Source organism: Amycolatopsis sp. cmx-11-51 (genome assembly GCF_047608665.1).
GTDB lineage: Bacteria > Actinomycetota > Actinomycetes > Mycobacteriales > Pseudonocardiaceae > Amycolatopsis.
In genome coordinates this window covers 1-56,197 of record NZ_JADNQO010000009.1, presented here as the reverse complement: position 1 = coordinate 56,197, position 56,197 = coordinate 1, and the positions used below count along the sequence as shown (strand labels likewise).

The following is a 56,197-nucleotide window of genomic DNA, read 5'->3' as shown; positions in this document are numbered from 1 at the left end:
GCTGTTCTTCACCCAGTTGCTGCCGTCGTCCTCCTATCCGATCCGCGTCGAACTGCGCAACCTGGTGTATCAGGCGCTCGTCGGCTAGCCCGCCGTCTCGTGGCAGGCCCGGTTCGACGGTCTCTTCCCACGTGACGACGCGCGTTCCCCGTATCGTGAGCCGCAGCGGACCGGTCTACCCGGTCTGGCCTTCGGCTTTCGCCTTCAGGGAACTGTTCTACGCCGCCTGGCTCACCGACGAGCGGATCTCGAGGGACTACCTGGCGTCGAAAGGCGCGTGATCCGGGGAGCAGACGGTGCCGCGTGCCGGAAGGCGTCCGTGGGTCAGGTAGGCGTCGAGGGCCGCGTCGACACAGGCACTGCGGTTCGCGGCGCCGTGCCCCCAGGCGTCCAACGTCAGGAGCCGGGCGTTGCCGAGGACGCGCTCGGTCCGTGTCGCCCCGGCGTACGGCGTCTCGGGGTCGCCCTTTCCGTTGGCCAGCAACAGGATCGGAGCGGTCGGCCGGTTCCACGGTCCCGTGTAGCGCGCCTGGTCGGCGGCGGGCCAGAAGGCGCACGGCAGCGAAAGATAGGTGTCGTAGGAACCGAAACCGCGGCTCTCACGGTCGGCCGCGCGCGCCGCTTTCGGCCAGGCCGCCGGGTCGCGAGGGTTCGTCGTGTCGGCACAGATCGTCCCGCCGCCGCCCAACGCGGAGTCGAACGGTGGCCTTCGCCGACGCAGCTTTCGTCGCCGCCTGAAGGAATTCCGCCAACGCGGGGGAGTTCGCTTCGTCGGTCAACGCGTTGTGGGTGCGCCGGATGACGTCCTGGTAGGTGATCGCGCCTGGCGCGGCTTCGAGACGGTCGAGTATGCCGTCGTACTTGGCCCGCAGGTCCGTACCGGGTTCGCGGAACGCGCACCGGACATCGGCCGCGCACGTGTCGAGGAACGCCTGCAACGCGCGGTCCGCGTCCCGGAAGCCGCCGAGCCTGGCGCTGAACGGGATGTTCGCGTCCTCCGGGCGGTGTCCCGTGGACCAGGCGATCGGATCGTCGACGGCGTCGAGCGCCATGGTCCCGACGCGGTGCGGGAACAGGTTGGCGTACACCTCACCGAGGTAGGTGCCGTACGAAAGGCCGTAGTAACGCAGGCGGGGCTCACCGGCGGCTTCACGGAGCTTGTCGAGATCCCGGGCGACGTTGGCGGTCGACAAGTGACTCAGCAGCGGCCCGGCGTTGCGGCCGCAGGAGGCGGCGACCGCACGGACGTCGGCGAACTGCCGCGTCTCCTGCTCGGTGGTGATCGGGAACTGGCCCAAAATCCGTTTGAGCGGCTCGGTTTCCGCGTCGCTCGCGAAACAACGGACCGGGGTGCTGGCGCCGACCCCACGTGGGTCGAAACCGACGATGTCGAACTGCCGATGCAGTGTCGGGGTCTGGAATTCGGTGAAGCGGCCGGGGTTCCCGGGGCCGCCCGGGTTGGTGAAGAGGGTTCCTCGTTTGTGTTTCTGGTCCGTGGCCGGAAGACGGCCGAGCGCGATGGTGAGCCGCGGGCCGCCCTGGGCCTGGTAGGACAACGGGACTTCGACTTCGGCGCAGTCGTAACCGGATGGCGAGCCTTCGGGACAGGGTCCCCAGGCGATGCCCTTCGGCGCGGCCGAAGCCGCGGGCGCGATCGTGACGGCGGCGAGTGCGGTGAGGGTGATCAAAGCGGCGATGCGGATTCTGGTCACCCGGCCAGCGTCTCGCCTCGCGGACGCGCGATCCCTGGTGCCCGTACCCGGGAAGAAGGTGGGACCAGCCCTTCCATGGTCAACATATAGCGCACCGGGGGGCTTGCGGCAAGACCCCGGTGGTGCCGCAGAATCTTCGGCTGTAGCCAGCACAGGCCGAACAGGAGTGAAGATTTGACGGACGTCGACGTGATCATCGTGGGTGCGGGCCCGACCGGTCTGATGCTGGCCGCGGAGCTGCGGCTGGCCGGGGTGTCCCCACTGGTCCTGGAACGGCGGTCGGAACAGGGGAAGACACCGAAGGCCCACGGCCTTAGCGGACAGATCCTGGACCTGCTGAAGTACCGCGGTCTGCTGGACCGGGTGCGGGAGGCCGTCACCGATCCCGCCCCGGTCGACCGGTTCCCGTTCGGTGGGGTGCACGTGGACCTCACCCGGTTCGAGGAGCCGCCGCTGAAGGCGATCCCGCTGCGCCAGCCGATGCTGGAGCGGCTGCTGGAGGAACACGCCGCCGGGCTCGGCGCGGAGGTGCGGCGCGGGCACGAAGTCACCGGGGTGAGCCAGGACGACGAGTCGGTGACCGCCGAGGTGCGCGGTCCGGACGGGACGTACCAGGTGACCGCCCGCTACCTCGTGGGCTGTGACGGCGGACGCAGTTCCCTCCGGTCGATGGCCGGGATCCCGTTCCCCGGCACCACGTATCCGGAGGTCAACCGGATCGGGCAGGTCAGTGTCCCCGAAGGACTGACCGTGCACGACGACGGCGACATCGAGACGCCGGAGCTGGGCCGGATCAGGGCGGGCTTCACCCGCACCGACAATGGCGTGTTCGCACTCGGCTCGCTCACGCCGGGGATCCTGTTCATCCAGACCACCGAGGACGACCCCGGCGAGGTCGACGACGACGTGCCGATGACCCTGGCCGAACTCGGGGACAGCATCCGCCGCGTGCTCGGCGGGGACGTCCCGCTGGGCGACCCGGTCCGGCTCTCGCGCTACCAGTTCTCCGCCCGCCAGGCGGAGCGCTACCGCGAAGGACGGATCCTGCTGGCGGGTGACGCGGCGCATCTGCTGCCGTCCACCGGTACGGCGATCAACGTCGGCATGTCCGACTCCGTCAACCTCGCCTGGAAACTGGCCGCCGAGGTCCAGGGCCGGGCTCCGGAAGGACTGCTGGACACCTACCACGCGGAACGGCACGCCGCCGGTGCCCGTGCGCTGCTGCAGTCCCAGGCTCAGGTCGCGCTGCGGCGCGGGCACGACGAGGCCGCTGAAGCGCTCCGGACGGTTTTCCAGGAACTGCTGGCCGACGAGCAAGCCGCGCGACGGCTGGCCTCCCATGTCGCCGGGTCCGACCTGCGTTATCCGATGCCCGGCTCCGGGCACGCGCTCGCCGGCACCTTCGTTCCGGATCTCGCGCTGGAGACCGACGAAGGGACTACCAGCGTCGGGGAGCTGCTGCGCTCGGCGCGGCCGGTCCTGCTCGACCTCGCCGGACGGCCGGAACTTCACGGACTCGCCGAAGCGGCAGGCGTCGACGTCCACACCGCCAAGGCCGAGGACCGGCTCGCCGACGTCCTCCTGATCCGCCCCGACGGCTATATCGCCTGGGCGTCGGACGCCGACACCGACGGTCTGCGCGAGGCCCTCGCCGCCTGGTTCGGCGGCTGACTCCCGCAATTAGTCCTCTTCTTGCGATAGTTGCACGCGCAAGGACCGCAAGAAGAGGACTAATCGCGGAGGTCGTCAGTGGCCGACGATTTCCGAGCCGTAGCGCTTCAGGGTTTCTTCGCGCTGGTCGTGCATGAGGTACAGCGCGAACTGGTCCACACCGAGCGAAGCCAGTTCCTCCAGCCGATCCACGTGCGCCGACGACGGCCCGAGCAGGCAGAACCGGTCGACGATCGCGTCCGGCACGAAGTCGGTCGACGGATTCCCGGCCCGCCCGTGGTGCGAGTAGTCGTACCCTTCCCGCTCGCGGATGTAGTCGGTCAACTCGCGGGGCACCGGGCCGGAATCGCCGTAGCGCGCCACGAGATCCGCGACGTGGTTGCCGACCATCCCGCCGAACCAGCGCAGCTGTTCCCGTTGGTGTGCCAGATCATCGCCGACGTACGCCGGTGCCGCGAGGCAGATCGTGATCCCGCCGGGATCCCGGCCTGCCGCGCGGGCCGCCTCGCGGACGGAACCGATCGTCCACCGGGCGATCGCCGGATCCGCGCACTGGAGGATGAAGCCGTCGGCGTGCTCACCGACCGTCTTCAGCGCCTTCGGCCCGTACCCGGCCATCCACATCTCGAGCCTGCCGTTGCGGATCCAGGGGATCTGCACCGGCTTGTCCCGCAACAGGACTTCCCGGCCTTCGGCCAGCTCCTTGACCACGTGCATGCAGTCGCGCACGGTGGCCAGAGTGGACGGTGCCATGCCGACCACCCGGTGCGCCGAGTCGCCGCGGCCGATCCCGCACACCGTCCGGTTGCCGTACATGTCGTTGAGCGTGGCGAAGGTCGACGCCATCACCGACCAGTCCCTGGTGGCCGGGCTGGTCACCATCGGACCCACGATCATCGACGACGTCGCCGCGAGAATCTGCGAGTAGATGACGAACGGTTCCTGCCACAGCACGCACGAATCGAACGTCCAGCCGTAGCGGAAACCCTGGTCCTCGGCTGCCTTCATCAGCCGGACCAGGTCGCGCGCGGGCGGGTCGGTCTGGAGAACTACTCCGAAGTCCATCCGGCCACCGCCTCAGTTCAGGTACTGGTTCAAGTCGCGCGAGAGGAATTTCCCGTGCGTCGTGCTGCCCGAGAAGCCCGACGGCGACACCACCACGCGGCCACGCGAGAGCACGGTCTCGACCTTGCCGGTGATCTCCATTCCTTCGTAGGCCGAGTAGTCCACGTTCATGTGGTGCGTCTCGACCGACAGGGTCTGTTTCGCCGTGGGATCGTAGATGACGATGTCCGCGTCCGAACCCGCCGCGATGACACCCTTGCGCGGATAAAGCCCGAACATCCGCGCCGGGGTGGTCGAACAGGTCTCGACCCACCGGCCGAGGGTGAGTTCGCCCGCCACGACACCCTGGTGCAGCAGGTCCATCCGGTGCTCGACGCCGGGGATCCCGTTCGGGATCGCGCGGAAGTCGCCGCGACCGAGTTCCTTCTGGTCCTTGAAACAGAACGGGCAGTGATCCGTCGACACCACCGAGAGATCGTTCGTGCGTAGTCCTCGCCACAGGTCCGCCTGATGCGATTTTTCGCGCAGCGGGGGAGAGGCGACGTACTTCGAGCCTTCGAAATCCGGTTTCGCCAAGTCCTCGATGGAAAGATAGAGATACTGAGGACACGTCTCCGCGAAGACGTTCTGGCCGTCGTCGCGTGCTTCCGCGACCGCCGCCAGCGCCTGCGACGCCGAGAGGTGCACGATGTACAGCGGCGCCCCGGTCACCTTGGCCAGCTGGATCGCGCGCGAGGTCGCCTCGCCCTCCAGTTCCGGCGGCCGGGTGAGGCCGTGGTGCACCGGGTCGATCTTCCCGGCGGCGAACGCCTGCGCGGCCAGCTGGTCGATCGCGATGCCGTTCTCCGCGTGCATCATGATCGTGGCGCCGATCTCGCGCGCCTTCTGCATGGCCAGCAGGATCTCGCCGTCCGTGGAGTAGAACACTCCCGGATACGCCATGAACATCTTGAAACTGCCGATCCCGCCGTCGACGCAGGCCTGCATCTCCTTCAGCGACGAATCGTCGACGTCGGAGACGATCATGTGGAAACCGTAGTCGACGGCGCAGTTGCCATCGGCCTTCTCGTGCCATTTGTCCATAGTGGACAGCAGCGATGTTCCCTTGGCCTGGACGGCGAAGTCGATGATCGTGGTCGTGCCACCCCACGCCGCCGCCGTCGTCCCGGTGCCGAAGGAATCGACGGAATGCGTCCCGCCGAACGGCATCTCCATATGGGTGTGCGCGTCGATCCCGCCGGGCAGCACGTACTTCCCGGTGGCGTCGATGACGTGGTCGGCCGGGACCAAAGTTCCGGGTGCGCCGACGGCCACGATCGTCTCGCCGTCGACGAGGACGTCCGCGGCCGACGCTCCCGCGGTGCCGAGTACCTGCCCACCGCTGATGAGGGTGGTCATCACGCCTCCGCGAGGGGTCCGTAGCTGTCGGGGCGGCGGTCTCGGTAGAAGGCCCACAGATCGCGGACCTCGGCGAGTTTCACCATGTCGAGGTCGCGGATGACGATCTCCTCCTCGGTGTCGGAAGCGGCCTCGCCGATCAGCTGACCGCGTGGGTCCGCGAAGTACGACTGGCCGTAGAAATCGTTGTCGCCCAGCGGTTCCACGCCGACCCGGTTGATCGTGCCGACGAAGTACTCGTTCGCGACGGCGGCCGCGGGCTGCTCCAGCCGCCAGAGGTATTCCGACAGTCCCCGGCTGGTCGCCGACGGATTGAACACGATCTTCGCCCCGGCCAGGCCCAGCGCGCGCCAGCCCTCCGGGAAGTGCCGCTCGTAACAGATGTAGACGCCGATGCGGCCGACCGCGGTGTCGAACACCGGGTAGCCCATGTTCCCGGGCCGGAAGTAGAACTTCTCCCAGAAGCCTTTCACCTGCGGGATGTGGTTCTTGCGGTGCTTGCCGAGGTAGGTCCCGTCGGCATCGATCACCGCGGCGGTGTTGTAGTACACGCCGGGCTGCTCGACCTCGTACATCGGAACCACCAGCACGACACCGTGGCGTTCGGCGACCTCCTGCATGAGCTTCGTCGTCGGCCCGTCGGGGATGCCCTCGGTGTAGGAGTAGTAGTCGGTGTCCTGCACTTGGCAGAAATAGGGGCCGTAGAACAACTCCTGCAGGCAAATCACCTGTGCGCCCTGCGAAGCGGCCTTGCCGATGGCTTCGACCGCGCCTCTGATCATCGACTCCTTGTCACCCGTCCACCGCTGCTGGATCAATCCGGCTCGGACCAGGTCGCTCACTTGCTTCCTCCTTCGGATAGGCGGTGCGGTTGTGTTCGGGCAGGGCCAGCAGCAGGTAGACGACGAAGGCGCCCGCCAGTCCGACGACCCAGTTGTAGTCGTAGAGCGGTTTCAGGAACGGGATCAGCCCGTCGGCGGGGAACGGCCCGCCGTACGCGCCACCGACCGAAAGCACGGCGCCGACGAGTGTCGCGACGAGCGCGCGCCAGTTCCAGCCGCCCTTGAACCAGTAGACGCCGCGTTCGGTGTAGAGGTCCCGCAGTTTCAGTTCAGTACGCTTGACCACCCAATAGCCGGCGACGAGCACCCCGGCGACAGCCCCGAGCAGGCCGCCGTAGAAGCCGAGCCACGCGAAGATGTAGATGTTCGGATCGGAGTAGAGCCGCCACGGCTGGATGACGATGCCGATGATCCCGGTGATCAGCCCGCCGACGGCGAAAGTGATCTTCTTCGGGAAGGCGTTGGAGAAGTCGTAGGACGGGCTGACCACGTTGGCCGCGAGGTTCGCCGAGACGGTCGCCAGCACCAGCGCGATCAACGCGACCACGACGACCACGGGGGAATCGAAGCGGTCGGCCAGTTTCGCCGGGTCCCAGATCTGTTCGCCGTAGAGAACACTGCCGCCCGAGGTGGTCAGGATCGCCACGATCGCGATGAACGTCATCGTGGTCGGCAGGCCGAAGATCTGGCCGCGGACCTGCTTGCCCTGGCTGCCGCCGAACCGGGTGAAGTCCGGCATGTTGAGCGAAAGGGTCGACCAGAACGCGATCATCGCCATCAGCGACGGCGCGAACACCTTCCAGAAGTTCGGTCCCCAGCCGAGTTTCCCGGGTTCGGACAGGATCGGGCCGAGTCCGCCCGCCTTGACCAGCACGTAGCCCAGCAGGATCAGGAAGCCGACCGAGACCAGCGGCGCCGTCCAGTTCTCGAACCGGCGGACCGCCTCCATCCCCCGCCAGATGATGAGCATCTGGAACAGCCAGAACAAGCCGAACGAAAGCCACAGCGTCCAGTGCTGGCCGAGGACGACGGTGGAGTCCTTCCAGTCGGAGCCCGCCAGCCGCCCGACGATGATGTAGACGGCCTCACCCCCGACCCAGGTCTGGATGCCGAACCAGCCGCACGCGATGAACGCCCGCAGCAACGCCGCCAGATTCGCGCCGCGCATCCCGAAGAAGGCACGGGCGAACACCGGGAACGGGATGCCGTACTTCGTCCCGGCGTGGCTGTTGAGCAGCATCGGGGCGAGTACGACCAGGTTGCCGATGGTGATCGTCATCAGCGCCTGGACCCAATCCATGCCGAGGGCGATCAAGGAGGCGGCGAGCGCGTACGAGGGAATGTTGTGCGCCATCCCCATCCACAACGCGAAGTAGTTGTAGGTCGTCCAGGTCCGCTTCTCCACCGGGACCGGGGCGAGTTCCTCGTTGTAGAAGCGGCTGTCCCTCAAGGACTCGACCTCGCCGAGTTCTACCCGGCCATCAGGATGCACGAGCTGGGTTCCGCGTGCCGTCGGCTCCATTGCGGAATCGTGCTCGCCCGCGCCGCGCGGGTGGGACTGGCAGACTGTTCACCGTTGATGGCGTCGGAACGCAGACTGTCGATTGCGTTCCCGTCCCCCTGGTGCATGACCTGCGTCACACACACGGACGTAGCAATCAGGCAAACGGGCCGAAACATCTCCACAGGATCTCCACAGCTCACCCGAACGGTCTCCACGGTCGCTGCTTACAGTCATCCCCATGGAACTGGGAGGACGTCGGGTGCTGGTCGTCGAGGACGACGTGACCATCGCCGAAAGCATCGCCGCGCGCCTGCGGGCCGAGGGATTCTCGGTCGATCTGGCGCACGACGGCCCGTCCGGTGTCGAGGTGGACACCGTGCGGGAGCCGGACCTGGTGGTGCTCGACGTGATGCTGCCGGGGTTCGACGGGCTCGAGGTCTGCCGCCGGATCCAGGCCCGCCGTCCGGTCCCGGTGCTGATGCTGACCGCCCGGTCGGACGAGACGGACATGCTGATCGGCCTCGGTGTCGGCGCGGACGACTACCTCACCAAGCCGTTCTCCATGCGGGTGCTCTCGGCCAGGGTGCACGCGCTGCTGCGCCGCGTCGACCGGTCCGCCCGCGCCGACGTGGGCGAAGCGGACACGAAGATCGTGCTCGGCGACCTCGAAATCGACGTCGAACAGCGGCGGGTGACGCGGGCGGGCACGCCTGCCCAGCTGACACCGATCGAGTTCGATCTCCTCGTCCATTTCGCGAAGCGGCCGAGGGCGGTGCAGCCGAGGGAACGGCTGCTCAGCGAGGTCTGGGACTGGGACGTCGCGGGCACGGGGTCGGGCACACGCGCGGTCGACAGTCACATCAAGGCGCTGCGCCGCAAACTGGGCGCGGACCTCATCCGCACCGTGCACGGCGTCGGATACGCCCTGGAGGTGGGATCGTGAAGCTCCGCCCGCTGCTCGGCCGGATCGTCGACGCGCTCCCGCGACCGCTCGACCCGGTCCGTTCCATCAAGCTCAAGCTCGCGATCCTGCTGGTGTCCTCCGGCGGGATCGCGTTCGCCTTCTTCAACTGGCAGATCGGCTGGCTGCCGCCCAAGACCACGATGGCCGCGATGGTGCTCGCCGTGGTCACCTCGCAGATACTGGCGCACGGCATGACCCGGCCGCTGCGCGAGATGACCGCCGCCGCCAGGTCGATGGCCAAGGGCGACTACACGCGGCGGGTCCGGGCGACCGCCCGCGACGAGGTCGGCGAACTGGCGCACGCCTTCAATCAGATGGCCGCCGATCTCGACGCCTCGGACCAGCGCCGCCGCGAACTGATCGCGAACGTCTCGCACGAACTTCGCACGCCGATCACCGCGTTGAACGGCGTGCTGGAGAACCTGGTCGACGGGGTCGCCGAACCCGATCCGGCGACGCTGAAGACCGCGCTGCAGCAGACCGAACGGCTCGGCAGGCTCGTCTCGGAACTCCTCGATCTTTCACGGATCGACGCGGGGGCGTTCCCGTTGCAGCTGGAGGAGTTCGATCTCGAACTGCTCCTGGAGGAGGTCGCCGCCGAAGCGGGGGTCACCGCGACCGGCCGCGGCGTGCGGTTCGCGGTCGACGTCCAGCCACCCGGCGCGATGGCCGTCGCCGACCGCGGCCGGCTTTACCAGGTCGTGGTGAACCTGCTCGACAACGCCGTCCGGCACGGACCGGCCGGCGGAGAGGTCCGCGTGCGGGCGGAGGCCCGCGAGGCCGACGTCGTCATCGAGGTCGAGGACGAAGGCCCCGGAATCCCGCCGGGGGAGCGTGACAGCGTCTTCGAACGGTTCACCCGCGGCGAGCGCGCGGGCGGCGGGGGAACCGGGCTCGGCCTCGCGATCGCGCGGTGGGTCGTCGATCTCCACGACGGCAGCATCGCCGTCGTCAGCCCCGAACAGCGGCCGGGCTGCGTCATCCGCGTCGTAATCCCGGTTCCTAGCCGTGGCGGAGCTGAAGGGGACTTTCCCCGCATGTGATGCAGGGAAAGCGCCCTTCGCCGCGTGAGACGAGGGGAAAGGCCCCTTCAGCTTTTTTGGTCAGCTAAATTTGCTTTTGCAAATGGAGGTTCGATGAGCGAAGAACAAGACGACCGGCAAGCGCACGCGTCGCCGCCGCCGGCGGCGACGGCCACCCTGCCGTCCGCGCCGACGGCGCCGGTGCTGATGCGGCCCTCGGTACCGCCGAAGTCGGCGATCGTCCCGCTGCCCGGCTCGGTCGTGCCCGCGGCGGTGGCGGCCGGGTTGATCGCCGCCGTCGCGCTGCCGGACGATCCCGGAGCCGGGTGGTTCGTGGCCGGTCTGGCCTTCGCGGTGGCCGTTTACTTCGCCGACAAGCGGTCTCGTGGCGACGCCGAACCACACTTCCGCCTGGCCAACGCGGTGTGGGCGGCGGCCGCGCTGGGGCTGCTCGCGGTCGGCGCGTTCCGGGCGTCGGTGTGGCTGAACGTGCTGTGCGTGATGGCCGCCTGCGTCGCGGGATCTCTCGCGGTGGTGGGGAAGCGCACCGTGAACACGATCATCTACGACGTCTTCGCGGTCCCGATCGAAGCGCTGCTGTCGATCCCGTGGATCGGGCGCGGACTCGCGAAGCTCGGTAAGAAGCCGGAAAGCCGCACGAGGCCGAGGTTCCTGGTACCGGTGCTGGCGAGCGCCGGACTGCTGCTGGTGTTCGTCCCGCTGCTGCGCGGCGCGGACGCCGTGTTCGCGAGCGTCGTCGACACGGTGATCCCCGAGCTGAGCCCGGGAACCTTCGTGCGCTGGGGTTTCCTGTTCGTCGTTGCCGCGTTCGCCGTCGCCGGGGCCTGCTACCTGCTGGCGGCGCCGCCGTTGCCCGCCGAGGACGACGCGCCGCGCAAACGACTGGGGCACCGGCTCGAATGGACCCTGCCGCTGAGCGTGCTGGTGCTGCTGTTCGCGAGCTTCGTCGTGGTCCGGCTGGTCGTGTTGTTCGGAGGCACCGAATACGTTCTGCGGACGAGTGGCCTGACGGCGGCCGAATACGCCAGGAGCGGGTTCTGGCAGCTGTCCGCCATCACCGTGCTGACCCTGCTGCTGGTCGCCGCGGCGCTGCGGTGGGCGCCGAAATCCTCGGTGGCCGATCGGGGGTGGCAGCGTGGGCTGCTCGGTGTGCTGAGCGTGCTCAGCCTGGTGCTGGTCGCGTCGGCGTTGAGTCGCATGTGGACATATCAGCAGGCGTACGGGTTCACCGTGCTGAGGCTGCTGGTCGAGGTCTGCGAACTCTGGATCGGCGTGATCTTCATGCTGGTACTGGTATCCCTGGTCCCGTTGCGTTCGGCGTGGCTGCCGCGGGCGGCCATCGGCGCCGCCGTCGCCGCCCTGCTGGGGCTGGCGGTGCTGGACCCGGAACGCTTCATCGCCGATCGCAACATCGACCGGATCGTACCCGGCAAGACGCTTGACACCCGCTACCTGTCAGGGTTTTCCACCGACGTCGTCCCCGCGGCGGAACGGCTGCCGGAACCCTTGCGGTCCTGTGTGCTCGGACCGGTCGTGACGGGTAACTCGGAAGATGATTGGCGCGAATGGAACCTGAGCCGGTCCCTCGCGCGTCAGACCCCCGTTGCCACGGTGGGCAGGGCTGAATGCGCTTATCCGGCCCGTCGCTGAGCCGTGGCACCACGGCCTTGATCGCCCTCTTGGGGGTGAGGGCGATCAAGGCGGTGGTCGATCGCCGGGCCACCGAGGGGGTGGCCTGGCGATCAGCTGTTCCTCACCGGTCAGAAGCTGAAGACGCCGTCGGAATCGGCGTCGGCGACGCAGCGGTTCGCGTAGGAGGTGCGGAAGGTGACCGGCTCGCCGCGCCACTTGCCGACCGCGGAGACGTCCACCGGGGCGTACTCCAAAGTGCAGGCGCGCGGTTCCCCGCGTAGCTTGTCGAACTTCCCGTCCACTTTGGACAGGCTGGCGCAGGCGTCACCGCGGTCGGGGTGTGAACCGCCGGTGGGCTGGCAGGTGAGGGAAACGACGCCGATCCGGCCATTCGAGTGGTGGCTGGTCAGCTGGAACATGGATTCGGCGGGCTGCGCGGGTGCCAGGCAGGTGAGCGCGAGGAAGCAGGCGCCGATCGGTTCGAAGAAAGCCATACCATCTCTATCGGCAGACGGGGCCCAGTCACTGTGTTCCACGCTTGGGTGAGATTTGCTCACCCGGTCGTGTGGTCGTCGCTTTCTCGAATGTCGTGGGCGAGCAAGGCGACGTAGAGGGAGAGCATCGATTCCGGCTCTTCCAGGCGCACCCCGAGCACCTGCTCGATCCGGGCGAGCTGCTGGTAGTAGGCGGTGCGGGAGGTGTGCGCGGCCGCCGCGGCCGCCGATTTGTTGCCCCCGTGCTCGCAGTAATGCCTCAACGCCTGAATGAGTCTGCTGCCCTGTGCGGCGTCGCGGCTCAGCAGCGGGCCGAGTTCCCGAGCGGCGAACGCGGTGATCCGTTCGTCGCCCGCCAGCAGGTGCAGCAGCCCGCGCAAGCGGACGTCGTCGAGCCGGTGGAGCACCCGCTCGGCGTTTGCGGTGAGTGCCGCGGCGGCGACCTGGGCGGCTTCGACGAGTGTCCGGCGTGCCTCGGCGGGTCCGGTGCCCGTGGTCCCCACCGCGACCACGGCGGGTGCGCTGGAGCGAGCCTCGTGGACGTCGGTGGCCAGCCGCCGCAGGACCGCGTCGACCCCCGCCTCCGGCGAGAGCGCGATCAGCGCGCGTACCAGTGTGTCGTCGGTGGCCACCAGCGCGGACACCTTGGCACGCCGGGCGGCGAGCGCGGTCGCTTCGGCGAGTTCCCTCAGCAGCACCGGAGTCGACTGCGTGGTACTGGTGGTCGCGGTGATCCTGGGCCGTACGGCGACCCCGACCAGCAGCCGCCCGGTCAGCGGGACGCCCAGCGCGGAGGCCCGCGCGGTCAGTTCGGCGGGTGGCACCGGGTTCGCCAGGAGTTCGGTCAGGATCGCGCGGTGCGCCTGGCGTTCGAGGCTGTCGGTGTCCTTCGCGACGAGCCGGTGGACCGCGAGCGCGGACGCGGCGCGTTCGGCGACCACGACGTGCCGCCGCGACGGTGGATCCCCGCACACGACGATCAGCCGTCCCCAGTCGTGCCCCCGCGCGCCGACCACGGTGACCAGCCAGCCCGCGCCGGCGTGGAAGCCGGTCCGCTCGCCCACCTGCACCGGCCGCGACCGCGACGGCCAGCCGGGCAGCAACTCGCCGGGGTCGGCCCCCGCCGTGTCGTAGGCGAGGACCTCGTGCGACAGCGTCTCCAGCACGACAGGATGTTCGGTGAGCCTCGCGACCTCGCGCAGGATGTCGCCCGGCTCGGCGCCCGCGATCGTCAGCGCGGTGAACGTCTCGTGGACCCGCTCCGCCGCCCGTAGTTCGTCGACCTGGGCGTCGACGATCAGCCCGTTCACCGCTTCGGTGACCGACACGAAGCGCGTCTCCCGCGAGAGGGTGACCAGTGGGACACCGTGCTGGTCCGCGGCCTCGACCAGTGCGGACGGCAGCTGGTCACTCCAATGCCGGACCAGTTCGACGACGACCCCGGCCACTCCGACACCGGCCAGATCGGCGATGTACCGGGCGAGCGCGGCACCGTCGTCGGGCAGCGCGACCCCGGTGGTGAGCACAAGTTCCCCGCCCCGCAGCAAGGGTGCGATGTCCGCGACTTCGGCGACGTGCGCCCAGCGGACCGGCGCGTCCAGCCCCGCCGCCCCCGCCACCACATGAGGCCTGCCCTGACGCAGCACCGGCAGCGCGAGCACTTCGGCGACGGTCGGGTACATCGGCCTCCCACCTGGTCGGAACGACAGGAGACAGACTGTACGGCCGGGACCGGGAGTCCGTACACGTTGCCGATGGTGTCAGTGTGGCGCGCGCACCCAGACTCGACCGGGAGCAGACACCCACGCCAGGAGGGCACCCGTGACCGACCACATCAACCACTGGATAGACGGCAAACCGTTCGAAGGCGTGAGCGAACGATCCGGTGACGTGTTCGATCCGGCCACCGGTCAGGTACGGGCGAAGGTGCCGTTCGCGGCGCAGGGCGACGTCGACGCCGCCGTCGCGGCCGCGTCACGGGCGCTGCCGGGCTGGCGCGGGACCTCGCTGGCAGGCCGGACGCGCGTGCTGTTCGCCTTCCGTGAGCTGCTTTCGGCGCGGCGTCACGAGCTGGCGAAGATCGTGACGAGCGAGCACGGCAAGGTCGAATCCGACGCGGCGGGCGAAGTCGCGCGCGCCATCGAGAACGTCGAATACGCTTGCGGCGCGGCGCAAATGCTCAAGGGTGGCTTCAGCGAGAACGCCTCCACCGGCGTCGACGTCTACTCGATTTCGCAGCCGCTGGGCGTGGTCGGGGTGATTTCGCCGTTCAACTTCCCGGCCATGGTCCCGCTGTGGTTCGTGCCCAACGCGCTCGCCTGCGGCAACACCGTCGTGCTCAAACCGAGCGAGAAGGACCCGTCCGCGGCCGTGTTCATCGCGGAACTGTTCGCGGAGGCGGGCCTGCCCGACGGCGTCCTCAACGTGCTGCACGGTGACAAGGCCGCCGTCGACGGACTGCTGGAACACCGCGACGTCAAGGCGATCTCGTTCGTGGGGTCGACGCCGATCGCGAAGTACGTCTACGAAACCGGGACCAGGCACGGGAAACGCGTGCAGGCCCTCGGTGGCGCGAAGAACCACATGGTCGTCCTCCCGGACGCCGACCTCGACCTCGCCGCCGACGCGGCCGTCTCCGCGGGCTTCGGCTCGGCGGGGGAGCGGTGTATGGCGGTGTCGGTCGTGGTCGCGATCGACCCGGTCGGCGACGAACTGGTCGCGAAGGTCGCCGAGCGCATCACGCGCCTGCGCGTCGGTGACGGCATGCGTCCCACGTCGGAAATGGGGCCGCTCGTCACGGCCGCGCACCACGAACGCGTCGAGTCCTATGTGGCGGCGGGCGTCGAGGCGGGTGCCCGGCTCGTCGTCGACGGCCGTGGCATCGAGGTCGACGGCGAGGACGGCGGGTTCTGGCTCGGCCCGACACTGTTCGACCACGTCACCCCGGAGATGTCGGTCTACACCGACGAGATCTTCGGGCCGGTGCTCACGGTCGCGCGGGCAGAGGGATACGACGCGGCGCTGGACTTGATCAACGCCAACCCCTACGGCAACGGCACCGCGATCTTCACCAACGACGGACGGGCCGCGCGGCGGTTCCAGAACGAGGTCGAGGTCGGGATGGTCGGCGTGAACGTGCCGATCCCGGTGCCGGTCGGCTACTACTCGTTCGGTGGGTGGAAGGACTCGCTGTTCGGGGACAGCCACGCCTACGGGCCGGAGGGGTTCCACTTCTTCACGCGGACGAAGGTCGTCACTTCGCGGTGGCCGGATCCTTCGCAAGGCGGGGTGAACCTCGGGTTCCCGCGCAACAGCTGACGCCTTCGGCACCCTTGCCGGCCAACAGCGTTTCGGTGCCTACAGCGGGTGAGTCGAGCCGTGGTGTCGTGAAGGCCTCCGTTCTGGTGATCCGGACTTGATATCGCTAGTGCCTGCCAGGTCCGAGTGGGGAAGATCTGGGACGTTGAACGTCCGAAATCCTCCCCGCTCGGGCGTGTGCCGGGGGCACTTCCCCCAACCTCTGTTGATCAAGCTCCGCAACCGGTGCGACCTCCGCGACGATGTAGGAATCGGGACTCAACGTCCCATTTTTCATCGTCAGCCTCACAGCGACGACTCGCCGCCGTGAGCCGAGAAGGACCAGGCGCTTTTCCCGCGATCCATGCGGGAAGGCGTCCTGTGGCTCCCCGGGCACTATGCCTTCCGTAAACTCGTTGTGAGGACGAGCCGAGGGAGGTGCGGGTGGCCAACGCGGAAGAGCGCCGCTTCGAAGTGCTGCGCGCGATCGTCGCCGACTACGTGTCGAACCAGGAGCCCGTCGGGTCCAAGGCGATCGTCGACCGGCACAACCTCGGTGTGTCCAGCGCCACCGTGCGCAACGACATGGCGGCGCTGGAAGAAGAGGGCTACATCACACAACCCCACACGAGCGCGGGCCGCATCCCCACCGACAAGGGGTACCGGCTGTTCGTCGACCGCATCGCCGAGGTCAAACCGCTCAGCACGGCCGAACGCCGGGCCATCACGGCCTTCCTCGACAGCGGCACCGACGTCGACGACGTCCTGCGCCGCTCCGTCCGGCTGCTCGCCCAGCTGACCAGGCAGGTCGCGGTCATCCAGTACCCGATGATGACCAACTCCGCCGTCCGTCACCTGGAAGTGGTGCCGCTCACCCCGGCCCGGCTGATGCTGGTGCTGATCACCGACTCCGGCCGCGTCGACCAGCGCACGGTCGACCTCGGGGACGTCATCACCGAGGAGAACGTCGGCAGGCTGCGCACGGTGCTGAACGGGGCACTGGCGGGCCGTCGCCTTTCCGAGGCCGCGGCGGCGGTCGCCGAACTGCCCGAAAAGTCGCCGGGCGAGCTGCGCGACAACCTCACCCGCGTCTGCACCGTACTGGTGGAATCGCTGGTCGAGCACCCCGAAGAACGGCTGGTGCTCGGCGGCACGGCGAACCTCACCCGCAACGTTTCGGACTTCCCCGGATCACTGCGGCAGGTGCTGGAGGCACTCGAGGAGCAGGTCATCGTGCTCAAGCTGCTCGCGGCCGCCCGCAACCCCGGTGCGATCACCGTGCGCATCGGTGAGGAAAATGAGGACGAGCAGATGCGCAGCACCTCGGTGGTGTCCATCGGGTACGGCATGGACGACCTGCTGCTGGGCGGAATGGGCGTCGTCGGGCCGACCAGGATGGACTACCCGAACACCATCGCCGCGGTGCGCGCGGTGGCGAACTACGTGGGGCAGATCCTCTCCGGCCGCTGAACGCGGCGTTGAGGTCGAAGTCAGAAGGAGAAGGCGAAGACGGTGGCGAGGGACTATTACGGCATTCTCGGGGTTGCGAAGAACGCGACGGATCAGGAAATCAAACGCGCTTACCGCAAACTGGCCCGTGAACTGCACCCCGACGTCAACCCGTCGGAGGACGCCCAGCACCGCTTCGGCGAGGTGACCACCGCGTACGAGGTGCTGTCGGACCCGCAGAAGCGCAAGGTCGTCGACCTCGGCGGTGACCCGATGGACGGCGGGGCACGGGGCGGAGGAGGCGGCGACCCGTTCTCCGGCTTCGGCGGTCTAGGCGACATCATGGACGCCTTCTTCGGCGCCTCCGGGGGCGGCGGCCGTGGCCGTGGCCCGCGCAGCCGCGTGCAGCCGGGTTCCGACGCGCTCATCCGCCTCGGCCTGACCCTCGAGGACTGCGCCACCGGTGTCGACCGCGAGATCACCGTCGACACCGCCATCGTCTGCGACCTGTGCCGCGGCGCCGGTTCGACCGAAGGCACCGGCACCCAGACCTGCGACACCTGTGGCGGCGCCGGTGAGGTCCAGTCCGTGCAGCGGTCGTTCCTCGGCCAGGTCGTCACCGCCCGCCCCTGCCCGGTCTGCCGCGGCTTCGGCGAAGTCATCACCGACCCCTGCCGCCAGTGCGGCGGCGACGGCCGCGTCCGCGCCCGCCGCAACGTCACCGCCAAGATCCCGCCGGGCGTCGGCGACGGCATGCGCATCCGGCTCTCCGGCCAGGGCGAGGTCGGCCCCGGCGGCGGCCCGGCAGGCGACCTGTACGTCGAGATCGACGAGACACCGCACGAGGTGTTCGTCCGGCAGGGCAACGACCTGCACTGCAACTTCCGCATCCCGATGACCACCGCCGCCCTCGGCGCCACGGTGCCCATCGAGACACTCATCGACGGCGACTACGAACTCGACATCGAGCCGGGCACCCAGCCCGCCACCGAACTCGTGCTCACCGCCAAGGGCATGCCGCGACTGCGGTCCTCCGGCCGCGTCGACGGCCGAGGTGACCTGCACGTCCACATCGACGTCGTCGTGCCCACCAAACTCGACGACGCCCAGCGCGACCTCCTCGTCGAACTGGCCCAGCAGCGCGGCGAAGACGTGCCTTCGCTCTCCTCGAACGGCTCCAAACCCGGCGGGCTGTTCTCCAAGCTGCGCACCAAGAACCACCGGTAACCCGTGCCCGAGACGACACTGCCGGTCTTCCTCACCGCCGCGCTGCCCGGCTCCGGGCGCACCACGCTCGACGGCGAGGAAGCCCGGCACGCCGCCACCGTCCGGCGGCTGCGCGTCGGCGAACGTCTCGTGCTTTCCGACGGCGAAGGCGCCATGGCGCGCTGTGTCGTCGAAGCCGTCCAAGCCGGCCGAGACGCGGCACTCACCCTCGTCATCGAAGAACACTGGACCGAGGAACCACCCGCACTGCGCGTCATCGTCGCCCAAGCACTCGCCAAAGGCGACCGCGGCGAACTCGCCGTCGAACTCGCCACCGAAGCAGGCGCCGACGCGATCGTCCCCTGGCGCGCCGCCCGCAGCGTCGCCCGCTGGGAAGAAGGAACCCGCGGCGACAAAGCCCTCACCCGCTGGCGCACCACCGCCCGCGCCGCCGCCAAACAAGCCCGCCGCGCCCACGTCCCCGAAGTCGCCGAGCCCGCCACCACCCGCGAACTCGCCGAACTCGCCCAGACCGTTTCCCGCGCACTGGTCCTCGAATCCGGCATGACCGCGAAGCTCACCGAGATCGAACTCCCGCCACAAGGCGACATCCTCCTCATCGTCGGCCCCGAAGGCGGCATCACCGACAAAGAACTCACCACCCTCACCGACGCCGGCGCGACCGCCATCCGGTTGGGCCCCACCGTGTTACGCACCTCCACCGCCGCCGCCGTCGCCCTCGGCGCACTAGGAGTTCTCACCGCCCGCTGGAAGTGAAAAAACACCCCACTAATTTGCGGCGAGTTATGGCGCGATCACGCAAACAGCCGTTACTCTCGTTAACTGACGCGCAACACACGGTTTCGGCGCGCCACTGGGGATGAAACCCAGTCGCGCGCGTGAATCCCCGCCGGGCACCTCCCCCCTCGGTCCGGCGGAGCCGCGGCGACGGTGGAGCGACCCCCAGGCTCCACCGCGCCGCGGCGTCTTCATTTGGGGGCTTCGCAAGCTACGCCCCAAATTTCGCGCCGCAGCGCGGTTCCGCGTGCCTGCCCGGGGGGCCGAGCCCCCCGGACCCCCCACGGTGCGTGAAGCGGCGGTTGGCAGCCCCGAAGCGGAGCGTAGGGCGGCGGTGGTCTTCGGTATCGGCGTAGGGCCTGGCGGCCCTCGCCTGGTGGGTGTGTGGCGAGCGGCGTAGGGCCTGGCGGCCCTCGCCTGGTGGGTGTGGGGGCGCCCTACGTCGGCGCTGGCGCGCCGGCGTGGGCTGGTGAGGGGCGAGGCTTTCGCAAGTAGTCCTCTGGTTGCGGTCGTGGGGGCTGGGTGTCGTTACTCAGGGCCCGACGGACCCGAAACGCTGCTTACGGCCAGCGGGGCGGAGGGTGGGGTGGGGGATAGGGTGAGGCAATGAGTGACGCGGAGACGTTGTTCGAGCGGATCATCGCGGGGGAGATCCCGTCCGACAAGGTGTACGAGGACGCGACGACGTACGCGTTCCGGGACATAGCGCCGCAGGCGCGGGTCCACGTGCTCGTGGTGCCGAAGAAGCGGTACCGGAACGTGGCCGAACTGGCCGCCGCCGACCCGCAGGTGCTCGCCGACATCGCCTTGGCCGCCAAGAAGGTGGCGGAACTCGAGGGGATCGCCGAATCCGGCTATCGGGTGGTGTTCAACACCGACGGTGACGCCGGGCAGACCGTCTTCCACGTGCACGCGCACGTGCTCGGTGGCGAGCAGCTGGGGCATTTCGGACGCTGAAGCGCGCGGCCGGCGGAAACCGGACTGCGTGCCGACGCCCGCAACCAGTAGCATCGACCTTGTCACTGTCGTTGAAAATCGCAGCGTAAGCGCAGGAAGTAGGCCCGAGGCCACGTGGCCGGAACCGTACCGGGTGAAGCCGCCCGACCCGACGTTCCCACGGACGTCACCGCGACGAAGGCCGACGAGGCCGCCGTCACCGAAGCGGCCCAGTCCCGTTTCCCCATCCCCGACGCCGCCGCGCTCAGCCTGCTCGGCTCGAGGGACGAAAACCTCCGCGTCGCCGAAGAGCTCCTCGCCGCCGACGTCCACGTCCGCGGTAACGAGGTCACCCTGACCGGCGCCCCCGCCGACGTCGCCTTCGCCGAGCGTGTCTTCGCCGAACTCGTGACGCTCGCCGGCCGCGGCCAGCAGGTCGACCCGGCCACCGTCCGCCGTACCGTCGGCATGCTCTCCACCGGTGACCACGAGTCACCGGCCGAAGTGCTGAGCATGAACATCATCTCCCGGCGTGGCAAGACGATCCGGCCCAAGACGCTCAACCAGAAGCGCTACGTCGACGCCATCGACAAGCACACCATCGTGTTCGGCATCGGCCCCGCCGGTACCGGGAAGACGTACCTCGCCATGGCCAAGGCCGTCCAGGCACTGCAGGCGAAGCAGGTCAGCCGCATCGTGCTGACCCGGCCCGCGGTCGAAGCGGGCGAGCGGCTCGGCTACCTGCCGGGCACGCTCAACGAGAAGATCGACCCGTACCTGCGCCCGCTCTACGACGCGCTGCACGACATGGTCGAACCCGAGTCGATCCCCCGGCTGATGCAGGCGGGCACCATCGAGATCGCGCCGCTCGCGTACATGCGCGGCCGCACCCTCAACGACGCCTTCATCATCCTCGACGAGGCGCAGAACACCACGCCGGAACAGATGAAGATGTTCCTCACCCGGCTCGGGTTCGGCGCCAAGATCGTCGTCACCGGCGACGTCACCCAGGTCGACCTCCCCAACGGCCAGAAGAGCGGCCTGCGGGTGGTCCGGGACATCCTCGAAGGCGTCGAAGACCTGCACTTCGCCCAGCTCACCAGCCAGGACGTGGTGCGGCACAAGCTCGTCGGCGACATCGTCGACGCGTACGAGAAGTGGCAGGCGGTGCAGGACAGCCAGGACCAGGGCAGTCGGGGCCAGGGCAGTGGCTGGAAAGGGCAACGCCGTTCATGAGCATCGAGATCGCCAATGAATCGGGTGTGAACGTCGACGAGACCTCGATCGTGTCGGCCGCCCGTTTCGCGCTCGACAAGATGGAGGTCAGCCCGCTCGCCGAGCTGTCCATCCTGCTCGTCACCCTCGAGGTGATGGAGGACCTGCACGAACGGTGGATGGACCTGCCCGGTCCCACCGACGTCATGGCCTTCCCGATGGACGAGCTCGACTCGTCGCGCCGTCCCGACGCGCCCGACGCCTCACCCGCGCTGCTCGGCGATATCGTGCTCTGCCCGGCGTTCGCGAAGGACCAGGCCAAGACGGCCGGGCACGCGCTGATCGACGAACTGCACCTGCTCACCACGCACGGGGTGCTGCACCTGCTCGGCTACGACCACGCCGAACCCGCCGAGGAACGCGAGATGTTCGGTCTGCAGAAGCGGATCCTCGGCGAGTTCCAGGCGGCCGTGACCGCGATGAGCCGCCGCGACGCGCAGCGCACCGCGGACGACAGGCTCCTCGGCACCGCCGGCCTCGACGCCGTGCCCGCCGACGAACCCCCCGCCTAGACATGGCAAGTCCCACGGCACTGCTGGTCATCGCCATCGCGCTGATCCTGCTCGCCGGGGTGTTCGCGGCCGCCGACGCGGCGGTCAGCACGGTCTCCAAGGCCCGTGCCGACGGCCTCGTCCGGCTCGGCCGCCCCGGCGCGCGTCAGCTCGCGCTGGTCATCGCCGAACGCCGCCGACACATCAACCTGATCCTGCTGCTGCGGATGACCTGTGAGCTGACCGCCACCGTACTGGTCACCGTCGACATCCTCGGCTGGATCCGGCCGCTGTGGCTCGCCATCGTCGCCGCCGCCGGCGTGATGGTCGTGGTGAGTTACGTGCTCATCGGGGTCGGCCCGCGCACCCTCGGCCGTCAGCACCCGTACCGGATCGGCCTGGTCGTCGCGGGCCCGGTCCGCATCCTCGGTTCGGTCCTCGGCCCGCTCAGCAGGCTGCTGATCGTCCTCGGTAACGCCATCACCCCCGGCCGCGGCTTCCGCGAAGGCCCATTCACCTCCGAAGTCGAACTGCGCGAACTGGTCGACCTCGCCCAGGAACGCGGCGTCGTCGAGGAATCCGAACGCGAGATGATCCACTCGGTGTTCGAACTCGGCGACACCGTCGCGCGCGAGGTCATGGTGCCGCGCACGGAGATCGTCTGGATCGAGCACGAGAAGACCGTGCGCCAGGCGCTCGCGCTGGCCCTGCGCACCGGGTTCACCCGGCTGCCGGTGATCGGCGAATCCGTCGACGACGTCGCGGGCGTGGTCAACATCAAGGACCTCATGCCCGCGTACATGGCCGAGGGCGGCCCGCAGCGGCGCGTCGAGGAGCTGATGAACCCGGCGAGCTTCGTGCCGGACTCGAAGCGGCTCGACGAACTGCTCAAGGAGATGCAGGTCTCGCACAACCACATGGCGATCGCCGTCGACGAGTACGGCGGCACCGCGGGCCTGCTCACCATCGAGGACGTCCTCGAGGAGATCGTCGGTGAGATCACCGACGAATCCGACACCGACGAACGCCCCGAGGTCGAGGAACTCGAAAACGGCGCGGTCCGTGTCTCGTCCCGGCTTTCGATCGACGACCTGGGCGAGCTGTTCGGGATCGACCTCGAAGACCACGATGTGGAGACCGTGGGCGGGCTGCTCGCGGAGCGACTGGGTAGGGTCCCGCTGCCGGGGGCCGAAGCCGAGGTCGCCGGACTTCGGCTGTTCGCCGAAGGCGGTAAGGACCGGCGCGGGCGGATGCGGATCACCTCGGTGGTCGTCCACCCCGCCGACGCGGACGCGGTGAACGACGCGGCACAGGGCAGGCGTCGTACCCGGGTCCCGCAGCCCGATGAAAGTGACAGGAGTGTCGAACATGCCTGAGCTGGACGCCGAGGACGAGAAGCTGGTGACACTGGCCAGGTCCGCGCGAGCCCGCACCCAGGCCGAGGAAGGCGCCGCGCTCCGCGACACCGACGGCCGCACCTACGTCGCGAGCACGGTCGACCAGCCGTCGTTCAAGCTCACCGCGTTGCAGGCCGCCGTCGCCGCCGCCGTTTCGAGCGGAGCCGAAGGAATCGAGGCCGCCGTCGTGGTCACCGCCGAAGGCCTGCTCAAGGAGGCGTCCGTGCACGCGGTACGCGACATCGCCGTAAAGGCGCCCATTTACCTCGCCGATCCCAGCGGCAAGGTGCTGAACTGATGGCCGAACCGCATCGCTCTGGTTTCGCCTGTTTCGTCGGACGGCCGAACGCGGGTAAATCCACGCTGACCAACGCGCTCGTCGGCAGCAAGGTGGCGATCACCTCCAGCAAACCGCAGACCACCCGGCACGCCATCCGCGGCATCGTCCACCGCGACGACGCCCAGCTGGTGATCATCGACACGCCGGGACTGCACCGGCCGAGGACACTGCTCGGCGAGCGGCTCAACGACATCGTCCACTCGACATGGTCCGAAGTGGACGTCGTCGGGCTTTGTGTGCCCGCCAACGAGAAGATCGGTCCCGGTGACCGGTACATCGCCGCCGAGCTCAAGAAGATCGCGCAGCGGACCCCGGTGATCGGTGTTGTCACCAAGACGGATCTCGTGAAACCCGAACAGGTCGCCGAGCAACTGCTCGCCCTGCAGGAGGTCATGGAATTCGCCGAGCTCATCCCGGTGTCCGCTGTGGACGGTTTCCAGGTCGGCGCGATCGCGGATTTGCTGGTGCGCCACCTTCCCGAAGGCCCGCAGCTGTACCCGGGCGGGGAACTCACCGACGAGCCCGAGCAGACCCTGGTCGCCGAGCTGATCCGCGAGGCCGCGCTGGAGGGTGTCCGGGACGAACTCCCGCACTCGATCGCCGTCACCGTCGAGGAAATGCTGCCGCACGAAGGCAGGGACGACATGATCGACGTGCACGCGTTCCTCTATGTGGAACGGCCGAGCCAGAAGGGCATCATCCTCGGGCACAAGGGTGAGCGCCTCAAGGACGTCGGCGCCCGCGCCCGGCAGCAGATCGAGGGGCTCCTCGGTACGAAGGTCTACCTCGACCTGCACATCAAGGTCGCCAAAGAGTGGCAGCGCGACCCCCGCCAGTTGCGACGGCTGGGCTTCTGACTGCTTCTACCTGAACGGAATGTCTCAATTCGGTCGCGGACACCGGTTGATGATGTGGAACCGGACGGGTGACCTTAGAGTCTCATTCCTCGACTCCGTTGATCGCTGATCGGGCAGCGGCGCGCGCGGGTCGATCTGCACATTTCATTCGTGAAGGGAAAGCGGTAAATGACCGACAACCAGGGCCTGCCCAACTACTCCGGCGACCCTCAGGGCGGTAGCGGTGCGCACAACCCCGGCCCGCCGCCCAACAACAACCTGGTGTGGGGGATCCTCACCACGATCCTGTGCTGCCTGCCCTTCGGTATCGTCTCGATCATCAAAGCGACCCAGGTGAACACGCTCTGGGCGCAGGGGCAGCCCGCGGCCGCGAAGGAAGCGGCCGACGCAGCCAAGAAGTGGGCCATCATCGCCGCGATCGTCGGCGTCGTGGTCGGCATCCTCTACTTCGTCCTGGTGGTCGCCCTCGGCGTCTTCTCGACCGATATGAACAGCTACCGCTGATCAGGGCGATAGAGGGGGAGATTTCATGACCGACCAGTACCCGAACTACCCGCCTCCTGGCGGGCCTCCGCCGCAGCAGCCGTATTACGGTGGCATGCCGAACTACGGCCCGCCGCCGGACAACAACCTGGTGTGGGCCATTCTCTGCACCGTGTTGTGCTGCTTGCCGCTGGGTATCGTGGCGATCGTGAAGTCGAGCCAGGTGCAGACGTTGTGGTCACAGGGTTTCCACGCGGAAGCCCAGAAGGCCGCCGACGACGCGAAGAAGTGGTCCATGTGGGGCGCGATCGCCACCGGCGTTCTCTTCCTGCTGTACATCATCTTCATCGTGGTGATGGTCATCATCGGCGCTTCGGCGGGAAGCTTCACGCCGTGACAACGTCCGTCTACACGGGATCCCCGGCGCGCGGGTTCAAAGCACGGGCCCGCGCGCTGGGGCCACCCCTGGCCATCGCCGCCGGCGCCGGGCTCGGCTGCGTCGTCCTTTGGCTGGGCGATCCCACCACCCCTGGTGGGCCGCTTCCGGTCTGCCCAACCAAGTCACTGCTGGGCATCGCCTGCCCGGGTTGCGGTGGCATGCGCATGGTCTACAGCGCGCTGCACGGCGACATCCCCGCCGCGCTGCACTACAACGCGGTGTCCTTCGTGGTCGTTCTGCTGCTCGTCTGGAGCACCGCCGCCTGGGCGGTCGGCAGGTTCCGTGGCCGGGCGGTGAACAGCTGGCTGCACTGGCGCTGGACGCCGCTCGCGTTCGGGGTCGTGTTCGTCGTCTGGTTCGTCATCCGTAACCTGCCTTTCGCCCCGTTCACCTCGCTGTACGTCTGAGTGCCGGGCCGAGCCCCGGATCGTCGGTGGCACCGAGTACGCTCCCGCGCACCGGCTGCTCGGCGTGTACCCATGCCGTACATTCAGCCCGGGTCGCCGCACGAGGCCCGTGCGGCAGGGGCGAGGAACCAGCGAGGGGATTTCGATGACCACTCCCTACGGCCAGCAGCCGCCGGGACAGCAGCCGCCGCCCGGGTTCGGGCCCCCGCCGGGGGATGGGCAGCAGCAGTCACCGCAGCCGCAGCAGCCGTTCGGACAGCCGTCGTCGGGAGATCAGCCTTCGCCCTTCGGTCAGCAGCCTCCCCAGGGTGACCAACCCTCGCCCTTCGGCCAGCAAGCGCCCGGTGAGCAGCGGTCCTCGCCGTTCGGCCAGCCACAGGCCCAGCCTTCCCCGATCGGCCGGCAACAGCAGCAGCCGGGCCAGCCGTTCGGCGCGCAGCCACACCAACAGTCGCCGTTCGGTCAGCAACCGCAGTCGTCGCCGTTCGGACAGCAGCAGCCGGGCCAGCAGGCGCCGTTCGGCCAGGTGTCCCAATTCGGACCGAGGCAGGATTACGCCCACTGGGGCCTGCGCGCGGGCGCGACCCTCATCGACTTCGGGCCGATCGCCGTGCTCCCGATCCTCGGCTCCATCATCTCCGCGACGGGGTCCTACACCGTCGGCATGATCATCGCCGGTCTCGGCTACCTCGCGGGACTCGGCTGGACCATCTACAACCGGTGGATCCGGATGGGGACCACCGGTCAGTCCCTCGGTAAGAAGGTCCTGAAGATCAAGCTCGTCCGCGAGGCCGACGGACAGCCCATCGGCCCGTTGATGTCCTTCGTCCGGGACCTGTGCCACAACCTCGACGGCTGGGTCTGCGGGCTCGGCTACCTCTGGCCGCTGTGGGACGACAAGAAGCAGACGTTCGCCGACAAGATCCTCAGCACCGTCGTCGTCCCGGTGGACGCCGCCGCGCCCGCGCCTGCTCCGTTCGGCCAGCCCCCGGGGTTCCCCGCGCAGCCCTCGCCGTTCGGTCAGCAGACTCAGCAGGCTCAGCAACCTCAGCCGTCGCAGCCGTTCGGGCAGCAGCCGACGGGAACCGCGGCGCCGTCCCCGGAGTCCCAGACTGAACCGGCCTTCGGCGAAGCCGAGCCGACGCAGGTTCTCCGCCCTGGTCCGCAGCCTCAGCAGGCGCCGTCCGGGTTCGACGAGGCCGAGCCGACGCAGAAGATCACGCCGGAACAGCTGAGGCAGCAGCTGCCCGGCGCGGACGGGCCGAACGGGCCCGGAACACCGCAGCAGTAAGGAACGACCGGCGGGATCCACCCGCCGGGAAGCACGACAAAAGTGGGGAACCCGATGACGAACCCGTACGGCCAGCAGCCCGGCTACGGCCAGCAGCAGCCCTATGGCCAGCAGCCTCAGCCCGGATACGGACCCCCGTCCGGCGCCACGCCCGCGCCGTACGGCCAGCCCTCGGGGGCGAACCCGATGCCGTACGGCCAGCCGGCGCCCTACGGTCAGCCTTCGCCGTACGGCCAGCCCGCGCCTTATGGCGCTCCGGGTGGCATGCCCGGCGGCGGCGGCGACATCAACTCGATCCCCGACTACAAAGGCTGGGCGATCGGCTGCATCTTCCTCTGCTGGATCATCGCGATCTTCGCGATCATGAAGTCCAATGAGGTCAACACCTACAAGATGCAGGGCAACTACGCCGCCGCCATGGACGCGTCGAAGTCGACGAAGACCATGTGCATGATCGCGTCGATCATCGGCGGTGTCGGCTGCCTGTTCTCCCTGCTGTGGATCATCGTGGTCGCTGCGTCGTTCTGAACCTGAACACAACCGAGGAACACTTCACATGACCAACCCTTACGGCCAGCAGCAACCCTACGGACAGCAGCAGCCTGGCTACGGGCCCCCGTCCGGTGGCATGCCCACTCCCTACGGTCAGCCGGCCCCGTACGGCCAGCCCGCTCCTTATGGTGCTCCGGGCGGTATGCCCGGTGGTGACATCAACGCCATCAAGGATTACAAGGGCTGGGCGATCGGCTGCATCTTCCTCTGCTGGATCATCGCGATCTTCGCGATCATGAAGTCCAATGAGGTCAACACCTACAAGATGCAGGGCAACTACGCCGCCGCCGCGGACGCGTCGAGGTCGACGAAGACCATGTGCATGATCGCGTCGATCATCGGCGGGCTCGGCTGCGTCGTCGGCATCGTCATCTTCATCGTTTCGATCATCGCGGCCGCGTCCGTGCCGAGCTGCTACGGCCGCTACTGCTGATTCCGGGGCACACCACCCCGATGTCGGCCCCGGGTGGGACGATGTCGGGGTGGTGAACCTCTATCGCGACACCGGAGTGGTGTTGCGGACGCACAAACTGGGTGAGGCCGACCGGATCATCACCCTGCTCACGCGACGGCACGGCAAGGTCCGCGCGGTCGCGAAAGGCGTGCGTCGGACGTCGTCGCGCTTCGGGGCGCGCTTGGAGCCGTTCGGGCACGTCGACGTCCAGTTCTACACCGGCCGGTCCCTCGACGTGATCACCCAGGTCGAGACGGTCGACGCCTTCGCGCTGCCGCTGGTGGCCGACTACCAGCGCTACACCGCCGCGAGCGCCATCGCCGAGACGGCGGACCGGTTGTCGGCCGAAGAGGGCGAGCCGGTGCTCAAGCTCTACATGCTCGTCGTCGGGGCCCTGCGCGCGCTGGCGGGCGGCGAACGTGACAGCTCCCTCGTCCTCGACGCCTTCTTCCTGCGGGCCATGGCCTACGCGGGGTGGGCGCCCGCGATCACCGAATGCGCCCGGTGTGGCCTGCCGGGACCGCACAAGGCGTTCAGCGTGTCGGCAGGCGGCTCGATGTGCCCGGATTGCCGGGTTCCTGGCTGTGTCCACCCCTCCCAGGAGGTGCTGACCTTGCTCGCGGCGCTCCTGCACGGGGAGTGGCCGGTGGCCGAAGCGTCGCAACCGGTGCCGCGGCGGGACGCGTCCGGCCTGGTCGCGGCGCATCTCCAGTGGCATCTGGAGCGCCAGTTACGGTCGCTGCCGCTGGTGGAGAGGCGTGCGCGGGAGGGCGTCACTCCGGCGCAGTAGGGTCGCAGGCACAGGTTCACTCGATCAGGAGGCTCGAAGGTGCTGCGCAGGGGACGCGAGAACAAGGCGTCACAAATCGAACTTCGCGCGCCGGAGCCGCACCCGTCCGGTGCCCGGCCTCCGGAGATCCCCCGGGAGTTGCTCCCGAAGCATGTGGCGCTGGTGATGGACGGCAACGGCCGCTGGGCCAACCAGCGGGGACTGCCCCGGATCGAGGGCCACAGACGCGGTGAAGCGGTGATGATCGACGTCGCCAGCGGTGCCGTGGAACTGGGCGTGAAATGGTTGTCGGTGTACGCGTTCTCCACCGAGAACTGGAAGCGGAGCCCGGAAGAGGTCCGCTTCCTGATGGGCTTCAACCGCGACACCATTCGCCGCCAGGTCGACTACCTCGGCTCGATCGGCGTCCGCATCCGCTGGGCGGGCCGCCGTCCCAAGCTGTGGGCGAGCGTCATCAAGGAACTGCAGGTCGCCGAGGAGAAGACCAAGAACAACACGGCGCTGAACATGACCATGTGCGTCAACTACGGCGGCCGTGCCGAACTGGGCGACGCGATGCGCCGGATCGCGCAGGACGTGGCCGACGGGAAGCTGAATCCGGACAAGGTCACCGAGAAGACGATCGGGAAGTACCTGTACCAGCCCGACATGCCGGACGTGGACCTGTTCCTGCGGCCGTCGGGGGAGCAGCGGACGTCGAACTTCCTGCTCTGGCAGTCGGCCTACGCCGAGATGGTCTACCAGGACACGCTCTTCCCGGACTTCGACCGCACCCACCTGTGGCGGGCGTGCCTCGAGTTCGCGAAACGGGACCGCCGCTTCGGCGGGGCCATCGACAAGGCTTCCGAAGGGACCGCATGACCACCGAAGCAGCGGACACGGCGGCGTTGCTGACGTCGGCACGGGAAGCCCTCGAGCGCTATCTCGAAGTCCACGTCGACGATGACGGCGCGCTGACCTTCTCCCACGCCGACGTCCCCTGTGTCATCCAGGCGACCCGGCTGGCCGAAGGGTTGACTGTGCTGAGCCTGACCTGTGTCGTCGCCTGGGATCTGCCGGACGACCCGGCGATCGCGGTTTCGGCGGCGGAACGCGCCGGGCAGGGCCTGTTCGGGACGCTCGGCGTGGTGCGCTCGGAGAAGGGCATCGACATCACGCTGAGGTACGCGTTCCCGGCCGAGGGCATGGACGCTTCGCCGCTCGGGACGCTGCTCATGCTGGTCGTGTCGACCGCTTCGCAGCTGCGCACCGATCTGCTGGGCACGGCCCCGGGGGACTGACCTTCTCCACACAGGGTCACCTGGCATCATCTCGCGCATGGAAACCATTTCCAGGAGCGCCCCGGAGAAGAAGCCGGCCCGGCGGTTCAAGATCACCTCGATCGAGGTGCTCTGCGCGATCCTGCTGATCGCGATCCTCGGGCAGAGCTGGCTCCAGCAGGTATTCGACGTGCCAGCGCTGCGGACCGGCTCGACGGTGTTCGTCGCCGTCTGCGTGCAGGCCCTGCCGTTCCTGGTGCTCGGGGTGCTGATCAGCGGCGCGATCGCGGCGTTCGTCCCGGCGCGGGTGCTGAAGAAGGTGCTCCCTCGCCGAGCCGGTGCGGCCGTCGGTGTCGCCGGGCTGGCCGGGGTCGCCCTGCCGGGCTGCGAATGCGCGTCGGTGCCGGTGGCGCGCCGGCTGATCGGCCAGGGTGTCGCGCCCGCGGCCGCGCTGACGTTCCTGCTGGCCGCGCCCGCGGTGAACCCGGTGGTGCTGGTCGCCACGGCGGTGGCGTTCCCCGGTAACCCGGAGATGGTGTTCGCCCGGTTCGCCGGTTCGCTCGCCACGGCGATGGTGATGGGCTGGCTGTGGGCGAAGTGGGGCAAGCTCGACTGGATCGCGGAGCGGGCGCTACGGCGTCTTCCGGAGGTTCAGCACGGTTCGCGCTGGAAGACGTTCGCCGAGACCGCGCGGGCGGATCTGGTCGAGGCGGGCGGGTTCCTCGTGCTCGGCGCGATGATCGCCGCCGCGATGAACGTGCTGGTGCCCGCCAAGTGGTTCGGTGTGCTGGGGGAGCAGATCGTGCTCGGGGTGCTGGTGATGGCCGTGCTCGCCGTCGTGCTGGCCCTGTGCAGCGAGGCCGACGCCTTCGTCGCCGCGTCGCTGACCGCGGTGCCGCTGCTGCCGAAACTGGTGTTCCTCGTGGTCGGCCCGGCCATCGACGTCAAGCTGTTCGCCCTGCAGACCGGCACCTTCGGCAAGTCCTTCGCGTTGCGGTTCGCGCCGGTGACGTTCGTCGTCGCGCTGTCGTGCGCCGTCGTCTCGGGCGTGCTTATCCTTGGAGGTGGCGCGTGAAACGCGAGACCCAGAACATCCTGCTGATCCTGCTCGGCGGGGCGCTGCTCAAGATCACCGTCAACGGCGACTACCTGCGCTACGTCAAACCCGCGCAGCAGCCGTGGATCATCGCGGGCGGCGCGGTGATGGTCGCACTGGGCGCGGTCGCGATCGTCCGCGACCTGCTGGCCGCGCGGGCCGCCACCTCTGTGGAGGTCCACGGGCACGACCACAACACGCGTTCGGCCTGGCTGCTGATGGTGCCGGTGCTGGCCGTCTTCCTGGTCGCGCCGCCCGCGCTGGGCGCCGACTCGGTGACCCGGACCGAGGCCAGAGCGCCGCAAAGCGCCTCGGCGAGCAACGCGGCCGCCTTCCCGCCCCTGCCGGCCGGGGACGTGGTGCCGCTGGAGGTCAACGACTTCGTCAGCCGCGCGGGCTGGGACAAGAGCGGGACGCTGAACGGGCGCACGGTGCGGCTGTCCGGGTTCGTCGTGCACAACGAGGGCAACACGATGCTGGCCAGGATGGTCATCGGCTGCTGCGCCGCCGACGCCTTCCCGATCACCGTGCGGTTGGTGGGCGAGGGCGTGTCGGGCTTCGGTGACGACACCTGGTTGGAGGTGACCGGGACGGTCGTGCCGGGCACCGCGGTGCGGGAGAACAGCTATATGCCGGACTTGACGCTTGCTTCGGTGCGGCAGGTGCCGGCGCCGAAGGACCCTTACGAATACTGAGCCCGGATGTCCGGCGCCTCTGGCCCGCGAAGCAGGGAAGGCCTACTTCCTTTACCTTGAGGGTCAGTGTCCAGGCAGGGTCGAGGGGGATTTGGGACGTCGAACGTCTTGAATCTTCCCCGCTCGGGCGACGATGAAGGACGAATAACCGCCTGACCTGCAAGAACTCGATTTTGCCTGGACGCTGACCTTGAGGGTAGGCAAGGAGGCTTTCACGGATGGTCACGCTTGGGTGCGAGGCCGCGAACGTCAGTGGTTCGAGCAGGTCCCGACGATCTCCACGGTGTGGCTGATGTCGGAGAAGCCGTGCTCCGAAGCGATCTTCTCGGCCCAGCGCTCGACGGCCGGCCCCTCGACCTCGACGGTGCTGCCGCAGAGACGGCACACGAGGTGATGGTGGTGGTGCGAGGAGCAGCGCCGGTAGATGGCCTCGCCGGTGTCGGTGCGCAGGACGTCGATCTCGCCCGCCTCCGAGAGCGACTGCAGCGTCCGGTACACCGTGGTGAGACCGATGCCGTCACCGCGTTTGCGCAGCTCGTCGTGCAGTTCCTGGGCGGAACGGAAGTCGTCGATCTCCTTGAGGAGCTCGACCACGGCGGCCCGCTGTTTCGTCGACCGGCGTCCCGGCACCGGCGCGGAACTGTTGGCCATCGTGGGACTCATGCTCACTTCCCCTCCTGAACGTGGGCTACGGCGTCCACCACGATATGCGCAAGGTGATCGTCGACCAGCCGGTACACCACCTCACGGCCGCGTCGCTCACCCTGTACGACGCCCGCCGTCTTCAGCACCCGCAGGTGCTGGCTGATCAACGGCTGCGCGACGTCGAGTGTGTCCACCAGTTCGTGCACGCACCGGTCCGCGTTACGCAACTGCAGGACGATGGCGATGCGCACCGGCGCGGCGAGCGCCCTGAGCAGGTCACCGGCGTCGGCGAGCACGGCGGCCGAGGCCGATGCGGCGGGTTCGGCGGGGGGACGGGCCGTCGAATGCGGTCCGGGCTCCTCCGTGAAGCCCGGGGCGGCCGAATCCGGGGTCACCGTAGCCATCGCCGCCTCCAGGTCCATCATGATTTCCGAAGTCATTGCCAGTAACAGTCCAGCCCATCCTAGTGTTCCCGTCCCCGGTGGTCTGTTCGCCGACCGGGCGACCGGCCGGCGGCATCGTTACTGATCCATTCGGGTGACTTCGCAAAGAAATGACCATTCCACTTCGCATGTGGTCGCTGACGGTGCAAGGTTGTCGCGGAGCGTTTCGTCGCTTCTCGTACGCTGACGACCGCGCTCGGAGGGCACGGAGAGGCAGTGGGGAGACATGACTCGTTTCGTGACGAAGCTGGCCGTCGCGACGGCGGCCTTCGCTTTGGCGTCGGTTCCGGGGCTCGCCTCGGCGCAGACGGCGCGGGCCGTCGATGAGAAGACCGGCCCCGTGTCGTTCGCGAACGTGGCATCGGTACGCATCGGGAACCCGGGATCGCTGATCACCGAGACCCAGCGTTCGCCGTTGACGCCCGGCCAGTCGAAACTCTCCCCGGACCGCACCGTCGTCCCCCGCGACGACGGCGAGCGGAACACCTTCGGCGACAAATGGGCCATCAACCTCGGCCGCTACGGGGCGCAGAGCCCGTACCCGGCCGGCATCGCCAGCCGCGACCACAACGTGCTCGCCGCGCTGCGGCAGACCACGGTCCCGACAGCGATCGCGGAGAGCAACTACGCCCTGATCGACAACGGGCACGGCGGTGCGACGCTCGCCGAGAACACGGTGCTGGTGCTCGAAGGCGCGAAGAGCGCGGTCGACTGCGTCTCGCCGGGCAAAACGACGTCGTCGACGAGCGTGGGCAAGATCTGGGTGCGGAACGAAACCGGCGCGCTGAAGCAGTCCGGCGCCTCGGGCGTCGAGGTCAAGGGACTCAAGCTCGGTCCGCCGTCGATCGTCAAGAACGAGAACATCAGCAACGACAAGACCACCTCCGACCTGACCGTGTCGCGGGTGACCGCCTTCGACCAGCTCATCCGGCAGAGCGGCTGGCGCGACGGTGACGTGACCGCGGCGGCGGGCTGGAAGCTGGACATCGTCACGCACGTGCGTGACGCGGCGGGCAGGGACCTGCGCGAGGCCCGCACGACGATCGTGCTCGGCGGCGTGAGCTGCGCGATCCCGAAGAACTTCGTGGCGAAGCCCGCCGGCGGCACCGGGCCGGGCGCCGCGCCCGAGCAGCCGTCGGTGCCGGGGACGGTGCCCGCGGGCGGTATTCCGCCGCAGGTCGCGGAATCGACGCGGACCGTGGTCGGGCTCGGACTGCTGGGCGGCGGCATCGTGATCGGCGCCGCGGCCCTGCTGCTCTACCGTCGTCGCGAGCCCGTGCCGGCGCGGGAGAAGTAGCGGTCCCGTGCGGACCTGGGTCGCGGGACTCTCCGCCGTCGTCTCCGCGCTCGCCATCTCAGCGGGCGTGATCGTGCTGACCTGGATCCCGCCGGAACCCGCGGCCTCGTTCGCGGAACCCGCGGTCATGCCTGGCGAAGAAGGCGCGCCCTTGGTGCTGCCCGCGGACAACGCGAAGCGCGGGCAACGGCCCGGCACCATCCGCCTGCCCGAGGGCGGATCGGCGAAGCTCGTCCGGTCCGAGGTCAACTCCGACGGCGTCCTCCCGATCCCGCGTGGTCTCGGCGACGCGGCGTGGTGGGGCGCGCGGCTCGGCGCCGAAGCCGGCACGGCGCTGATCTCCGGGCACGTCAACTGGGACGGTGCCAAGGGACCGTTCGACGAACTGTGGCGGATGCGGGACGGCCAGGAGGTGGCCGTCAGCGACGCGGCGGGCGGGATCTGGGTCTATCGCGTGCGTGAGGTCGTCACCGTGCACAAGAACGACCTGCCCGCGCAGGCGGCGAAGCTGTTCGCGCAGCGCGGGCCGCACCGGCTGGTGCTGGTCACCTGCGGTGGCGATTACCTCGGCGGGACGGACGGCTACCGGGACAACCGGGTCATCGTCGCGACCCCCGTCTCCGGCCCGCCCGCCTGACCCCTGCCCGCCCCGCAATTAGTCCTCTAGTTGCGGTAGTTGCACACGCAAGGACCGCAACTAGAGGACTAATTGCGGGGAAGTCGATGCAACCCCCGTCAGCTCACATCGCGTGTCTAGCGACACCGGCCGTTTCGGCGGCTTGAAGCGAGCAAGGAGAAATACCCGATGGTGGGACAGTTCGACGACGGCGCGGCGGGCGAGGAGCACCCGAAGAAGCGGTCAAAGCTGGGCTGGGTCCTCGCCTGTGCCGGGATCTTCGTGGTGGCGGCCGTGGTCGCGGTGTTCGTCTTCACCGGGCTTGGGGTCACTGAGAAGAGTGACCCGGTCGTCGCGGCAGCACAGGACCAGGCGAACGCGTCGGCGGTGCAGCAGTCCGAGGTCGCGGCGGATACGGGCCAGGCGCCCGGAACGGTCAAACTGCCCGGTGGCGGCACGGCGAAACTGATCCGCAAGGAACTGACCGCCGATGGGACCCTCCCCATCCCCGAGGGTCTCGACGAAGCCACCTGGTGGGGCTCGAAACTGGGCGCCGACCAGGGCGCGTCTCTGCTTTCCGGGCACGTGAACTGGAAGGGCGAGAAGGGCCCGTTCGACGAACTGTGGCGACTCAAGACCGGTCAGGAGGTCAACGTCGTCGACACCGACGGCGGCAAGTGGGTCTACAAGATCGGCGAGATCGTCACCGTGCACAAGACGAAGCTCGCCGAGCAGGCGGAGAAGCTGTTCGGACCGGACGGTCCGCACCGGCTGGTGCTGGTCACCTGTGGTGGCGAGTACGTCGGCGGGACCGACGGCTACGAGGACAACCGCATCGTCACCGCGTCCTTGGTCAGCCGCCCCTGACCCGTTCCAACCTCGCCGGAGGTCGTGCGGGGACGGGCGGTTAGTCTTGTCGTTCTAGTCCGATACCCGTCCCCGCATGCTTCGGAGCGTGGAGTGCCCGCCAACACCATTGAGACCGTCGTCAGCCTGTGTAAGCGTCGAGGCTTCGTTTTCCCGTGTGGAGAGATCTACGGCGGTACCAAGTCGGCGTGGGACTACGGGCCCCTCGGTGTCGAACTCAAGGACAACATCAAGCGCCAGTGGTGGAAGAACGTCGTGCAGAGCCGGGACGACGTCGTCGGCCTCGACTCCTCGGTGATCCTGCCGCGCCAGGTCTGGAGCGCGTCGGGTCACCTCGACGTCTTCACCGACCCGCTGATCGAATGTCTCTCCTGCCACAAACGTTTCCGTGCCGACCAGCTCGCCGAGGACTTCTCCGCGCGAACGGGCAAGGAGGTGACCGAGGACGACCTGTCCGAGGTCCCGTGCCCGAACTGCGGCACCCGGGGCGAGTACACCGCGCCGCGTGACTTCAACATGATGCTGAAGACCTACCTCGGCCCGGTCGAGTCCGAGGAGGGCGTGCACTACCTCCGTCCGGAGACCGCGCAGGGCATCTTCATCAACTTCCTCAACGTGCAGACCACCGCGCGGAAGAAGCCGCCGTTCGGCATCGGCCAGATCGGCAAGTCGTTCCGTAATGAGATCACGCCGGGCAACTTCATCTTCCGCACGCGTGAGTTCGAGCAGATGGAGATGGAGTTCTTCGTCGAGCCGGGCGAGGACGAGACCTGGCACCAGTACTGGATCGACGCGCGCACCGACTGGTACAAGGATCTCGGCATCAAGCCGGAGAACCTGCGGCTTTACGAGCACCCGAAGGAAAAGCTCTCCCACTACTCGAAGCGCACCGTCGACATCGAGTACCGGTTCGCGTTCAACGCGGGCCAGGAGTGGGGCGAGCTCGAGGGCATCGCGAACCGCACCGACTACGACCTGACGACGCACTCGAACCACTCCGGTGTCGACCTGTCGTTCTTCGACCAGGCTTCGAAGCAGCGGTTCCGCCCGTTCGTCATCGAACCCGCGGCCGGTGTCGGCCGCTCGATGATGGCGTTCCTGGTCGACGCGTACCACGAGGACGAGGTCCCCAACGCCAAGGGCGGCGTCGACAAGCGCGCCGTGCTGAAGCTGGACTACCGCCTCGCGCCGTACAAGGTCGCCGTGCTTCCGTTGTCCCGCAACGCCGACCTCACGCCGAAGGCGCGCGACGTCGCGGCGACGCTGCGGAAGCACTGGAACGTCGACTTCGACGACGCCGGCTCGATCGGCAAGCGCTACCGGCGCCAGGAAGAGATCGGGACGCCGTTCTGCGTCACCGTCGACTTCGACACACTCGACGACCTCGCGGTGACCGTGCGGGAGCGCGACACCATGGCGCAGGAGCGGGTCGCGATCGACAAGCTCGAGGCTTACCTGGCGGGGCGCCTGATCGGCTGCTGACCCCGCTCGCGGATGTTATGAACGGTCCGTTCAGCACAAATTCTGTGCTGAACGGACCGTTCATCACCTCGGGGGCGGGGTTGTTGTGAGCGGTGGGCGGGGATCTCGCCGGGAACGCTCTCACCCGCGGCCTACCCTGACAACTGTCACCCCCAGTTCGTGACGCGCGGCCCACGTCCGGAGCGCCCCCGCGCGACAAGCTCCAGGCCTGCGAGAACAAGGCATCACCGCGGGGGCGGCGGTACGACTTTCCGGCCTGCGTAAGCATTACGGCGACGTCCACGCCGTCGACGGCCTCGACCTCACGATCGCGCCGGGTGAGGTGGTCGCGCTTCTCGGCCCCAACGGCGCGGGCAAGTCCACCACGGTCGACATGACCCTGGGCCTCACCGTGCCCGACAGCGGCACCGTGACCGTCTTCGGGCGCGAGCCGGGTGACGCGGTCGGCGACGGGATGATCGGCGCGATGCTGCAGGGCGGCGCGCTCGTCGAGGATCTCACGGTCGCCGAGACCGTCGGTATGGTCGCCGCGTTGCACCGCAAGCCGATGCCCGTGCGTGAGGCGTTGCGCCGTGCCGGGGTCGAGGACATCGCGAATCGGCGTTCCACCAAGCTTTCCGGCGGCCAGAAGCAGCGCGTGCGGTTCGCGTCGCGTTGGTGAGCGACCCCGACCTGCTGATCCTCGACGAGCCGACCGCCGCGATGGACGTCGGCACGCGCCGCGAGTTCTGGAAGTCCATGTACGAGTTCACGAACTCCGGCCGCACGGTCGGAGTTCGCGACCCATTATCTCGAAGAGGCCGAAGAGTTCGCCGACCGTGTCGTGCTGATGCGGTCGGGGCGGATCGTCGCGGACGGTTCGGTCGCGCAGGTCCGTGCGCTGGCAGGGGGACGCACGGTCCGCGCGGTGGTGCCCGCGGTCACCGGTTTCGAACTCCGCGGCGGCCGCGTCGTCATCTCCAGTTCCGATTCCGACACCACGTTGCGGGCACTGCTGGCCCACGTGCCCGAAGCGCACGACATCGAGATCAGCGCCATCGGCCTCGAAGGCGCCTTCCTTTTCTTGACCACCGACAGCACCGAAGACACCGAGGAAGCTGTCCGATGAACCCGGCCTTTCTCAAGACCGAGATCGTCCGCACCTTCCGTTCGACGCGGTTCGTGCTCTTCGCCGTCGCCTTTCCGGTGCTGATGTTCCTGTTGCAGGTCAACGTTTTCGGTTCGGCCGACGTGAACATCTCCGGCGTGATCATGGTCAACATGACGGCCTTCGGCACTTTCTCCGCCGCGATGACGAGCGGCGCGAAACTGGCGATCGAGCGGTCCGCGGGCTGGCAGCGCCAGCTGCGGCTGACCCCGCTGACCGGCGCCGGTTACCTCGGCGGCAAGGCGCTCTCGGCGATGCTCGTCGCGCTTCCGCCGCTGCTCCTCGTCCCGCTGGTCGGCGTCCTGTTCCAGGGCGTCGACCTCGACGCCGCCGGCTGGCTGCGGCTGGTGCTCGGCAGCTGGCTCGGCGCGGTCCCGCTGGTGCTGCTCGGCCAGTTCGGGACGCCGGAGTCGATGCAGCCGATGAACATGATCGTCATGATGGGCATGGGCTTCCTGGGCGGCTTGTGGATCCCGATCGACGGGACGCCGTCGTGGATGGCCGACCTCGCCAAGGTGACGCCGACGTACTGGCTGATCCAGCTGGTCCGCCCGGTCGTCACCGACCATCTCACGGTGAGCCTCCCCGGCGCGTTCGGTGTGCTGGCGGCGTGGACCGCGGTTCTCGGGGTGCTGGTGATCAGGCGTTACCGTAAAGACAGTGCGCGGGTCTGAGAAAAAAGGTGAACCGGTGAACGACTACCCGGGCAGGGTGAAGACGGGCTTGACCAGCCGGGAGAACTGGTGGGCGGACATGCCACCGCGGACCGGCCGGAGACCCCGGCCGGGGCGGTGGGCCGTACTCGGCCTCGCCTTCATCCTGCCCAGCCTCGTCCCCGAGGCGGTGGACCTGCTGACCGACGGGGCGACCGGGAAAGAGCTCGTGACCGCCGCTTTCCTGATCGTCTACGGCGTCTGTTACGTGCTGTTCCCGCTCAGCCTGCGGCCTTCCCGGCGGAAGGCGACCTACGTCTTCTCGGTGCTCATGCTCCTCATCGGTCTCGTCCTGGTGTTCCTGCACGACAACAACCCGTACGTCCTGATCTACGCGACGGCGGTGCTGGCGTTCACCCTGCCGCCCGCCTGGGCGCTGATCCTGGACGGCGGGGCCCTGCTGCTGGTGCTGCTCGTCCACCTGATCCTCGGGAGGGACGACTTCGGTGACCTCATCGCGGTCACCTCGATCACGGCGGCGATGTTCTTCATGGCGAACCTGGTCCGCGCGGTGCGGAAGCTGGAAGCGGCGAACCAGGAGATCGCGACACTCGCGGTGGCGGGCGAACGCGAACGGCTGGCGCGCGATCTGCACGACATCCTCGGTCACAGCCTCACCACCATCACGATCAAGTCCGGCCTCGCCCGCCGGATCCTGGAGAGCGGCACGGACGACAGCCGTGCGCTGCGGGAGATCAGCGAGGTCGAGAGCCTGACCCGCAGCGCGCTCTCGGACATCCGCGCCACGGTTTCCGAGTATCGCGAGGTGTCGCTCTCGGTGGAGGTCGCCGGGGCACGGGCGGCGCTGCGGGCGGCGGAGATCGACGCTGAGCTGCCGCACGCGGTGGACAACGTCGATCCCAGTCTGCAGCGGACCTTCGGTTACGTGCTGCGGGAAGCGGTCACCAACGTTCTCCGCCATTCCGAGGCGAAGCGGGTCAAAGTCCGCTTCGGCAAGACCTGGCTCGAAGTCGAGGACGACGGCGAAGGCGGCGAGGCGGCGGCGGGGAACGGCCTGCGCGGGCTCACCGAACGGCTGGCCGCTGTCGGCGGGACCTTGACGACCACCGCGCCGTCTGCGGGAGGATGGCTCGTCCGCGCGGAGGTACCGGAGTCCGCCGTGCGTGCGCCGCTCACCGAACCCGCTGGAGGTCGCGCGTGATCCGGATCCTGCTCGCCGACGACCAGGCCATGGTGCGTGGGGCGTTGGCCACCTTGCTCGGCCTCGAAACCGACATCGAGGTGGTCGCCCAGGTCGGCTCGGGTGACGAAGTGCTTCCACGGGCGAAGGAAACCGCCCCGGACGTCGCGCTGCTCGACGTCCAGATGCCGGGCAAGGACGGTCTCGAGGCCGCCGCCGAACTGCACGGCGCGCTGCCGTCGTGCCGGATCATCATCTGCACCACCTTCGGCAGACCCGGCTACCTCGCGCGGGCGATGGCGGCGGGCGCCGCGGGATTCGTGGTCAAGGACGCCCCACCGGAGCAACTCGTCGACGCCGTCCGCCGAGTCCACAGTGGACTCAGGGTGGTCGATCCCGCGCTCGCCGCCGAATCGCTCGCCACCGGCGCGAGCCCGCTCACCGCACGCGAGCACGACGTCCTCAAAGCGGCCGAGGACGGCAGCACGGTGGCCGGCATCGCCCGTGCGCTGCACCTTTCCGAAGGCACCGTCCGCAACCATCTTTCGGCCGCGATGGGCAAGATTGGCGCGAGGACGCGGGCCGAAGCGGTGCGGCTCGCGGAAGAACGCGGCTGGCTCTGAGAGCACCTCGCCGCTCTGCGAGAATCACCCCGTGAGTACCGCCGAACGGACCAAACCCACTCGCGCGAACCGGGTGCGCCGGATCGTGGCGGGAGCGCTGCTGATCGTCGTCGCGGTGATCGGCGGGACGGCGTTCCGGGTCTGGCAGGTCGCCAGGGAAGACGTGCGCGATCAGGCCGACGTCATCGTGGTGCTCGGCGCGGCGCAGTACAACGGCAGGCCGTCGGAGATCTTCCAGGCCCGGCTGGCCAAGGCGAAGACGCTCTACGACCAGGGCGTCGCCAAGACGATCGTCACCGCCGGCGGCAAGAAAGCGGACGACAACTACACCGAAGCACAGGCCGGCGCGCAGTGGTTACGCAAGCGAGGCGTGCCCGCGTCGGCGACGCTGCCGGTCGGGGAGGGCAGCGATACCCTGCGCAGCCTGCGCGCGGTCGCCGAGCAGGTGCAGAAGCGGGGCTGGAAGACGGCGGTGCTGGTCAGCGACCCGTGGCACTCGTTCCGCGCCCGGGCCATGGCCGACGACCTCGGCCTGGAGTCCTGGACCTCGCCCACCCACCACGGCCCGGTCGTGCAGACCCGCGAGACGCAGGCGCGCTACATCGTCCGCGAGACCGGCGCGCTGCTGTATTACCGTCTTACGAAGTCTCCGGTCGATGCTTTGTAAGTGGCACTACCGTCTCACCAAGTCCCCGTCGACGCCCTGTAGTTGTCGGTGCTCGCGCTTAAGCTGGGCCGGTGAGCGACACCTACACCAAGGCCGACACGGCGCGTTTGCTGCCCGAGCGGCCCAAGGGCGCGGCGCTGGGAGGCGCCGAGGACGGGCGGAACGCCTTCGCCCGTGATCGCGCGCGGGTGCTGCACTCGGCGGCCCTGCGGCGGCTGGCAGGCAAGACCCAGGTGGTCGGCCCTGGTGAAGGTGCCGAGGTCAGCGGCGTGCCGCGTACCCGGCTGACGCATTCGCTGGAGGTCGCGCAGATCGGCAGGGGGATCGCGGACGAACTGGGCGCGGATCCGGATCTGGTGGACACCGCCGGGCTCGCGCACGACATCGGGCATCCCCCGTTCGGGCACAACGGTGAGCGCGCGTTGAACGAGGTCTCGCAGCCGTGCGGTGGCTTCGAGGGCAACGCGCAGACGTTGCGGATCCTGACCAGGCTGGAGCCCAAGGTCCTGCTCGAAGACGGGTCCGTCGGCGGGCTGAACCTCACCCGCGCCTGTCTCGACGCCTCGACGAAGTACCCGTGGCAGCGTGAAGAGGGCAATCCGAAGTACGGCGTCTACGCCGACGACGCGGAGGTGTTCGCGTGGGTCCGCGCGGGCGCGCCGGACCGTCGCACCTGCCTGGAAGCGCAGATCATGGACTGGTCCGACGACGTCGCGTACTCCGTGCACGACGTCGAAGACGGGGTCCTGGCGGGCCGGATCTCCTTGCGGGTACTGGCCGACGCCGAGGAACGCGCGGCGGTGGCCGAGGTGGCACGGCGGTTCTCGGACCAGTCACAGTCCACTTTGGAGGGTGCGGCGAAGGAACTGCTCGACCTGCCCGTGGTCGCGGAACTCACCGGACAGCGACTCGACGGATCGCTCAAGGCGCAGGTCGCGCTGAAGCGGCTGACGAGCGAACTGGTCGGCCGGTTCGCGACGGCGGTCGTCGGCGCGACGCGGGCGGTCCACGGCGAGGGCCCGCTGAGCCGCTACGCCGCGGAACTGGTCATCCCGGAGCAGGTCGCGGCCGAGGTCGCGTTGTTCAAGGCGCTCGCGCTGCGGTACGTGATGAGCGACAGGCGGCGCCTCGCGATGCAGGACGGCCAGCGCCAGACACTCGCCGAACTGGCCGGGGCGCTGTGCCGCCGCGCGCCGGACGCGCTGGACGGGCTGTTCCTGCCCGCGTGGGAGGCCGCCGCGGACGACGCGGCCCGCTTGCGCGTGGTCGTCGACCAGGTGGCGTCGCTCACGGACGCGCAGGCCTACGCGTGGCATGCCTGGCACACGGGCCGCCACGGCTGAGTGGAGTCGTGAGTTTTGGTCGTTCTGACGACCCGAACACGTACGACCGCCGGGGCCGGCCGCTCACCCGCCCCGATCGGTGTCGCGAAAGCCACTTTCGGGACATCAGAGGTCGCGAAAGTGGCTTTCGCGACACGCCAGCCTTGTCTCACCTCGTGAACAAGGCGGAACTTTCGGACAGGAGACGGACGGGCCCGTCCACGGTACGGTCTGCGGCATGGGCGCTGTCGAAAGCCACCTCCGGTTTGGTCTGGACCTCTACCGAGTGCTGGCGAGCCGCGCGGAGAACGCGTGCTTCTCGCCGTACTCGATCGCGAGCGCGCTCGGCCTGGTGACGCAGGCCGCCAAGGGGAAGACCAGAGAAGAACTGATCGCGCTGCTCGGTGACCCGGACGAGCTCGCCGACCTGCTGGGCAAGGCTTCGTCGCTGCTCGACGACGGCCCCGAACTCGCGGTCGCGAACACGCTCTGGGCCTGGGACGGGCTCCCGCTCGAGGACTCCTTCCGTGACGAACTGGCGACGTGGCCGGGCGGCAAGGTCGCGAGCGCTCCGTTCGGCGACGATCCGGAGGCCGCGCGGCGGCTGATCAACGCCGACGTCGCCGAGGCCACCCGCGACCTGATCCCCGAACTTCTGCGGCCAGGGACCGTCGCGGCGGACACCGTCGCCGCGATCGTCAACGCGCTGTATCTCAAAACCGCGTGGACCAACCCGTTCTCGCGTGACAACACCGCGCCCGCGGACTTCCACGCGGCGTCCGGTACCCGTACGGTGCCGACGATGTGGCTCGAAAAACAGCTCGACCACACCCACGAGGACGGCTGGCAGGTCGTCCGGCTCGGCGCCGAGGGCGGGGTGGAGGCGATCGTCCTGCTGCCGGACGGCGACCTCGACGACGCCGAACTCGACCCCGCCAAGCTGGCACGCCTGCTGGAGAACACCCGCTCGAAGACACTCAGCCTGTCGCTGCCCAAGCTGAAGCTGGACGTCGCCAGCCCGCTGACGGAGAAGCTCCAGGAACTCGGCGTGCGGACGATGTTCACCGCCCGCGCCGATCTCACCGGGCTCGCCGACGACGACCGGCTCGAAGTGTCGGAAGTCGTCCACCAGTCCGTGCTCCGCATCGACGAACAGGGCCTCGAAGGCGCCGCCGCGACGGCGGTGCTGATGCGGCTGACGTCGATCATGGTCGACGAACCTCTCGAGGTCGCCGTCGATCGCCCGTTCCTTCTGCTCGTGAGGCATGCCTCGACGGGTGTGATCTACTTTCTCGCCCGCGTTGTCGAGCCGTGAGGATGGTCAGTGAGCCTTTTCCAGGCTGAGGCGGCGGCCGTTGAGGCCGTGGAGACTCCCCCGAGACCCCGCCGATTCGCCGCCGCCGACGCCGCCATCATGGGCGGCTTCCTGCTGTTCGCTTTCCTGCTCTACAACGGGCTTTGGCTCGACCTGAAAGAGGGCTACCTCTGGAACAGCGCGTCGGACCAGAACCTGTGGGAGTGGTTCTTCTCCGTCACCGCGGACAACGTGCAGCACCTGAACAACCCGCTCACCTCGCACTTCCAGAACCACCCGCTCGGTGTGAACCTGATGGCCAACACGGCCATGCTCGGCATCGGCATCCCGCTGACGCCGGTCACGCTCATCTTCGGCCCGACGGTCACCTGGGCCATCGCGCTCACCGGCGGCCTCGCCGGCACGGCGGCGGCCTGGTACTGGGTCTTCTCGCGGCATCTGGTCACCCATCGGGTGGGCGCGGCCATCGGCGGCGCCTTCGTCGGGTTCGCCCCGCCGATGATCTCGCACGGCAACGCGCACCCGAACTTCGTCGCGTGGTTCGTCCTGCCGTTCATCGCGCTGCTGGTCTTCAAGATCGCGCGCGGCGAGCGGCCGGTCCGCAACGGGATCTTCCTCGGCCTGCTCGCGGCGTACCAGGTCTTCCTCGGTGAAGAGCCGCTGCTGATCTTCGCGATGGCGTTCGCGATCTTCGCCATCGCCTACTTCGCGACGAACTACCGCGAGTTCCCGCCGATGGCCGAACCGCTGGGGATCGGGGTCGGCATCGGCGTCCTCGTGGCGCTGATCCTGTGCGCTTTCCCCTTGTGGTGGCAGTTCTTCGGCCCGCAGAGCTATCAGGCGATCGAGCACGGCCCCGTCGGCAACGACACCGCCGCGTTCACGCGGTTCGCGACGCAGTCGGTCGCCGGGCAGCCACAGGCCGCGGCGGACGTGTCGATGAACCGCACCGAGGAGAACGCCTTCTTCGGCTGGCCGCTGATCGTGCTGATGGTGGTCATCACCGTCTGGCTGTGGCGCGAGGTGTTCGCGCGGGCGCTGGCGATCTCGATGTTCGTGATGGCCTGGCTTTCCCTCGGTGTGCAACTGATCGTGGTGCACGAGGAGACCGGGATCCCGGGGCCGTGGAAACTCTTCTCCGAACTGCCGCTGTTCGAATCGCTGCTGGAATCGCGGCTCGCGATGGGCTGCATCCCGCTCATCGGCGCCCTGCTGGCGCTGGCGACCGAGCGCGTCCACACGGTCGCGTCGAAACTGCCCGAAGTGCCGGGGGAGCGGCGATTCCCGTTGCGGCTGGTCTGGATCGGCGTCGTGATCGCGGTACTGCTGCCGGTCGCGCCGACGCAACTGGTCGTGAAGGACCGGCCGCCGACACCGAGGTTCCTCGCCGACGGCACTTGGCGGACCTACGTCGCGCCCGGCGGCACCGTGGTGCCCGTGCCGTTGCCGAGTTCCGGCGAATCCGAGCCGCTGCACTGGCAGATCGACGCGGGACTCGGCTACTCGATGCCGGAGGGCTACTTCGTCGGCCCGAGCGGGCCGGACGACAAACGCGGTCGCTACGGCGCCATCCAGCGGCCGACGTCGATCATCTTCGACCAGATCAAGCAGACCGGGGTGCCGGCGACGATCACGGAGTCGCAGCGGGTGCAGGCGCTGGAGGATCTGCGGTACTGGAACGCCGACGTGCTCGTGCTGATCCCGCGCGAACACCAGGACGCGTTCCGGGCCACGGTGGACCTGCTGCTGCGGAAGCCCGCCGAGTTCGTCGACGGTGTCTGGATCTGGGACGTGCGGACCATCACCCCCTGACCCCCTTCGCAAGTAGTCCTCTAGTTGCGGTCCTTGCACGTGCAACTACCGCAACTAGAGGACTAATTGCGGGCTGGTGGGTGGCGGTGCACGACGAACGGTTCCGTGTTGCCCGCGATGTCGCCAGAGCCGCCCAGTTCGCTCTGCTTCGAGCCCGGGAAGGGTTCGTCGAGGGGCAGAGCCAAATGCTCGTTGACCCACACCGTCCCGCATTCGAGCCGCCGAGCGACTTCGGCGCCGCGCTGCTCGTCGGTGCTCCACACCGACCCGCACGAGCCCGGCGACGAGTCGTTCGCCAGTCCGACGGCTTCGTCCACTGTGGAGCATCGGACGATCGGCAGCACCGGGCCGAATTGCTCCTCGCGCACCACACGCATCCCGTCATGCGCCTCGGCGAGGATCGCCGGGGCGAAGAAGTAGCCGGGCCCGTCGAGCCGTCCGCCGGTGACGACCCGCGCGCCGCGCGCCCGCGCTTCCTCGGTAAAATCGGTGACGCGGTCGTATCGCGGCCGGTTGTTCACCGGGCCCATCTGCGTTCCGGGTGTCCGTCCGTCGCCCACCACGACCTTCTCCGCCAAGGCCGCCAGTGCCTCGACGATGCCGTCATACGCCGGCCCGATGGCGTAGACGCGTTTGACCGCTATGCCGATCTGCCCGCAGTTGGCGAACGCGCTCCAGAACAGGCTTTTCGCGATAAGCGCGGGATCGGTGCCGGGAAGGACGATCGCGGGACCGTTGCCACCCAGTTCCAGGGTCAGCCGTTTCAACGCGGCCGCGGCCGCGGTGGCCACCCGTTTCCCGGTGGGGACGGAGCCGGTGAAGTCGATCTTCCGTATCCCAGGGTGCGAGACCAGATACTCGCCGAGAGGGTCTTGTCCGGTGAGCACGGTCAGCACGCCCGGTGGCAGCACCTCCGCCAGCATCCGGCCCAGGTGCAGGGTGGTGAGCGGGGTATGCGGCGACGGCTTGAGCACCACCGTGTTCCCCGCGGCGAAGGCGGGCGCGAGTTTCGCGACGGCCAGCTGGACCGGGAGATCCCACGGCGTGATCGCGGCGACCGGACCCAATGGGCGATGGTGCACCTCGATCCGGCCATCGCCGACGACCTGCGGTTCGAGTCTCAACCGGGCGAAGTACCGGAACCGCGCCGCGGCCTTGGCGAATTCGGCTTCGGCTTCCCGAAGCGGTTTCCCCTGCTCCTCGGTCAGCACAGGGGCCAGCACCGCCGCGGCCTCTTCGACGACGACCGCGCACGACATCAGCGCCGTGTGCCGGTCCGTGGCGCGCCAGGCGGGCCAGGCGCCGACGGCGGCGCGCACCGCTTCGTCGACATCGGCGCGCCCGGCGTTCGGGACGCTCGTGATCCGTTGCCCGGTCGCGGGATCTTCGACGGCGAGCATCAGTCGGCGCCGATGACGAGGTGGTCCATGTGTTCCTCCGATGGGGGAGTGCGGAGGGATCGCCGAAGAGACCGACGGGTCGGCATCGGTTGGTACGGAAGCAATTACGGAGAGCCAGTTTACCCTCGATGATCGAATCGGGGTTCCGGCGAAAAGGCTAATCGCTTCCTGTCGTGTGGCTCGCCTCACCGAAACGGCTGTCACGTCCGCGCGGGCCGCCTCGTCCACCTTCTGATCGCAACCGCACGAGGAGGACATCATGCCGCGCATTCCCGCCGTCAAGACCGCCGAAGCCGGCCTCTTGCTGAAGCTGTCCTACAAGTTCGCCGGAAGGCGCTTCGGCGCGGTGCCCGAGCCGATGGCGGTCGCCGCGCACCACCCCGCGCTGTTCCGCGCGAGCGGACTGCACGAAGTGCTGGTCGAGAAAGCCAGCAAGGCACTGCCGCCGAACGTGCGCGAGCTGGCCGTGTACCGGGTCGCGACGCAGCTCGGCTGCGCGTGGTGCATCGACTTCGGGACCATGCTGCAGGTGCACGAGGGTCTCGACATCGAACGGCTGAAGAACATCGACGACTACGCGATGTCGCCCGCCTTCACCGGCCAGGAACGGCTCGCGCTCGCGTACGCCGACGCGATGACCGCGAGCCCGGTGACCGTCACCGACGAGCAGGTCGCCGAACTGGAACGCGAGTTCGGCCGTAAGGGTGTCATCGAACTGACCTACCAGATCGCGCTCGAGAACTTGCGCGCCAGGATGAACAGCGCGCTCGACATCACCGCGCAGGGCTTCACCTCGGGCGACGCGTGCCGGATCCCGCTCCCCTGACCCGACCTCACGCGTTTCGTCCTCTAGTTGCGGTAGTTCGCGCTACCAACTACCGCAACTAGAGGACGAATTGCGTCAGGAGCCGACGCGGGAGCGCGCGGTGGCGAGCTTGTCCGGGTTCGCCATGTCGTAGATCGCGACGATCTTCCCGTCGCGGATGACGAACGCGTCGACGTGTTCGTCGAGCGCCCGGTACCCTTCCGAGGCGGCCTGCGGCGGGATGTAGAACCCGAGGTCGCCGTTGACCAGCGCCATCCTGGCCTTCTCGATCCCGGCCGGGTCGTACATCCGCATGAGGCCCTGGAACAGCCGGGTGACCTTGTCGAGCCCGCTGACCGTGTGCACCGCCGTGCGCGCCTTGCCACCGCCGTCGCCGACGAGGACGACGTCCGGGTGCAGGACCTCGGCCACCGCCTTGATGTCGCCGGTGAGCATCGCGGTCATGAACTTCTCGATGATCTGCTGCTGCTCGGCGAGCGCCGTCCTTGGCGGCGGATCGGCGTCGGCGAGCGCGCGGCGCCCACGGGAACCGTGCTGGCGCGCGGCCTCCGTGGTACAGCCCAGGATTTCGGCGATCTCGCCGAACGGCACCGAAAACGCGTCGTGCAGAACGAACGCGACACGTTGCTCGGGCGTCAGCCGGTCGAGGACCACCATGGCCGCCATCCGCATCCCGTCGTCGCGGACGGCGATGGTCAGCGGGTCCTCCGAAGCGGGTGTGCCCAGCGGGCCGAGGACCGGCTCGGGCAGCCACTCGCCGACGTACCGCTCGCGGCGCACCACCGCCGACCGCAGCCGGTCGAGACAGATCCGGCTGACGACGGTGGTCAGCCAGCCCTTGTGGTCCTCGATGGCCGAGCGGCGGCCCTCGTCCAGGCCGCTCAGCCGCAGCCAGGACTCCTGGACCGCGTCTTCGGCGTCGGTCAGCGCGCCGGTGAGCCGGTAGGCCACCGACACCAGATGGGGGCGCAGTGTGGCGAACTTCCCGGCGAGTTCATCCAGGGCGGTGCTCATTCTCCGAGTGTGCCGCACGGGCCTCCAGCACGAAGAACCAGGACACGGCCTAGAGTGGGGGCGTGGCAGGACGGATTCGGGACAGCGACATCGCGGAGGTGCGCGACCGCAACCGAATCGACGAGGTCATCGGCGATTACCTGGCGCTCCGCAACGCCGGCGGCGGCAGTTTGAAAGGGCTTTGCCCGTTCCACAACGAGAAGACCCCGTCGTTCAACGTGCGCCCCAGCCACGGCACCTTCCACTGTTTCGGCTGTGGTGAGGGCGGCGACGTGATCAAGTTCATCCAGAAGATGGACCTGATCTCCTTCGTGGAAGCCGTCGAGCGGCTCGCGGATCGCGCGGGGTTCCGGCTGACCTACGAAGGCGGCGGCGGGAGCGTCCAGCGTGATCGCGGCACTCGCGCCCGGCTGATCGAAGCGCACCGCGCGGCTCAGGATTTCTACGCCGAGCAGCTGCTCACCCCGGACGCGCGCGCGGCGCGGGACTTCCTGTCCGAGCGGGGCTTCGACTCCGCCGCCGCGCAGACGTTCGGCTGCGGGTACGCGCCGGCGGGCTGGGACAAGCTCACCAAGCACCTGCTCACCCACGGGTTCGAGGTCAAGGAACTGCTCACGGCCGGTCTGGCCAAGGAAGGGCAGCGCGGGCCGATGGACCGGTTCAACCGGCGGTTGCTCTGGCCCATCCGCGACGTCGGAAACGAGGTGGTCGGGTTCGGCGCGCGGCGCCTGTACGACGACGACCGCGTCTCGGCGAAGTACCTGAACACCGCGGAATCGCCGATCTACAAGAAGTCTCAGGTGATGTTCGGCCTCGATCTGGCCAAACGCGAGATCGCGAAGCGGCACCAGGTCGTCGTGGTCGAGGGCTACACCGACGTGATGGCGATGCACGCCGCCGGGGTGCCGACGGCCGTCGCGTCGTCGGGGACGGCGTTCGGGGAGGACCATATGAAGGTCCTTCGGCGGCTGATGATGGACGACGACGCCTTCCGCGGCGAAGTGATCTTCACCTTCGACGGTGACGAAGCCGGTCAGAAGGCGGCACTGAAGGCCTTCGAGGGTGACCAGACCTTCGCCGGGCAGACCTACATCGCGGTCGCCCCCGACGGCATGGACCCCTGCGAACTGAGGCTCGCCAAGGGTGATACCGCGGTGCGTGATCTGGTCGCGCGGCGGATCCCGCTGTTCGAGTTCGCGATCAAGAGCATGCTCAAATCCTTCGACCTCGACTCCGTCGACGGCCAGGTCGCGGCGCTGCAGAAGACCGTCCCGATGGTCGCGGGCATCAAGGACCGCGCCAGCCGCGACGGCTACGCGTCGAAACTCGCCTGGTGGGTCGGCTGGCAGGACGCGGCGCAGGTGGTGAACCGGGTCCGCGGCAGCGCGGGCGCGTCGGCGAAACGCTCCTCCACCGTCGAGGCCCGGCGGCCCGCCGCGGCGGCCACCACCACCACCGCGGAGGACGACCTGCCGAGGCCCGCGCCCGGCGATCCGCGGTTCATCGCGCAGCGGGAAGCGCTCAAGGCGGCGCTGCAGCAGCCGATGCTCGCCGGGGCGGAGTACGACGCGCTCCCCGAGGACGCGTTCACCCACCCGGTTTACGTCGCCATTCACAAGGCGTTGCTGTCCGCCGGGGGAGCGGGTTCCGGCCTGACCGGGCCCGCCCTGCTCGACGCCGCCGCCCCGCACTGTCCACAAGGGACGGTACGGCGAGTGCTCAGCGAACTTTCGGTGGAACAGTTACGGGCCAAGGGCGAGGTCGACTCGCGCTACATCTCGGCGCAGCTCGCGGCGGTACAGGAGAGCCTGGTCGGCCGCCAGATCAACGAGATCAAGTCGAAGCTCCAGCGGCTTTCCCCGGTCGAGGCGCCGGACGACTACCGCGCGCTGTTCGGCGACCTGGTCGCGCTCGAGCAGTACCGGAAGGCGCTGAAGGAACAGGCCATCGGCGGATTGGACTGAGCATGGGCTGGCTGCGTCACCTGCTGGGTGACCGTGTCCCGGCGGATTTCGCAGGCACTCTGGACGACGGCGAGCACGTCGTCGGGAGCGCTCCGGTCGAGAGCGGCGGGTATCTGCTCGTCACGCAGCTCGGCCTGTGGATCCCCGGCGGAGAAGGGCCGCGCCGGGTCGGCTGGCATCTGATCGGCAAGGCCGCGTGGTCCGAAGGGGTGCTCACCCTGACCGAGTCCGAGGAGACCGGGTCCGCGGGGAAGGCCGTGCTGCTGGCCGACAAGGCCCCGGTCCGGTTCCGGCTCGCGCGGCCGGGCAAGGTCCCGTTCCTGCTGCGGCAGCGTGTCGACGGTTCGGTCCGGGAGCGGCACCGCAAGGACCTCGGGACCGGGGGAGCGTGGTTCGTCGAGCGCAAGGTCCCCGGCCGGGACGGCACGGTGCTGCAGGTGCGGGCCGATCCGGGCACCGACGTCGACGTGATCAAGGCCATCGCCGAGGAAGCGGCGGAGAAACTCGCCAAGCCCCGCGGCTAGCAGTACGCTCGTACTGTATCGCTGGGAGGCGCCATGTGGGATCCGGTCAAGTACCTCGACTACGCCGGCCTGCGGGCCCGGCCGTTCCACGACCTCATCGGGCGGATACCGGTCGTGAAGCCCCGCCGGGTCGCCGACCTCGGCTGCGGGCCAGGGAACCTGACCGCCGTCCTGGCGGAACGCTGGCCGGACGCGGTCATCGAGGCGAGTGACAGCTCCCCGGAGATGGTCGAGGCCGCTCGCTCACGAGGCGTCGACGCGCGGGTCTTGGACGTCAACGACTGGACGCCTGAGCCGGACACCGACGTGGTCATCTCCAACGCCGTGCTCCAGTGGGTCCCCGAGCATCGAGTCCTGCTCCGTCGCTGGGTGGACCACCTGCCGTCCGGGGCGACGCTCGCGTTCCAGGTCCCCGGCAACTTCGACGCCCCGTCGCACGCCCTGGTCCGCGCCCTCGCGCGCACCGAGGAGTGGGCCCCGCGCCTCGCCGACGTCGTCCTGCGGGAGAGCGAGGCCGTCGACGGCCCACTCGGCTACGGAAACCTGCTCGCCGACGCGGGATGCGCCGTCGACGCCTGGGAGACGACGTATCTGCAGCGGCTGACCGGGGAGGACGCCGTGCTCGAATGGATCACCGGTACCTCGTTGCGACCGGTCAAAGAGGCGCTGCCGGGCGCCGATTGGGACCACTTCCGGGCCCAGATCGCCCGAAAGCTGGACGAGGCCTACCCGCCGCGCTCCGATGGGAGTACGTGGTTCGAGTTCCGGCGCGTCTTCGTGGTCGCCGTGGTGCCGTGAGGGGCCCTCCGCCGCAGGCGAAGGGCCCCTTCGGTTCGTCTGGGGCATCGTCAGCGCCGGGGCCGCCCGAACCTCTCACCGACCTTGGCGCGAGCGACCCCGGCGGCGCCCTGCACCATGGGGTGGTCAGCGATCTTGCGGTAGGTCCGCACGATCTGCTCGTACCGTCCCCGGCCGGCCTTCGCGCCCAACACATAGCCCGCGGCCGCGCCAAGCAGGAACATCTTCATCCGAGTCCACGCCTCCGTTCGATCTTGCTCCGGCTGTCATTGTCCCTCAAAACGCGAGCTTGACGAGGTGACGGACAAAAGTGGGGGGTGGGTGAGCGGCTGCCGGAGGTGGTGGGCTAGAGTTCTCTCATCGGTCGGAGCGAGCCGGCCGGTGCGGAGCACAATCCCCTGTAGCTCAACTGGCAGAGCATTCGGCTGTTAACCGGAGGGTTCTTGGTTCGAGTCCAAGCGGGGGAGCACAAGCCCAGGCCACGCGGCCTGGGCTTCTTCGTGTCTGGGCACCAGGGGCGATTCAGTGTCGATTTCGACGCTCGCCCAGTGTTCGGCCGTCGCACCGCTTGCGTGATCCGCTATAGTCACGACGACTTGTTCCCAGATTTGATCTTCCCGCGGTCGGCGCCGATTCGCTATGCCGGCTTCATCGTGGGTGCGGCAGCATCCACCGCTGGTCGGAAACTTGCCGGACCGCAGCGCTCTGACCTGTCGTTATAGAGAATCCGCCGCCTGACTCACGCCAACCAGCCCTGGCTTCGCCGAGACTTCTCACTCGCCACAAGGATCCGACTTCGGATCACGTGAGGACACCACGTCGGTGAACCGCGCCTGACAGGGTCTGACGGCGCGCGCTCATGGCGACGTTCTTTGCCGTGCTCGCGGGCGTCGATCGGCCAACGCCTTGTCGTCCTCCCCGTATCTACCCGCACGCCGCAGCCGGTTCTGGCCGGTCCGACTCACTCCACAGGAGATCCTCCATCAGTGTTCCCGTTGTTCTGCCGCATGCCGCCTGTGCTCCTCGTTCTCTCACCGATGTGTACGGTCCGGGCATCGCTGTCTGCGCCCGGCCCGAACTGACCGCCGCGGAACCAGTGAACAGACACCGCCGCAGCCGCGACGTAGTTTCCGCGCGACCGATCGCTGTCGCCGCCGACACGCCGGTGATCTGCAGTGCCGGTGGCACGGACCCGGATTTGCTGGCACACCTGCGTGACAGCGGCCTGCCGGTCGGCACAGACCTGCGCGAGTTCCGAAGCGAAAGGGAATTCGCCTCCCGGGTGACCGAAGCGATGTCCGACGGCCTGCTGATGTCGATGGAGTACCCGCAGCCAACCACGCTGTGCCCAGACGAACGCGCGCTCAAAAGCGCGCAACTCGTCGGCTATTTGAACAACAAAGCCAGCATTACCACGTTGGTCGATCCACGTTTTCAAGCGCACCGCAGCGTCGTGACTCGCGAGCAACTCGCGGAGGCGGCGCCGGCGGAGAAGTCGTGGGTGCTCAAGGCCGCGACCAACGACGCGCACGGCGGAAGCCTCGATGTATATCTGCACCGGGCCGACGAGCGGATCACGCTACCGGCGTTCACCGATGTGCTCACCGAATTCGTCGTCGAGGAGTACCTGCAGATCCTGCGAAACTGGGGCCTGCAGTTCTACGTGGGAGCGGACGCACGGGCCCGCCTGCTGGCCGTGACCGAGCAGCGCGTCGACGCGATCGGGGTCTATGCCGGCGGCAGATTCGGTGCGGTCACCACTCCTCCTGCCGAACTGCTCGCCGAATGCCTGGCGATCACCCAGCGCGCGGCCGATGTCGGCTACCGCGGTCTGTGCAGCCTTGACTGCGCCCAAACCCGGGACGGCCAGCAGGTCGTGCTCGACCTGAACTTCCGGATCACCAGTGGCTCGATCCCGTTGCTGGCGATGCAGTCCGTCCGCCCCGACGCCCTTGACCGCGCCGCCGAGTCCGTGACGCTGACCGTCGACGGCGCACTCACCGACCTGCTCGCCGAGGTACGCCCGGCATTGGCCGCCGATGCCCTGCTCATCGTGGCTGGTCATGACACCGGCCACACGGACAACCCCATCAGGCGAAGCACCTTGCAACTGCTGGTCCTCGGCGACGACCCCGACGAGGTCGCCACTCGACGCCGCATGCTGGAAGAGAAGACCGGCCACTGACGCTCGTCATGCCACGGAGCGGCTCCGTCACGTTCAGTGCGACGGGACAGCAGCCAGATGCGTGTGCGACCCGCACGGCTTCCGGACGATCCGCGGTACTGCTACGTTCGCCGGTTCCTGCACGCCGGTGCACAGGAACCGGCCGCCGTGGTGCTCGTGGTTTCCTTGTATGTCAGCGAGTTCGTGACCCGTCATGGTTGACCAGTGGCTCGGGCCCAACGAAGGCGCCGGGAATTGCCAGGGCAGCTGATCGAACAATCACACACCTGTCGTTTCCGGCGGAACATGACATGTTCCGCCGGAAACGACATGATGGCTAGCGTGCGGGCCGTGTGGTGCCCGGATACTCGTCGGCGAGGTTCGGTCGGTACCACTGAATCGTTGGAATGCGCTGTCTTGCTTCAACGACTCGTCACGTGAGACGCGGTCTCAGGTAGAGGGCTTCAGTACGGGAGGACGTACGCGTGGCTCATGTCGGAGTCGTGCGTGGTGGTCGAGCCGCGTGAGTCGGGGAGTCCGGTGGCCGTGCCCTGGATGCCGGCGGTCTCACCGCCCAGCCATTCGGCCTTGACGTAGGCGTTGAACCGGGGGATGCAGCCCGGTGCTGTGCTCACGGTGAAGTCCGCTTTGTTGAGTGGGACGTATTTGTGGTGGACCCAGTACGGCACGTCGTGCGTGGCCTGGATGCTGCTGTCGGTTTTGCAGAGGGTGCCGTCGGATTTCCATTGGTTGACGAAGAGTGTGAACTTCACCTGCGCTGTCTTGTACTTGTCGCAGGGCGTGTTGGGCCAGCAGATCATCAGCTCGACATCGCCGACGACGTTGAGGCCCTGCACGGTCGTGGGGAGGGTGAAGTAGTCGAGCGCGGGTAGCCGCACCACCGGGCTACCGGCGTTGAGGCTGTGTACCCCCGGCCCCACGCTGGATTGCACTGGTTGCCCGTCGGTGGCGTTGGTGACCGAGGTGTCGGCGAAGGTGATGTATCCGCTGTCCAGGCGGTAGGTGGCGTCGTTGGCGTTGAGCGAGTTGCCTCGCACGTTCGCGGTGCAGGTGACTGTGCCGGCGACGCCGGGGTGGACGAGGAAGCGGGTGTAGAGCGTCACGTCCTGCGCGGGGGAGCCCGAGTTCTTGTCGTAGACGTTCTGCCCGATCACCATGTTCTTGCTCCAGCCGCCCGGACCCCGGCAGACGACTTCGTTGTCGAAGAGGCTGCGGATGGTGGCGTTGTTGACCCGCATCTTCGAGACCACGTACGCGGTTTGCGTGGCGGTCATGTTCAGCGAGATGGTGCCAACGGGAGTGACGTTCTGATCGACCCTGCCACCCGGTGGGAGCCCGGGCGCCAGGATCGTTTGCGGGGTGAAGGTAACGGATGTCGCCGCCTGCGCGGGCGTGGCGACCAGCAGGCGGGCGATCAGCGCGAAGCACCGGGCGTGTCACGGTAACCGTGTAAGCCAGAGGTGTACCAAGATCGACTTGCTGGTTTAGCGGTCGGAAGGGACACTGAGTGACACAGGACATATCGTCTCGTCGGGGTGATGAGGCGGCATCGCGGCGGC

General features: G+C 68.5%; 57 protein-coding genes, 1 tRNA gene and 1 pseudogene (1 of these 59 cut by a window edge). 44 read left to right on the top strand and 15 right to left on the bottom strand.

Annotated elements, in window-relative coordinates:
* On the top strand, positions 1-88 hold the end of the coding sequence (locus ACM6LU_RS26700) for a serine hydrolase domain-containing protein (protein ID WP_414940514.1). The gene continues 1,148 nt to the left of window position 1, outside the view; 88 of the gene's 1,236 nt are visible here — the last part of the coding sequence; its start codon lies off the left edge, out of view; it ends in the stop codon at positions 86-88.
* A 168-nt stretch (positions 89-256) separates the two neighbouring features.
* On the opposite strand, the gene ACM6LU_RS26695 is transcribed toward ACM6LU_RS26700, so the two are convergent.
* Together ACM6LU_RS26695 and ACM6LU_RS26690 are read right to left on the bottom strand one after the other, a co-directional pair.
* Positions 257-688 (bottom strand): alpha/beta hydrolase, encoded by a 432-nt coding sequence (locus ACM6LU_RS26695; protein WP_414940513.1) that lies wholly within the window; start codon positions 686-688, stop codon positions 257-259.
* A complete protein-coding gene (locus ACM6LU_RS26690) occupies positions 600-1,712 on the bottom strand; it encodes an alpha/beta fold hydrolase (protein WP_414940512.1) in 1,113 nt (370 codons plus the stop codon). Before ACM6LU_RS26690 ends, ACM6LU_RS26695 begins: the two co-directional genes overlap by 89 nt.
* 174 nt (positions 1,713-1,886) lie before the next feature.
* Here ACM6LU_RS26690 and ACM6LU_RS26685 point away from each other — a divergent pair, with 174 nt between their 5' ends.
* Positions 1,887-3,383 carry an FAD-dependent monooxygenase gene (locus ACM6LU_RS26685; RefSeq protein ID WP_414940511.1) on the top strand — a complete coding sequence of 499 codons (1,497 nt, stop codon included), beginning with the start codon at positions 1,887-1,889 and terminating at the stop codon, positions 3,381-3,383.
* A 75-nt stretch (positions 3,384-3,458) separates the two neighbouring features.
* Here the strand turns inward: ACM6LU_RS26685 and ACM6LU_RS26680 are convergent, their stop codons facing one another.
* From ACM6LU_RS26680 to ACM6LU_RS26665, 4 genes are read right to left on the bottom strand one after another with little or no spacing between them, the layout of a single operon-like run.
* A complete protein-coding gene (locus tag ACM6LU_RS26680; RefSeq protein WP_414940510.1) occupies positions 3,459-4,448 on the bottom strand; it encodes a TIGR03842 family LLM class F420-dependent oxidoreductase in 990 nt (329 codons plus the stop codon).
* 12 nt (positions 4,449-4,460) lie between these two features.
* The gene (hydA, locus tag ACM6LU_RS26675) at positions 4,461-5,846 is read right to left on the bottom strand and encodes a dihydropyrimidinase (protein WP_414940509.1); all 1,386 of its coding nucleotides are present in this window, start codon (positions 5,844-5,846) and stop codon (positions 4,461-4,463) included.
* Positions 5,846-6,688: a nitrilase-related carbon-nitrogen hydrolase gene (locus ACM6LU_RS26670; protein ID WP_414940508.1), complete on the bottom strand. Its 843-nt coding sequence runs from the start codon at positions 6,686-6,688 to the stop codon at positions 5,846-5,848. Before ACM6LU_RS26670 ends, hydA begins: the two co-directional genes overlap by 1 nt.
* A complete protein-coding gene (locus ACM6LU_RS26665) occupies positions 6,639-8,210 on the bottom strand; it encodes an NCS1 family nucleobase:cation symporter-1 (RefSeq protein WP_414940507.1) in 1,572 nt (523 codons plus the stop codon). The genes ACM6LU_RS26670 and ACM6LU_RS26665 overlap by 50 nt, the downstream gene beginning before the upstream one ends.
* Before the next feature lie 241 nt (positions 8,211-8,451).
* On the opposite strand from ACM6LU_RS26665, the gene ACM6LU_RS26660 reads away from it, so the two are divergent.
* From ACM6LU_RS26660 to ACM6LU_RS26650, 3 genes are all read left to right on the top strand, one after another.
* A complete protein-coding gene (locus ACM6LU_RS26660; protein WP_414940698.1) occupies positions 8,452-9,135 on the top strand; it encodes a response regulator transcription factor in 684 nt (227 codons plus the stop codon).
* Positions 9,132-10,199: an ATP-binding protein gene (locus ACM6LU_RS26655; protein WP_414940506.1), complete on the top strand. Its 1,068-nt coding sequence runs from the start codon at positions 9,132-9,134 to the stop codon at positions 10,197-10,199. Before ACM6LU_RS26660 ends, ACM6LU_RS26655 begins: the two co-directional genes overlap by 4 nt.
* Before the next feature lie 93 nt (positions 10,200-10,292).
* The gene (locus tag ACM6LU_RS26650; RefSeq protein WP_414940505.1) at positions 10,293-11,849 is read left to right on the top strand and encodes a DUF4153 domain-containing protein; all 1,557 of its coding nucleotides are present in this window, start codon (positions 10,293-10,295) and stop codon (positions 11,847-11,849) included.
* A 110-nt stretch (positions 11,850-11,959) separates the two neighbouring features.
* Here ACM6LU_RS26650 and ACM6LU_RS26645 read toward each other — a convergent pair whose 3' ends face one another.
* On the bottom strand, positions 11,960-12,325 hold the full coding sequence (locus ACM6LU_RS26645) for an SSI family serine proteinase inhibitor (RefSeq protein WP_414940504.1): 366 nt from the start codon (positions 12,323-12,325) through the stop codon (positions 11,960-11,962).
* Positions 12,326-12,384: 59 nt separating this feature from the next.
* Positions 12,385-14,007, bottom strand: coding sequence for a PucR family transcriptional regulator (locus ACM6LU_RS26640; protein WP_414940503.1), 1,623 nt, complete (start codon positions 14,005-14,007; stop codon positions 12,385-12,387).
* 139 nt (positions 14,008-14,146) lie between these two features.
* Between ACM6LU_RS26640 and ACM6LU_RS26635 the strand changes: the two genes are divergently transcribed.
* The 13 genes from ACM6LU_RS26635 (at position 14,147) to ACM6LU_RS26575 (ending at position 25,700) form a co-directional block, all read left to right on the top strand.
* On the top strand, positions 14,147-15,643 hold the full coding sequence (locus ACM6LU_RS26635) for a CoA-acylating methylmalonate-semialdehyde dehydrogenase (protein ID WP_414940502.1): 1,497 nt from the start codon (positions 14,147-14,149) through the stop codon (positions 15,641-15,643).
* A 423-nt stretch (positions 15,644-16,066) separates the two neighbouring features.
* On the top strand, positions 16,067-17,092 hold the full coding sequence (gene hrcA, locus ACM6LU_RS26630) for a heat-inducible transcriptional repressor HrcA (RefSeq protein ID WP_101606072.1): 1,026 nt from the start codon (positions 16,067-16,069) through the stop codon (positions 17,090-17,092).
* A gap of 42 nt (positions 17,093-17,134) precedes the next feature.
* Positions 17,135-18,298, top strand: a complete 1,164-nt coding sequence (dnaJ, locus tag ACM6LU_RS26625; RefSeq protein WP_414940501.1) for a molecular chaperone DnaJ — start codon at positions 17,135-17,137, stop codon at positions 18,296-18,298.
* Positions 18,299-18,301: 3 nt separating this feature from the next.
* On the top strand, positions 18,302-19,054 hold the full coding sequence (locus ACM6LU_RS26620; RefSeq protein ID WP_414940500.1) for a 16S rRNA (uracil(1498)-N(3))-methyltransferase: 753 nt from the start codon (positions 18,302-18,304) through the stop codon (positions 19,052-19,054).
* A 627-nt stretch (positions 19,055-19,681) separates the two neighbouring features.
* On the top strand, positions 19,682-20,032 hold the full coding sequence (locus ACM6LU_RS26615; protein WP_414940499.1) for a histidine triad nucleotide-binding protein: 351 nt from the start codon (positions 19,682-19,684) through the stop codon (positions 20,030-20,032).
* Positions 20,033-20,146: 114 nt separating this feature from the next.
* Positions 20,147-21,247, top strand: coding sequence for a PhoH family protein (locus ACM6LU_RS26610; protein ID WP_414940498.1), 1,101 nt, complete (start codon positions 20,147-20,149; stop codon positions 21,245-21,247).
* Entirely contained in the window at positions 21,244-21,798 is a 555-nt protein-coding gene (gene ybeY / locus ACM6LU_RS26605; protein WP_414940497.1) for an rRNA maturation RNase YbeY, read from the top strand. The genes ACM6LU_RS26610 and ybeY overlap by 4 nt, the downstream gene beginning before the upstream one ends.
* A 2-nt stretch (positions 21,799-21,800) precedes the next feature.
* Positions 21,801-23,153, top strand: a complete 1,353-nt coding sequence (locus ACM6LU_RS26600; protein WP_414940496.1) for a hemolysin family protein — start codon at positions 21,801-21,803, stop codon at positions 23,151-23,153.
* The gene (locus ACM6LU_RS26595; protein WP_414940495.1) at positions 23,146-23,472 is read left to right on the top strand and encodes a cytidine deaminase; all 327 of its coding nucleotides are present in this window, start codon (positions 23,146-23,148) and stop codon (positions 23,470-23,472) included. The genes ACM6LU_RS26600 and ACM6LU_RS26595 overlap by 8 nt, the downstream gene beginning before the upstream one ends.
* Positions 23,472-24,371 (top strand): GTPase Era, encoded by a 900-nt coding sequence (gene era, locus ACM6LU_RS26590; protein ID WP_414940494.1) that lies wholly within the window; start codon positions 23,472-23,474, stop codon positions 24,369-24,371. Before ACM6LU_RS26595 ends, era begins: the two co-directional genes overlap by 1 nt.
* A gap of 168 nt (positions 24,372-24,539) precedes the next feature.
* Positions 24,540-24,875, top strand: coding sequence for a CD225/dispanin family protein (locus tag ACM6LU_RS26585; RefSeq protein ID WP_414940493.1), 336 nt, complete (start codon positions 24,540-24,542; stop codon positions 24,873-24,875).
* 25 nt (positions 24,876-24,900) lie between these two features.
* Entirely contained in the window at positions 24,901-25,251 is a 351-nt protein-coding gene (locus ACM6LU_RS26580) for a CD225/dispanin family protein (protein ID WP_276368437.1), read from the top strand.
* A complete protein-coding gene (locus tag ACM6LU_RS26575; protein ID WP_414940492.1) occupies positions 25,248-25,700 on the top strand; it encodes a DUF2752 domain-containing protein in 453 nt (150 codons plus the stop codon). The genes ACM6LU_RS26580 and ACM6LU_RS26575 overlap by 4 nt, the downstream gene beginning before the upstream one ends.
* A gap of 229 nt (positions 25,701-25,929) precedes the next feature.
* Here ACM6LU_RS26575 and ACM6LU_RS26570 read toward each other — a convergent pair whose 3' ends face one another.
* Positions 25,930-26,235, bottom strand: a complete 306-nt coding sequence (locus tag ACM6LU_RS26570) for a hypothetical protein (protein WP_414940491.1) — start codon at positions 26,233-26,235, stop codon at positions 25,930-25,932.
* Here ACM6LU_RS26570 and ACM6LU_RS26565 point away from each other — a divergent pair.
* From ACM6LU_RS26565 to ACM6LU_RS26530, 8 genes are read left to right on the top strand one after another with little or no spacing between them, the layout of a single operon-like run.
* Positions 26,227-26,991, top strand: coding sequence for an RDD family protein (locus ACM6LU_RS26565; protein WP_414940490.1), 765 nt, complete (start codon positions 26,227-26,229; stop codon positions 26,989-26,991). The genes ACM6LU_RS26570 and ACM6LU_RS26565 overlap by 9 nt on opposite strands.
* 54 nt (positions 26,992-27,045) lie before the next feature.
* Complete coding sequence (locus tag ACM6LU_RS26560) at positions 27,046-27,519, top strand: CD225/dispanin family protein (protein WP_414940489.1); 474 nt, start codon at positions 27,046-27,048, stop codon at positions 27,517-27,519.
* A 28-nt stretch (positions 27,520-27,547) separates the two neighbouring features.
* Complete coding sequence (locus ACM6LU_RS26555; RefSeq protein WP_414940488.1) at positions 27,548-27,976, top strand: CD225/dispanin family protein; 429 nt, start codon at positions 27,548-27,550, stop codon at positions 27,974-27,976.
* A gap of 49 nt (positions 27,977-28,025) precedes the next feature.
* The gene (gene recO / locus ACM6LU_RS26550; protein ID WP_414940487.1) at positions 28,026-28,787 is read left to right on the top strand and encodes a DNA repair protein RecO; all 762 of its coding nucleotides are present in this window, start codon (positions 28,026-28,028) and stop codon (positions 28,785-28,787) included.
* A gap of 39 nt (positions 28,788-28,826) precedes the next feature.
* Positions 28,827-29,648, top strand: a complete 822-nt coding sequence (locus tag ACM6LU_RS26545; protein ID WP_414940486.1) for an isoprenyl transferase — start codon at positions 28,827-28,829, stop codon at positions 29,646-29,648.
* Entirely contained in the window at positions 29,645-30,067 is a 423-nt protein-coding gene (locus tag ACM6LU_RS26540; protein ID WP_414940485.1) for a hypothetical protein, read from the top strand. The genes ACM6LU_RS26545 and ACM6LU_RS26540 overlap by 4 nt, the downstream gene beginning before the upstream one ends.
* Before the next feature lie 37 nt (positions 30,068-30,104).
* The gene (locus ACM6LU_RS26535) at positions 30,105-31,121 is read left to right on the top strand and encodes a permease (RefSeq protein WP_414940484.1); all 1,017 of its coding nucleotides are present in this window, start codon (positions 30,105-30,107) and stop codon (positions 31,119-31,121) included.
* The gene (locus ACM6LU_RS26530) at positions 31,118-31,837 is read left to right on the top strand and encodes a TIGR03943 family putative permease subunit (protein ID WP_414940483.1); all 720 of its coding nucleotides are present in this window, start codon (positions 31,118-31,120) and stop codon (positions 31,835-31,837) included. The genes ACM6LU_RS26535 and ACM6LU_RS26530 overlap by 4 nt, the downstream gene beginning before the upstream one ends.
* A 249-nt stretch (positions 31,838-32,086) precedes the next feature.
* Here the strand turns inward: ACM6LU_RS26530 and ACM6LU_RS26525 are convergent, their stop codons facing one another.
* Together ACM6LU_RS26525 and ACM6LU_RS26520 are read right to left on the bottom strand one after the other, a co-directional pair.
* Positions 32,087-32,500 carry a Fur family transcriptional regulator gene (locus ACM6LU_RS26525; RefSeq protein ID WP_414940697.1) on the bottom strand — a complete coding sequence of 138 codons (414 nt, stop codon included), beginning with the start codon at positions 32,498-32,500 and terminating at the stop codon, positions 32,087-32,089.
* 2 nt (positions 32,501-32,502) lie between these two features.
* Positions 32,503-32,886 (bottom strand): ArsR/SmtB family transcription factor, encoded by a 384-nt coding sequence (locus tag ACM6LU_RS26520; RefSeq protein ID WP_414940696.1) that lies wholly within the window; start codon positions 32,884-32,886, stop codon positions 32,503-32,505.
* Between the two features lie 265 nt (positions 32,887-33,151).
* On the opposite strand from ACM6LU_RS26520, the gene ACM6LU_RS26515 reads away from it, so the two are divergent.
* The 12 genes and pseudogenes from ACM6LU_RS26515 to ACM6LU_RS26460 all read left to right on the top strand — a co-directional run bounded on the left by ACM6LU_RS26515 (position 33,152) and on the right by ACM6LU_RS26460 (position 45,927).
* Positions 33,152-34,222, top strand: a complete 1,071-nt coding sequence (locus ACM6LU_RS26515; RefSeq protein WP_414940482.1) for a hypothetical protein — start codon at positions 33,152-33,154, stop codon at positions 34,220-34,222.
* A 7-nt stretch (positions 34,223-34,229) separates the two neighbouring features.
* Positions 34,230-34,859, top strand: coding sequence for a class F sortase (locus ACM6LU_RS26510; RefSeq protein ID WP_414940481.1), 630 nt, complete (start codon positions 34,230-34,232; stop codon positions 34,857-34,859).
* A 168-nt stretch (positions 34,860-35,027) separates the two neighbouring features.
* Complete coding sequence (locus ACM6LU_RS26505) at positions 35,028-35,705, top strand: class F sortase (protein WP_414940480.1); 678 nt, start codon at positions 35,028-35,030, stop codon at positions 35,703-35,705.
* Between the two features lie 93 nt (positions 35,706-35,798).
* Positions 35,799-37,187, top strand: coding sequence for a glycine--tRNA ligase (locus ACM6LU_RS26500; protein ID WP_414940479.1), 1,389 nt, complete (start codon positions 35,799-35,801; stop codon positions 37,185-37,187).
* Positions 37,188-37,395: 208 nt separating this feature from the next.
* Positions 37,396-38,295: pseudogene (locus tag ACM6LU_RS26495) on the top strand (ABC transporter ATP-binding protein).
* Positions 38,292-39,008, top strand: a complete 717-nt coding sequence (locus ACM6LU_RS26490) for an ABC transporter permease (protein WP_414940478.1) — start codon at positions 38,292-38,294, stop codon at positions 39,006-39,008. The pseudogene ACM6LU_RS26495 and the gene ACM6LU_RS26490 overlap by 4 nt, the downstream one beginning before the upstream one ends.
* A 16-nt stretch (positions 39,009-39,024) precedes the next feature.
* The gene (locus ACM6LU_RS26485; protein ID WP_414940477.1) at positions 39,025-40,209 is read left to right on the top strand and encodes a sensor histidine kinase; all 1,185 of its coding nucleotides are present in this window, start codon (positions 39,025-39,027) and stop codon (positions 40,207-40,209) included.
* A complete protein-coding gene (locus tag ACM6LU_RS26480; protein ID WP_414940476.1) occupies positions 40,206-40,811 on the top strand; it encodes a response regulator transcription factor in 606 nt (201 codons plus the stop codon). Before ACM6LU_RS26485 ends, ACM6LU_RS26480 begins: the two co-directional genes overlap by 4 nt.
* 31 nt (positions 40,812-40,842) lie before the next feature.
* Positions 40,843-41,478 (top strand): YdcF family protein, encoded by a 636-nt coding sequence (locus ACM6LU_RS26475; protein WP_414940475.1) that lies wholly within the window; start codon positions 40,843-40,845, stop codon positions 41,476-41,478.
* A 71-nt stretch (positions 41,479-41,549) separates the two neighbouring features.
* On the top strand, positions 41,550-42,821 hold the full coding sequence (locus ACM6LU_RS26470) for a deoxyguanosinetriphosphate triphosphohydrolase (protein WP_414940474.1): 1,272 nt from the start codon (positions 41,550-41,552) through the stop codon (positions 42,819-42,821).
* Between the two features lie 217 nt (positions 42,822-43,038).
* A complete protein-coding gene (locus ACM6LU_RS26465; protein WP_414940473.1) occupies positions 43,039-44,115 on the top strand; it encodes a serpin family protein in 1,077 nt (358 codons plus the stop codon).
* A gap of 9 nt (positions 44,116-44,124) precedes the next feature.
* The gene (locus tag ACM6LU_RS26460; protein WP_414940472.1) at positions 44,125-45,927 is read left to right on the top strand and encodes a glycosyl transferase; all 1,803 of its coding nucleotides are present in this window, start codon (positions 44,125-44,127) and stop codon (positions 45,925-45,927) included.
* A 62-nt stretch (positions 45,928-45,989) separates the two neighbouring features.
* On the opposite strand, the gene ACM6LU_RS26455 is transcribed toward ACM6LU_RS26460, so the two are convergent.
* Positions 45,990-47,327 (bottom strand): aldehyde dehydrogenase family protein, encoded by a 1,338-nt coding sequence (locus ACM6LU_RS26455; protein ID WP_414940471.1) that lies wholly within the window; start codon positions 47,325-47,327, stop codon positions 45,990-45,992.
* Positions 47,328-47,586: 259 nt separating this feature from the next.
* Between ACM6LU_RS26455 and ACM6LU_RS26450 the strand changes: the two genes are divergently transcribed.
* Positions 47,587-48,153, top strand: a complete 567-nt coding sequence (locus ACM6LU_RS26450; RefSeq protein WP_414940470.1) for a carboxymuconolactone decarboxylase family protein — start codon at positions 47,587-47,589, stop codon at positions 48,151-48,153.
* Positions 48,154-48,228: 75 nt separating this feature from the next.
* Here ACM6LU_RS26450 and ACM6LU_RS26445 read toward each other — a convergent pair whose 3' ends face one another.
* A complete protein-coding gene (locus ACM6LU_RS26445) occupies positions 48,229-49,167 on the bottom strand; it encodes a sigma-70 family RNA polymerase sigma factor (RefSeq protein ID WP_414940469.1) in 939 nt (312 codons plus the stop codon).
* 62 nt (positions 49,168-49,229) lie between these two features.
* Between ACM6LU_RS26445 and dnaG the strand changes: the two genes are divergently transcribed.
* Genes dnaG through ACM6LU_RS26430 form a run of 3 tightly spaced genes read left to right on the top strand, consistent with a single transcriptional unit; the run spans position 49,230 to position 52,453 of the window.
* Positions 49,230-51,131 carry a DNA primase gene (dnaG, locus tag ACM6LU_RS26440; protein ID WP_414940468.1) on the top strand — a complete coding sequence of 634 codons (1,902 nt, stop codon included), beginning with the start codon at positions 49,230-49,232 and terminating at the stop codon, positions 51,129-51,131.
* A 2-nt stretch (positions 51,132-51,133) separates the two neighbouring features.
* Positions 51,134-51,655: a hypothetical protein gene (locus ACM6LU_RS26435; RefSeq protein ID WP_414940467.1), complete on the top strand. Its 522-nt coding sequence runs from the start codon at positions 51,134-51,136 to the stop codon at positions 51,653-51,655.
* 33 nt (positions 51,656-51,688) lie between these two features.
* A complete protein-coding gene (locus ACM6LU_RS26430; protein ID WP_414940466.1) occupies positions 51,689-52,453 on the top strand; it encodes a trans-aconitate 2-methyltransferase in 765 nt (254 codons plus the stop codon).
* 50 nt (positions 52,454-52,503) lie between these two features.
* Here the strand turns inward: ACM6LU_RS26430 and ACM6LU_RS26425 are convergent, their stop codons facing one another.
* Positions 52,504-52,683 carry a hypothetical protein gene (locus ACM6LU_RS26425; RefSeq protein ID WP_414940465.1) on the bottom strand — a complete coding sequence of 60 codons (180 nt, stop codon included), beginning with the start codon at positions 52,681-52,683 and terminating at the stop codon, positions 52,504-52,506.
* 164 nt (positions 52,684-52,847) lie between these two features.
* On the opposite strand from ACM6LU_RS26425, the gene ACM6LU_RS26420 reads away from it, so the two are divergent.
* Both ACM6LU_RS26420 and ACM6LU_RS26415 read left to right on the top strand, forming a co-directional pair.
* Positions 52,848-52,920, top strand: a tRNA-Asn gene (locus tag ACM6LU_RS26420).
* Between the two features lie 572 nt (positions 52,921-53,492).
* Positions 53,493-54,638: a hypothetical protein gene (locus ACM6LU_RS26415; protein ID WP_414940464.1), complete on the top strand. Its 1,146-nt coding sequence runs from the start codon at positions 53,493-53,495 to the stop codon at positions 54,636-54,638.
* Positions 54,639-55,081: 443 nt separating this feature from the next.
* Here the strand turns inward: ACM6LU_RS26415 and ACM6LU_RS26410 are convergent, their stop codons facing one another.
* On the bottom strand, positions 55,082-55,912 hold the full coding sequence (locus ACM6LU_RS26410; RefSeq protein ID WP_414940463.1) for a hypothetical protein: 831 nt from the start codon (positions 55,910-55,912) through the stop codon (positions 55,082-55,084).
* Positions 55,913-56,197 lie beyond the last annotated feature (285 nt).

Bases quoted from the DNA above. Each gene is read 5' to 3' on its own strand.
- ACM6LU_RS26595 (WP_414940495.1), top strand. From the start codon at position 23,146: ATGCCTGAGCTGGACGCCGAGGACGAGAAGCTGGTGACACTGGCCAGG.
- ACM6LU_RS26585 (WP_414940493.1), top strand. From the start codon at position 24,540: ATGACCGACAACCAGGGCCTGCCCAACTACTCCGGCGACCCTCAGGGC.
- ACM6LU_RS26535 (WP_414940484.1), top strand. From the start codon at position 30,105: ATGGAAACCATTTCCAGGAGCGCCCCGGAGAAGAAGCCGGCCCGGCGG.
- ACM6LU_RS26555 (WP_414940488.1), top strand. From the start codon at position 27,548: ATGACCAACCCTTACGGCCAGCAGCAACCCTACGGACAGCAGCAGCCT.
- ACM6LU_RS26680 (WP_414940510.1), bottom strand. From the start codon at position 4,448: ATGGACTTCGGAGTAGTTCTCCAGACCGACCCGCCCGCGCGCGACCTG.
- era (WP_414940494.1), top strand. From the start codon at position 23,472: ATGGCCGAACCGCATCGCTCTGGTTTCGCCTGTTTCGTCGGACGGCCG.
- ACM6LU_RS26410 (WP_414940463.1), bottom strand. From the start codon at position 55,912: ATGACCGCCACGCAAACCGCGTACGTGGTCTCGAAGATGCGGGTCAAC.
- ACM6LU_RS26450 (WP_414940470.1), top strand. From the start codon at position 47,587: ATGCCGCGCATTCCCGCCGTCAAGACCGCCGAAGCCGGCCTCTTGCTG.
- ybeY (WP_414940497.1), top strand. From the start codon at position 21,244: ATGAGCATCGAGATCGCCAATGAATCGGGTGTGAACGTCGACGAGACC.
- ACM6LU_RS26445 (WP_414940469.1), bottom strand. From the start codon at position 49,167: ATGAGCACCGCCCTGGATGAACTCGCCGGGAAGTTCGCCACACTGCGC.
- ACM6LU_RS26600 (WP_414940496.1), top strand. From the start codon at position 21,801: ATGGCAAGTCCCACGGCACTGCTGGTCATCGCCATCGCGCTGATCCTG.
- hydA (WP_414940509.1), bottom strand. From the start codon at position 5,846: ATGACCACCCTCATCAGCGGTGGGCAGGTACTCGGCACCGCGGGAGCG.
- ACM6LU_RS26645 (WP_414940504.1), bottom strand. From the start codon at position 12,325: ATGGCTTTCTTCGAACCGATCGGCGCCTGCTTCCTCGCGCTCACCTGC.
- ACM6LU_RS26505 (WP_414940480.1), top strand. From the start codon at position 35,028: ATGGTGGGACAGTTCGACGACGGCGCGGCGGGCGAGGAGCACCCGAAG.
- ACM6LU_RS26525 (WP_414940697.1), bottom strand. From the start codon at position 32,500: ATGAGTCCCACGATGGCCAACAGTTCCGCGCCGGTGCCGGGACGCCGG.
- ACM6LU_RS26640 (WP_414940503.1), bottom strand. From the start codon at position 14,007: ATGTACCCGACCGTCGCCGAAGTGCTCGCGCTGCCGGTGCTGCGTCAG.
- ACM6LU_RS26465 (WP_414940473.1), top strand. From the start codon at position 43,039: ATGGGCGCTGTCGAAAGCCACCTCCGGTTTGGTCTGGACCTCTACCGA.
- ACM6LU_RS26615 (WP_414940499.1), top strand. From the start codon at position 19,682: ATGAGTGACGCGGAGACGTTGTTCGAGCGGATCATCGCGGGGGAGATC.
- ACM6LU_RS26580 (WP_276368437.1), top strand. From the start codon at position 24,901: ATGACCGACCAGTACCCGAACTACCCGCCTCCTGGCGGGCCTCCGCCG.
- ACM6LU_RS26515 (WP_414940482.1), top strand. From the start codon at position 33,152: ATGACTCGTTTCGTGACGAAGCTGGCCGTCGCGACGGCGGCCTTCGCT.
- ACM6LU_RS26425 (WP_414940465.1), bottom strand. From the start codon at position 52,683: ATGAAGATGTTCCTGCTTGGCGCGGCCGCGGGCTATGTGTTGGGCGCG.
- ACM6LU_RS26430 (WP_414940466.1), top strand. From the start codon at position 51,689: ATGTGGGATCCGGTCAAGTACCTCGACTACGCCGGCCTGCGGGCCCGG.
- ACM6LU_RS26665 (WP_414940507.1), bottom strand. From the start codon at position 8,210: ATGGAGCCGACGGCACGCGGAACCCAGCTCGTGCATCCTGATGGCCGG.
- ACM6LU_RS26520 (WP_414940696.1), bottom strand. From the start codon at position 32,886: ATGGCTACGGTGACCCCGGATTCGGCCGCCCCGGGCTTCACGGAGGAG.
- ACM6LU_RS26455 (WP_414940471.1), bottom strand. From the start codon at position 47,327: ATGCTCGCCGTCGAAGATCCCGCGACCGGGCAACGGATCACGAGCGTC.
- ACM6LU_RS26560 (WP_414940489.1), top strand. From the start codon at position 27,046: ATGACGAACCCGTACGGCCAGCAGCCCGGCTACGGCCAGCAGCAGCCC.
- ACM6LU_RS26540 (WP_414940485.1), top strand. From the start codon at position 29,645: ATGACCACCGAAGCAGCGGACACGGCGGCGTTGCTGACGTCGGCACGG.
- ACM6LU_RS26490 (WP_414940478.1), top strand. From the start codon at position 38,292: ATGAACCCGGCCTTTCTCAAGACCGAGATCGTCCGCACCTTCCGTTCG.
- ACM6LU_RS26435 (WP_414940467.1), top strand. From the start codon at position 51,134: ATGGGCTGGCTGCGTCACCTGCTGGGTGACCGTGTCCCGGCGGATTTC.
- ACM6LU_RS26650 (WP_414940505.1), top strand. From the start codon at position 10,293: ATGAGCGAAGAACAAGACGACCGGCAAGCGCACGCGTCGCCGCCGCCG.